Genomic DNA, 57,671 nt, shown 5'->3' with positions numbered 1-57,671 from the left:
TTGGGGGAGTAATTATGGCAGGCAATCATGCCCCATAGTTCGCCATCAACAATAAGCGAAATGGACATGGACGCCCCAACGCCCATATTGGTCAGATACTCACAATGAATGGGGGAGACACTTCTGAGCTGGGAGAAAGACATATCCAGCGGTGGGCTGTCTGGTAACTCCTGCAAGGGTACGGGGGTATAGCCCACGTCTCCTATAACGCGAATGAGTGCACGGCGGTACAGGTCGCGGGCTTGGGCAGGAATATCTGCGCTAGGGAAATGCTGACCTAAAAAACTTTCCAGAACAGGTGAGCGTGCTTCCGCCACCACCTTGCCAGACCAGTCTGGGTCAAATTGGTAGACCATTATTCGGTCATATTGCAAAAGCCCACGCAGAAGTTTGACAACTGTATCAAACAGCTTTTGCATATCTGCAATATCGCGGATGCGGTCGAGCATCATGCGTAACTGACTAATAACCTGCTGGCTTGTTTGGGCAAGACCTGCGGGTTCGCACTCAATAACCACCTCTTGGTCAGACACATGCACGCACACATCGCAAAGCGCATGTGGGCTTAGGTGAACGCTGAACAAGTAAGACGGCCGCTTGAGTGAAACGCTATTGGCTAAAGCGTTACGGATATCGTGCAGTATATCGCCATTGAGCAGGTCAGAAAGCAGGCTGCCCGGCGCAAGTGTAGGAAAGCCCAGCATATGGGCGGCATTGGTAGAAACACGGCGCACAAGAAAAGTTGTGCGGTCGCAGCTTATAAGGCAGCCGTGGGGTTGTATACTGCCGGGAATATGAATGGGCTCTTTGTCGCAGCTAGTAAGGTCTGCTTCACCAAATTTAACCATATTGAATTTGTTCCGCTGCGTGATCTGCGAGATGAAGCGCAGCTAGTCCAAAAGAAAAAACGTTTTGTGCCGCCGTTATAGCTTCGGCTTCGTTAAAGTTTTCTGCTGTTTCCAGAAGGGTTAAGTAAGTAGCCCATTCTTGGTTGCTGGCGGTTTGTTGCGCAAGGTGGCGTGCGCCAAATTGGGCGTTAAACCCTAAAGCTGCTGCTTGTTTTATTAAAAGCCTGGCCCCTAAAGCAGCCCCTTCTACAACATATAACGCCCCTAGCAGTGCGGAGGCAGACAGAGGGCGCGGGAAAGTAGCCGCTTTGCTGGGTGTAAGCCCCAAGTCTTGCATGTCAGATAGGAGTGCTGGGCTTAAGGGGCTGGGGCGCCATGTGCCAAACTGCTCTGGCCATGGGGTAAGGCGCAGTGTTTCTTCAATGCCTGAGCGGAGCAGATACACGGTATAAAGGTAGCGTTTGTAAGCGGCTGGCGTATTAAGGGTGCCAATTTGGCTATCAAGCTGTTGGTGCGTAGCCCACGTTCCATTGCGTAAAGCAAACCGTCGGGCGGAAGGAGCCGTCGGGGCAGGGGAGTTTTCTGAGAGCATGGTTTTTAAAGCGCAGGTGAGCTTGAAAAGCGAGCTTGCAAGACAACCATATTTCAAACTCCAGCCTATCAAAGAAGCAGCATGGCACCTTGCTTGCAAGGGTGCAACAAAAAGAAGTTAAGTATATTGCAAGTTACCGTGTGGTGATGCAGGAAAACGACCATTCGCCCCTTGTTTAAGACCTGCACACTGTCTGAATTTGTGTGCTCTCAAAGACCTTAAAACGCAAAAATAGCGGTGCTATGGTGTACTTGGGTAGCTGAGTGTTGCGAGTGCTATTTTTACAATTTTTGTGTGCTTGCATCAAAGAGGTTTGCTGCTGGGTGGATATGAACCTTGTGTAAAAAGGTGTCAATTTTACGTCTTTCAGCTTGCCTTTCTGGCATTTAGACCATATGAGGAAGCGCCAATGGTCAGGTGACCTGAGGCAACGTTCTGCTGTCGGGGCACCCCAACCGTATTCCAGTCAAGGGTTCCCGTGGTATGACTTCTTCCCCGTACAGCCGTGTAACTGAAGCCTTAGCGTTTGATGACGTTCTGGTTGTTCCAGCCGCATCTGAAGTCGTGCCGAGCCAGACTTCGGTACGCACACGCCTTACGCGCTCTATTGAACTGAATATCCCGCTTATTTCTGCCGCGATGGACACCGTCACGGAAGACCAGATGGCTATTGCCATGGCGCAGCAGGGTGGCCTTGGGGTTATTCATAAAAACCTTACGCCAGAAGAACAGGCCGAGCAGGTGCGCCGCGTTAAGCGCTTTGAATCTGGTATGGTGGTAAACCCCGTTACCGTGGGGCCAGAGCAGACCTTAGCGGAAGTGCGCGCTATTATGCAGCATAACGGCATTAGCGGCCTGCCTGTGGTTGAGCCAGCCAGCCAGAAGCTGGTAGGTATTCTGACCAACCGTGATGTGCGCTTTGCCACAGACCCAACGCAGCGCGTGGCTGAACTGATGACACGCGACAATTTGGTGACAGTGCGCGATGGGGCTGATGCTGACACAGCGCGCCAGCTTTTGCATAAACACCGCATTGAAAAACTGCTTGTTGTAGACGAGCAGAACCGTTGCGTGGGTATTATTACCGTTAAAGATATGGATAAAGCGGTTGCATACCCGCTTGCCATTAAAGACAGTTTGGGCCGCCTGCGTTGTGCCGCAGCAACCGGCGTGGGTGAAGACGGTTTTAGCCGCGCTAAATTGCTGGTTGATGCCGGGGTAGACGTGCTGGTGGTTGATACAGCACATGGCCACTCTGCTGGTGTGTTGCGTGCTGTTGAGCGCCTGAAAGCTCTTGACCCCGCTATCCAGATTGTTGCGGGTAACGTCGCTACGCCAGAAGCGGCGCAGGCGTTAATTGACTCCGGTGCAGACTGCGTAAAAATTGGCATTGGCCCGGGCTCTATTTGCACCACGCGTATTGTGGCAGGCGTTGGAGTACCCCAGTTCTCTGCCGTGCTGGAAACCGCTATTGCCTGCCACGAAAAAAATACACCAGCTATTGCTGATGGTGGCATTCGTACCTCTGGTGATATTGTAAAAGCCATTGGTGCAGGTGCAGATGTGGTCATGGTTGGCTCACTGCTTGCCGGTACGGAAGAAGCACCGGGTGAGGTGTTCCTGTATCAGGGCCGGTCTTATAAATCTTACCGTGGTATGGGTAGCCTTGGGGCTATGGCGCGTGGCTCGGCCGATCGTTACTTCCAGCAGGAAGTGCGAGATTCCCTCAAGCTGGTGCCAGAAGGTATTGAAGGTCGTGTACCTTACAAAGGCAGCATGGCTGCGGTTATTCACCAGTTGGTTGGCGGTCTTAAAGCGGGTATGGGCTACACAGGCTCACGCGAGTTGCCAGACCTACAGCAGCGCGCACGTTTCCGCCGGATTACGGGCGCTGGCCTGCGTGAAAGCCATGTGCACGATGTTTCTATCACGCGCGAAGCGCCTAACTACCGTCGGGACTAATTTTTAACCATGACACCTTCTGCCCGGCTTGCTGCCTCTATTGATCTTTTGACCGCAATGGAGGCAGCCCCCCGCAAGCCTGCTGATGCCGTTGCCAACAGCTTTTTTAGGGAGCGGCGTTATATTGGCGGCGGAGACCGCCGGGCAGTTTCTGGTCTGGTGTGGGAAATTATGCGGGCATGGCGCCGTTTGGGCTGGCATTTGGCCCAGCTAGGTGCCACGCCCACCCCTAGGTTACTGGCTGCGGCCTGTCTGGTTTTTCAAAAAGTACCGCCTGAAAATATTGGGGCCATGTTTGCTGATGGGCGGTTTGCTGCTGGGGCGCTGAGCCTGCAAGAGCGTGAATGCCTGCAACAACTTGCGACTAAAAGCCTGAACGCTGAGGGCATGCCAAGGGCAGTTAGCCTAGAACTGCCAGACTGGTTGGTGCCCGAACTTGAGAAAACATTTGGCAACACACTAGAGCAAGAGTTGGTGGCCTTATCTGGCTCCGCAACGCTTGACCTGCGGGTAAATAAACTACGCACGACGCGGGCAGAGGCGCAAAAAGCCTTGGCGCGTGAAGGGCTACATGCCGAGTTGACCCCACTTTCCCCTTGGGGGTTACGCCTACCGGGCCGCTTGCCTGTAACATCGTCTGCCGCGTTTCAAGACGGACGGGTGGAAATTCAAGATGAAGGCAGCCAGTTGGTTGCTGCTATTCTTGGTGTGGCTCCGCAAATGCGCGTGCTGGACTATTGCGCCGGTGCCGGAGGGAAGACACTAGCCCTTGCTATGATGATGGAGAACAAGGGCCATATAGCCGCGTGCGATGTAGCCGAAAAACGTCTTGATGGTGCTGTGCGCAGGTTGCGCCGGGCAGGGGTGCATAATGTTGAGCGCCACTTGCTAAGCGTGGGTGATAAATGGGCCAAGCGGCGTGCAGGTTCTTTTGATCGCGTGCTGGTTGATGCCCCTTGTAGCGGTACGGGCACATGGCGCCGTAACCCAGATGCCCGTTTGCGTACAACGCAGCAAGATTTAGACGAGCTTTTGGTAAAACAAGCGCAAATTCTTGATAGAGCCGCAAAGCTGGTAAAACCGGGTGGGCGCTTGGTATACGCCACATGCTCTATTTTGAATGCAGAAAACTCTGATCAAGTAGAGGCTTTTCTCAAACGGAACGCCGCGTTCAAGCTTGTGCCCTCAGATAGTACAGAACTGCCGGAAAGCTTGAAAAACACATCTATGTTTGCGCTCACGCCCTTTAAAAATGGTACAGATGGTTTTTTTGCCGCAGTATTAGAGCGCAGTGAAAGCAATGAAGCTGCTGTAGAGGCATAATAAGCGTATAAGAAAATACCAGAACCCTACATGCTAAAAATGGTGCATGGGCATGGTTCTGGTATTTTGGTAGTTTTCTTTTAAAGAATTGTTTTTGAAAAATTATTTTTAACGTCTTTTGAATTTAGATGTCTGTTTTGGTCTGTAAAAAGTATATACTCCTCTAAATATACTTTAAATATGTGGTTGGGGTTTTCTCGCCAAACGCCAAGACGGATTACCATGACAGAAAGCGTCCTTCTTTTTATTTTTTGCGTGCTCGGTGGTGGCATGGTGGCGCAATGGGCTGCGTGGCGCTTTCGGTTGCCTGCCATTGTGCTGTTGTTTGCGTTGGGCTTATTGTACGGCCCCGTTTTGGAAATTTTGCACCCAACAAAAATGATTGGCCCGGCCTTTCACTCTCTGGTGTCTCTGGCTGTGGCGCTGATTGTGTTTGAAGGCGGTTTGGCGCTCGATTTCCGCCAGTTAAAAGAGGCAGGCGAGGGGGTAATACGCCTAACCCTATTTGCTTTGCCTATTAACCTGATACTTGGCAGTGCGGCTGCGCATTATATTGGTGGCATGACGTGGGGGGCCGCTTTTTTGTTTGGGGCCATTATTGTGGTTACTGGCCCAACGGTGGTGCTGCCTCTATTGCGCCACGCTAAGCTACACCCCCGCGTTGCAGCTTTTTTACGGTGGGAAGCCATTGTAAACGACCCCGTAGGAGCTATTTTAGCGACCTTGGTGCTTGAAGTGCTGCTTATGCGACCAGATGAGGGGTCGGGTACTTTTTTTGGCTTTATATTGCCGCATATGCTGGCAAGTGCCGGGTTAATGATCTTGTTGGGTATTGGGGCCGCGTGGGGTATGCGCTGGCTTTGGGTGCGCGACATGATGCCCGAAATTCTTAAAATTCCTGTTCTTATTACCTCTGCGCTGGTGTTGTTTGCCATGGGTACACTGGCAATGGATGGTGCAGGGCTTATGGCCTCTACTGTTTTTGGTATGGCGCTGGTTAATTTGCGTATTCCCGGCATGGCTGAAATACAGCGTATGAAAGAGGCGCTGGTTGTTCTTATTGTCTCGTTGCTATTTGTGCTTTTAACTGCCGATTTACAACGTTCAGAGCTTGCGCATTTATCGTGGTCTATTGGGGCTTTGACACTGGCCGTTTTGTTTTTGGTGCGGCCATTGGGTATTGTGTTGGCCACCATGCGCTCAAGCATGCCGTGGTCGGAGCGTATTTTTGTAGGTTGGATTGCGCCGCGCGGTATTGTGGCGGCGGCTGTAGCAGGTGTTGCAGGCTTACGGCTGCAAGATGCAGGCTACCCCGGTGCGGGGCAGGTTATGCCCGCAGTCTTTGCGGTTATTGCCTCTACCATGATTTTGCACGGGTTCTCTCTTGCACCACTTGGGCGGCGGTTAAAGCTAACACTGTCTAATGAGCCAGCCTTAGCCATAGTTGGCGCTAACGACTGGTCTAGCAAACTGGCTATTGCTGTGCATAAAGCAGAGGTGCCTGTACTGCTGGTCGATAACTCATCGCTTGACCTTGTGCGGGCAGAGGCCGCAGGAGTGCCGGTATTACCCACCGAGGTTCTGTCAGAAGAAGGGGCGGAAAGTCTGGAAGAGCGCCCGGCTGACTATCTGCTGTGTGCAACGCCCGATGCTATTTATAACGGGTTGGTATGCGCGCACCTAACCCCGCATTTTGGCAGCCAGCGTGTATACCAAGTTAGCCCCGGCATAGCCCGCCTTGACCAATACCGTGGCCTAAGCCGTGAGGCACGGGGCAAGGTACTAGGTGAGCCATCATGGAATTTTACATTGCTGGAAACGTTGGTGAAAGAAGGCTGGCGCTTTATTAACCTGACCGTAACGGCAGAAAATAAAGATGCCATTTTGTGGGACGGCAGTAACCTACTGGCCTTTTTGGTGTTGCAAAAAGGCGTTTCTATTACCGTGATTTCAGCCGAAGATGAGGTGCACCCGCAGTTGGAGGAAGGGCATATTGTCATTGCCCTTGTACCCCCCGACTATTCTGAGGACAGCCTTTTGGTGCACCACAATGGATATCAGGCTGGTGCGTGAATAAGAATATGCTGTGGGTTGGTAGAAAGCACCCACAGTAGGTCGTTTTGGCTCAGGGCAACGCAGCCCTCGGTCGGGGCTAGAGTGGGGCGTTGTAGGTGCATAAAAATGGCAGAGCCGCGGCCCGGTACGGCTGGCCCCATATTGTAAGCAATAACCACAATGATGTCGTACACGTTGTCTTCACGCCATAATTTCTCGTGGTGGGCGGCGTAGGGTAAGATCACTTTTTTATTATAATCAGGCGATTGCGGGTCATCACACCAGCCATCTTTAGGGGAGAGTGCTTCAACCGGCAGAGATGTTAACGGTTTCGTGACACGGTCTGCTCTATAAAAAACACGCACCAGTGGGAAAAGCCCTAACGGTGTTGCGTTGTCTCCCTCTTTTTTGCTGTGTGTTACACCATTTTTGCCAATAACGGCGCTCATGATTTTGTGTCCGCAATGCAGTTGTGCACCGTGCCCGCTGCCTGTGTGGGGGCGAATGTGTATCATCATTTCACTCATTGCCTGTTTGTTTCTTGCCTGCAGAAAAATGGTATCGCTCTTGAGCTATTGGTTTGAAACGAAATTCGTGACAAAGTCTTGAAAGCATACGGCTCAGGCAGCCGCACCAGCATAGGCTGATACAAGGAGAATAAAACCCCATGACGGGTGCACGTCCCATATTGGTTGTTGATGATGACCAGATCCTTCGACAAACGCTTGTTGAGCAGTTGCAGCTTGATGGTGAATTTTCGGTGCAGGAAGCTGCAACTTTGGCAGAAGCCCGTGCCAAGCTGAAAACACCAGATTGCCGGTGTGATGCTATTTTGCTTGATGTAACATTGCCAGACGGCGATGGCCGCGATTTTTGTGCAGAATTACGCAAAGACGGTTTGCGTATGCCAATTGTTATGCTGACCGGCTCTGACGATGAGGCAGATATTGTACGCGGCCTAGATGCAGGCGCGAACGATTACGTTGCCAAGCCTTTCCGTATTGCAGAACTGTTGGCTCGTTTGCGTGCGCAGTTGCGCCTGTTTGAAAACAGTGAAGATGCAGTGTTTTCAATTGGACCATACACTTTCCGCCCGTCTGGCAAGTTGTTGCAGGAGCCAGTTAAAAACAAGCGTATTCGCTTAACGGAAAAAGAAACGGCTATTTTGAAGTTTCTCTACCGTGCGGGCACGCGGCCTGTGCCACGCCAAGTCTTGCTGAACGAGGTATGGGGCTACAATGCGGCTGTGACAACCCACACGCTGGAAACCCACATTTACCGCCTGCGCCAAAAAATTGAGCCAGACCCAACCAATGCCAGCCTGCTTATTACAGAGGGTGGCGGGTATAGGCTGAACCCAGAAGCCAAGGTGGCTGCCGCCGGATAATAGGCTGCTATATTCAAAGAAAAAGGCAGGGACAAAATTGTCTCTGCCTTTTTTATTTGCCGTATGTAAGGGCTTGCCAGAAGCCAGAAGCCAGAAGCCAGAAGGGCTGGGTGTGCGTTCTGGTTTGCTGGGTATTGGGGGAAGTTAAACGCGGCGCACGATGTAGGAGTGGCCAAGGTCTTTTGTAATCAGGGCTGCATGCTCGGGGTCTCGGGCTTCTATCATAACTTCCAGTTCTGCGGCTTGCACAGAAGGGGCCGCAAAGAGCCGTTGGTGTGAGACCTCAATAATATTGCCGCCTGCTTCCCCAATTTTTTTGGAAATATCTGCCAAAACGCCGGGGCGGTCTGGAATTTCCATAACAAGGCGAAGAATACGGCCATCACGCAGCATAGCGCGAAGCAGAGTATTGGCCAGAATGCGGCTATCGATATTGCCCCCGGAAATAGGGAGAGCAATTTTTTTGCCACGGAAAACTTCTGGGTAGGTAAGAATTGCAGCAAGTGCCGCAGCCCCAGCGCCCTCGCTTACCTGTTTTGCGCCTTCGGCCAATAAAGTAATAGCGTTTTCGACCGCACATTCTGGCACAACCAGAACTTGAGAGGTAAGCTTACGAATAACCTCATCTGGTGCTGTGCCAATTTGGAGCACGGCAATACCTTCTGCAATGGTGGAGCCACCATTTGGCCGTGTGGCTGGGCCGGGGAAGGCGGAAAGAGAGTCGTAATTTTGTACCTGTACGCCAACCAGCTCTACCTCTGGGCGTAAGGCGCGTGTTGCCACAGCGCACCCACTTAGCAGGCCACCGCCACCAATGGGAGCCACAAGCATATCAAGCGGGCCTGCATCTTCTAGCAGTTCGAGCGCGCATGTGCCTTGGCCAGCCATAACGGCGGGGTCGTCGTAGGGGTGGATAAAGGTGCGGCCTTCTCGTGCTTGCAGGTCTTGGGCAAACATAAGAGCTTCTGCAAAGCTTTCGCCTTCCAGAATAACCCGAGCACCCCAGTTCCGTGTGCGCACAACTTTACCCGCTGGGGTAAATTTGGGCATGACAATAACTGCATCTATGCCAAGCAAACTAGCGTGGCGGGCAACGCCCTGTGCGTGGTTACCTGCTGAAACAGCAATAACACCACGTTGCCGCTCTTCGGGTGAGAGAAGGGCCAGTTTGTTAGCCGCCCCACGCTCTTTAAAAGACCCAACCGCCTGAAGGTTTTCGAGTTTCAGGGTGATATCTGCGCCGGTAGCTTTGGAGAGCGCATGAGACGAAATGGTGGGCGTGCGAAGCACTTTGCCCTTTATGCGCTCTGCCGCGGCAGAGATATCATCAAAAGAAATCATATCAGATAAATTTCACGGACAGGATTTCATATGTGCGGTCACCACCTGGTGCGGGCACAGAAATAGTGTCACCCTCGTGCTTACCAATGAGTGCTTTGGCGAGAGGAGACGAAATAGAAAGCAGTTTCTGTTTGATGTCGGCCTCATGCATGCCAACAATCTGGTAGGTTGCTTCTTTGTCTGTATCTTCATCAACCACAGTGACGGTGGCCCCAAATTTTACTTGGTCGCCAGAGAGCGTGGTGGGGTCGATGACCTCAGCAGTTGAAACGATTTCTTCGAGCTCGAGAATACGGCCTTCAACAAAAGACTGACGCTCACGCGCGGCGTGGTACTCAGCATTTTCTGACAGGTCGCCGTGGCTGCGGGCCTCTGCAATTGCGCGGATAATAGCCGGGCGTTCTTCAGACTTGAGTTTGCGCAGTTCATCTTCAAGCCGCTGCAAGCCTTTGCCTGTCATCGGAGTTTTCTGCAAGGCGTATCCCCAGAGTAAAGCTGCCGGCAACATGCCGGCAGGAAAGTTACACAGAATAAGCGGGTACGCACCGCACTGCAAGAAAACAGGCGGTTACCCGTTTGAAAAGGGTTTGGGCAAAGCCAAAGCTCTGCCCAAGCTCACTTAGAAAGTGCCACTAAAGTATGACTGAAGTGGCGCAACATCAAGCGGTCCTTCTCGCATAGCCGCAATTGCGTGAATAGCGGCCCGTGCCCCAGCTACTGTTGTGTAGTGCGGAATGCCCAGCACAAGAGCAGAGCGGCGGATGTCGAAGCTGTCTGCAACGGACTGTGCGCCTTGGGCTGTGTTGATAACCATCTGTACCTCGCCAGAGCGGATGGCATCGACACAATGTGGGCGGCCTTCAAGCACTTTGTTAACAACCGTAACATCAATACCCGCATCACGCAGCTTTTTGGCTGTGCCGCGTGTGGCCAGAATTTTCAGGCCCATGCTGGTGAGTTGGCGCCCCAGTGCTGGCAGGTGTGCTTTGTCGTTGCCGCGCACAGACAAAAAGACCGTACCAGAGGTAGGCAGGCGTACACCAGCACCAAGCTGAGACTTGGCAAATGCACGTTCAAACGATGTGTCCAGCCCCATGACTTCACCCGTTGAGCGCATTTCTGGGCCAAGGATAATGTCAACTTCGGCAAAGCGGTTGAAGGGGAAGACGGCTTCTTTCACGGCAACATGCGGGGTTACGGCACGGTCATCGAGGTTGAAGTCGGTCAGTTTGGCGCCGGCCATAACGCGTGCACCAATTTTAGCAACAGGTACGCCCGTGGCTTTTGCAACAAACGGCACGGTACGAGACGCGCGGGGGTTAACCTCAAGCACAAAAATGTCTTGGTCTTTGATGGCGTACTGAACGTTCATGAGGCCAACAATGCCCAATTCACGCGCCATGGCCTCGGTCTGGGCTTTTAGCTCAGTGACAATAGCGGGAGAGAGGGTGTAGGGCGGCAGGGCACAGGCGCTGTCGCCTGAGTGAATGCCTGCTTCCTCAATATGTTCCATCACGCCAGCGACATACACTTCTGTACCGTCTGAAATGCAGTCTACGTCGGCTTCAATTGCGTCGTTTAGGTAGTGGTCAATCAGCACGGGGCCGTTGGCAACTTCTGCCCCAGCAAGCTGGAGCGCAACGCGCATATAGCGTTGCAGCGCCTGACGGTCGTACACAATTTCCATAGCCCGACCACCCAGCACATAAGAGGGGCGGACAACAACCGGGTAGCCAATGCGCTCAGCCACATCTTCAGCCTCTTGCGGGCTGCGTGCAATACCGTTTTCTGGCTGACGCAGGCCCAGCTTATGCAGCATGGCCTGAAAGCGCTCACGGTCTTCTGCGCGGTCAATGGCATCGGCTGGGGTGCCTAGAAGCGGAATACCTGCTTTTTCAAGAGCGTGTGACAGCTTGAGAGGGGTTTGGCCGCCGTACTGGACAATACAGCCTTTGATGCTGCCGTTTTGCTGCTCACGTTGAATGAGGGCAATCACATCTTCTGCTGTAAGCGGTTCAAAATACAGACGGTCTGATGTGTCGTAGTCTGTTGAAACCGTTTCGGGGTTGCAGTTGACCATAATGGTCTCAAACCCGGCTTCACGCAGGGCGTAGGCTGCGTGCACACAGCAATAGTCAAACTCAATGCCTTGGCCAATACGGTTGGGGCCACCGCCGAGAATAACAATTTTGTCGCGGTTGGTTGGGTCTGCTTCGCATACTGGCGGTGCAAACATGCCTTCATAGGTTGAATACATGTAGGGCGTGCTGGACGCGAATTCACCCGCGCAGGTATCAATGCGTTTGTAAACGGGGGTCACACCGGCTTCGGTGCGCAGTTTTGCTACTTCATCGGCTTGTAGGCCAGAAAGGCGCGCAAGCTGCACATCTGAAAAACCGAGGGCTTTTAAGCGGCGCAGGCTTTGTGCGTCACGCGGTAGGCCGTGGTTTTCAACCTGACGTTCTGCGTGAATGATTTTTTCAAGCTCACGCAGGAACCAAGGCTCAAAATGGCAGGCTTCGTTAATGTCTTCTACAGACAAGCCAGCACGTAGGGCTTGGGCTGCCATAAGAATACGCTCTGGCCGCGGCTGAGACAGGGCTGCACGGAAGGCGTCTTCCCCCCCATCGCCGGGCTGTTCAACCGGGTCTAGGCCGTGCAGGCCGGTTTCCATGGAGCGCAGGCCTTTTTGCAAGGCTTCGGGGAAGGAGCGGCCAATGGCCATTGCCTCGCCCACAGACTTCATGGAGGTAGACAGGAGAGCCGGTGCGCCGGGGAATTTTTCGAACGTAAAGCGCGGAATTTTAACCACAACATAGTCAATGGTCGGCTCAAAAGAGGCCGGGGTTGTGGTGGTAATGTCGTTTTTAAGTTCGTCTAGCGTGTAGCCAACAGCCAGCTTTGCCGCAATTTTAGCAATAGGGAAGCCTGTTGCTTTAGACGCAAGTGCAGAAGAGCGGGAGACGCGGGGGTTCATTTCAATAACCACCATGCGCCCGTCTTTGGGGTTGATACCGAACTGAACGTTAGACCCGCCCGTTTCTACCCCAATAGCGCGCAAGCATGCCAAAGAGGCATCGCGCATGCGCTGGTATTCTTTGTCTGTCAGGGTCAGGGCTGGGGCAACGGTAATAGAGTCACCGGTATGCACGCCCATGGGGTCGATGTTTTCGATGGAGCAGATGATGATGCAGTTGTCGGCTTTGTCGCGCACAACTTCCATCTCATATTCTTTCCAGCCCAGTACGGACTCTTCAACCAGCACTTCTGTGGTGGGAGAGGCATCTAGGCCAGAGGTAACAATCTGCTCAAATTCTTCGCGGTTGTAGGCAATGCCGCCACCAGACCCACCCATGGTGAAGGAGGGGCGGATAATGGTGGGGAAGCCAATTTCTTTGAGCGCTTCGTTCGCTTCTGCCAACGTGTGCGCAATGAAGCTGCGGGGGCTTTCAATGCCAATGGCGTCCATGGCTTCTCGGAACTTTTGGCGGTCTTCTGCGCGGTCAATGACCTCTGCATCGGCACCAATGAGTTCAACGCCGTGTTTTTTCAAAAAGCCGGATGCATCAAGCGCCATTGCGGTGTTGAGTGCCGTCTGCCCGCCCATGGTGGGCAGAATGGCATCTGGTTTTTCTTTGAGAATAATACGCTCAACAAACTCTGGCGTAATGGGCTCAACGTAGGTTGCGTCTGCCAGGCCGGGGTCTGTCATAATGGTGGCTGGGTTGGAGTTAACCAGAATAACCCGGTAGCCTTCTTCCCGCAGGGCTTTACAGGCTTGCGCGCCGGAATAATCGAACTCACAGGCCTGCCCGATAACAATGGGACCTGCGCCAATAATGAGAATGGAGCGAATGTCTGTCCGTTTTGGCATGGTAGGTTCAGTCCTGACAGGCAGCCCCTAGGGGGCTGAAAGAGCAAAGAAGAGAAAGGGTGCAAAGCGGTGCCACAAACAAAGTGTTTGTGGCTGGCTGGGGCAGATTAGTTTTTGCTGGCATGCGCATCAATCAACGCCACAAAGCGTTCAAACAAGTAAAAGCTGTCTGATGGGCCGGGGCTTGCTTCTGGGTGATACTGCACAGAAAATGCCGCATAACGGTCTGAGGCCAAGCCTTCGTTTGACCCATCAAAGAGGCTTACATGCGTAACGTGTGCATCGGCTGGCAGGCTGTCGGCATCAACGGCAAAACCGTGGTTCTGGCTGGTAATTTCTACACGGCCAGTTGAAAGGTCTTTTACGGGTTGGTTGGCGCCACGGTGGCCACGGGCTAGCTTGTAGGTTTTACCGCCTAGCGCTTGTGCTAAAAGCTGATGGCCAAGGCAGATACCAAATAGCGGAATACCTGCATCGAGCACCCCTTTAATAGCGGGTACGGCGTAACCGGCAGTTGCTGCGGGGTCGCCCGGGCCATTGGAGAGGAACACGCCTTCGGGCTTGAGTTCGAGAATTTCTTTGGCTGTTGTGGTGGCGGGCACCACGGTTACGTCGCACCCGGCAGCAACAAGGCAGCGCAGAATGTTGCGTTTTGCGCCGTAATCTACCGCAACAACCTTGCGGCGTTTGCCATCAACCGGGCGACTACCTGTTGGCCACTGCCATACACTGTCTGACCAAGTGTAGGGGGCTTTGCAGGTAACCTCTTTTGCAAGATCCATACCTTCAAGGCCGGGCCATGCTTTGGTGGCGGTCAAAAGGGCGTCTAGGTCAAATTTACCATCTTCGGGGTAGTAAAGGGCTGCACTTTGTGCCCCGCCATCCCGAATTTTCAGGGTGAGGGAGCGTGTATCTACCCCGGCAATGCCAGAAATATTTTGCTCTTGCAGCCATGTCTGTAGCGGGGCTTTTGCGCGCCAGCTTGCGGGCTCTGTAATGTCTTCTTTTACAACAAGGCCACGGGCGGCAATGCGGCTGGCTTCTTCATCTTCTAGGTTAACGCCCACATTGCCGATATGCGGGAAGGTGAAGGTGATGATCTGCCCGGCAAAAGAAGGGTCGGTCAGGGTTTCCTGATAGCCGGTCATGCCTGTAGAAAAGCAAATCTCGCCAATGGAGGGCTGTTTGGTGAAGGCACCAAAGCCTTTACCCCAAAGAACGGTTCCATCGGCAAGAACAAGGGCGGCTGTTGCGCCATCCGGGCGAGCGTGAGGCATGGATGATCCTGTTGTGCTACCGCCCTGTGTTGGGGCGGGGGAGGCTGTGTGCGTTGGGGCTGCGGGCTGTAGGTCTGCTAAAGACAGGCCTGTGGCATGCGCAATAACCGGCCAATGGCGGGAGGGAATACTCTGGGCCTGTCGCCACTTGCGAATGGCTTCCGTACCAACGCCTGTTAGGCGTGCGGTTGCTTCGGGGCCGCCAAGGCGGGCGATAATAGTGTCGATTGACATAGGCATGGGGTATGTTGTTCCTCCCGTAGCGTGTCTTGTAGCAGCCTGAACCTTAAGTGGGAAGAAATTTCCCACAAAGAAGAGGGCGGGAAAACGCAAGGTGGGAAATTTCTTCCCATCTGAGGATTTTGCGCCACGGTAAAACGTGGTGGCATAAACAGATAGTAAAAGGATGGAGTGGTCATGTCTTTACGTGAGCGCCTGATGGCTGATCTCAAAGTGGCAATGAAAGCCGGGGAAAGCGGGCGTGTGGGGGTTATCCGCATGATCACGGCCAAAATGAAGGACGTAGAAATTGCAGGTCGTGCTAAGGGTGGGGAAGGGCTTGATGAAAATGAAGCCATTTCAGCGCTGCGCGGCATGGTAAAATCTCGCACCGAGTCTGCTACCATGTACCGTGATGCAGCGCGCCCCGAATTGGCAGAAAAAGAAGAAGGCGAAATTGCCATTATTCGGGAATACCTGCCCCCGGAAATGGACGATGCTGCTCTTGAGGCTGCCGTTAAGGACGCTGTGGCTGAAACAGGTGCCACCAGCATGAAAGAAATGGGCAAGGTTATGGCCGCCCTTAAAGGTAAGTTTGGTGCAGCCCTTGATATGGGCCGTGCAAATGGCCTTGTTAAAGCTCTTTTAAGCTAAGGCTGCGGGCTGTGTGGCTGCGTGTGAGCACTAACGGAAAGCAGGGTGGTTAATGGCAATAGAGCCAAACTTTCTGGATGAACTGCGGGCACGCACGCCACTCGCCACTATTATTGGGCGGCGCGTCAAGCTGGCGCGCTCTGGCCGTAACTGGAAGGGCTGCTGCCCTTTCCATGGTGAAAAAACCCCTTCGTTTTATGTGTATGATGACCACTTCCATTGCTTTGGCTGTGGCGTGCATGGCGATGCTATTTCTTTCGTTATGCAGATGGAGGGCAAGAATTTTCCTGAGGCAGTAGACGAGTTGGCCTCTGCCGCCGGTATGGAAGTACCTAAAGAGACGCGTCGCAGCCGAGAAGAGGTGGCGCATGTGCAATCTTTGGAAGATGTGCTTGAGCAAACGCAAAAAGTTTGGTCTCAAGCGCTTTATACGCCAGCCGGTAAGGCTGGTCTTGCCTACCTGACAGGACGCGGGCTGACGCGGCACACAATTGAGGCCTTTGGTTTGGGGTGGGCCGCAGAAGGGCGCGGTAGTTTGGCTGCGGTGTTAGAGCCGCACGGCATTACGCCCCATATGATGGCCGAAGCCGGGCTGATGCGCCTAGATGAAGATGGCAACCCAAAAGGCGAACTGTTTTGGGGGCGGGTCACCTTTCCCATACGCGATCGAAAAGGGCGGCTGGTCTCTTTTGGTGGGCGTATTTTGGGTGATGGGCAGCCTAAGTACCTTAATGGCCCTGAAACCCCGCTTTTTTCTAAAAGGCGCTTACTGTTTGGCTTGGATAGAGCGAGAGCCGCAGTGCGTGCCCCGCGCCCCAAAGGGGTGCCCCCAACAGACCTGATTGTTGTTGAGGGGTATATGGATGTTATTGCCTTGCATCAGGCTGGGTTTAAAGGGGCTGTTGCCCCGTTGGGTACGGCTCTAACGCCAGAGCAGCTTGAGGTGCTTTGGCAGGTCGATCCTTCTCCTATTTTGTGTTTTGACGGCGACGGCGCCGGGCGGAGGGCAGCTGCTCGGGCGGCAGAGGTAGCTTTACCACTTTTAAAGGCTGAGCACTCTTTGCGACTCTGCCTGCTGCCTGAGGGAGAAGATCCAGACAGCTTGGTGCGTGCGCAAGGGGCAGAAAAAGTTGGCGTCTTGTTTGCAGAAGCAAAACCTTTGTCTGCGGTGTTGTTCGATTTGCTGGCTGGGGGTGTTAATAACCCAGGGCCGGAGGAGCGCGCGGCGCTGCGCCGTAAGCTGGTAGAGGTTGCGGCACTTATACCAGATAAGGCTCTGGCGTCTGAATATCGTTCTACGTTGCTTGATCGTTTTTTTGAAACGTTTAGGCGCAAGAAAGGAAATAAACGAGAGACTGGCGGTGGGGCATTTAGCGGAGGTGCCGGGCAAAATACGGTTGTTGTGCTTGACGCGGTGCGTGAGCAGCAGCGTATTTTATTGGCCTTACTGCTGCGCTACCCAGATGTTGTGCCAGAGGTAGAAGAAGCTTTATGCAGGCTCGAACTGGTAGGTAGTTTTGCTGCGGTGCGAGACCTGTTGCTTGATCTTTCTGCTGAGGGGCTCTTGCCCGAAACGAGCGAAGCCCTGATAAAAGGGTTAGACGGGCAGGACGAAAAAAAACTGGTAGATGAGGTGCTTACGGGTGGCGGGTTGCCCATGAGTATGCAAGAGCAGGATGCGTCATTGGCTGTGGCCGCTAGAACACAGTGGTGGCATTTTTATGGCTTGCTGCATTTCTCGCAGTTTCAGCAGGAGGTTGAGCAAGAGATTGCGCGCTTTGCAACTGAAGGCTGCGATTCGGCAGAATGGGGGCGTTTACAGCCACGGCTAGAAGCGTTGGCGCGGCTTAAACGTGGCGAAATGGAAGAGGCTGGGCTGTAAGAGGGCGCAACGTTCGGGCGGTGTTCCTCTTGACTTCTGTGGCTGGATACCCCACGTCCTGCCCGCCCGTAAAACTGAACAGTGTGTATGGTTAACTGGTCGTGCTGCATTCTTTTGTACCGGGTGCAGGCGGGGAGGGAGCAGGTCTGGTATGGCAACAAAAACGGCATCAGGTAGTGGAGCGCAGGTCGAGCAGGATGGTGATACCACCCGGCTGGATACACAGTCCTCGGCGGTTAAAAAGCTGATCGCAAAAGGACGGGAGCGCGGCTGCATCACCTTTGATGAGCTGAATGCTGTTCTTCCTCAGGACAAAATGTCTTCTGAACAGATAGAAGACATCATGGCCATGTTGTCCGAAATGGGCATTCAGGTTGTTGAAAACGAAGAAAGTGACGACTCCGAAAACGCCAAAGCTGAAAAAGCTGATGGCGATGAAGAGGCCGAAGAAGAAACTGAAGAGGCTGAAGGCCCCAGTGGTAACGTAAACACTGAAAACCTTGGCCGCACAGATGACCCTGTGCGTATGTACCTGCGTGAGATGGGCACCGTTGAGCTGCTCTCTCGTGAAGGCGAAATTGCTATTGCCAAGCGTATTGAGGCTGGCCGCGATGAAATGATCGGCGGCCTGTGCGAAAGCCCGCTGACCTTCCGTGCTATCATTTCATGGCATGAAATGATTCGTAACAACGAAATGTTGCTGCGCGACATTGTTGACCTTGAAGCCATGCAGGCTGGCGGTAACCCGCCCGGCGAAGGTGAAGAGGGTTTTGAAGGCGCAGAAAACGACGGCGACGAAGCCGAAGAAAACGAGAACGAGGCAGAAAGCGAAGGCGAAGTAGAGGGGGAAGGCAGTGGCCTGTCTCTTTCCGCGCTGGAAGAAAAACTGAAGCCAGAAATTCTTGCGCATTTTGAAGATATTGAACCGCTTTACGAAAAACTGCGCCAATTGCAGGTACAGCGCATTGAAGTGCTAACCGCAGGTGGGGAAGTGCTAGACCAGTCTGAGCAGGACTACGCAGCCCTGCGTGATGAACTGGTGGGCAAAGTGGAGCAGGTACACCTGCACAATAACCGGATTGAAGATCTGGTTGCGCAGTTGAAAGAAATGTTCCGCAGCCTCAACGTGCTAGAAGGGCGTATGCTGCGTCTGGCCGAAAGCTGCCGCGTATCGCGTGAAGATTTCTTGCTGAAATACCGTGGCCGGGAGCTTGACCCGACCTGGATGGAAATGATTTCAGCTCTGCCCGGTAAGTCTTGGAAAAACTTTATTGCCCGGCATAGCGATACAGTTGTTGACCTGCGTAACCAAGTTGCCCTGCTTGCGCAGGAAACCGGGTTGCCGATTGGCGAGTTCCGCCGTGTTTACGCAACTGTTGCGCGTGGCGAACGGGATTCAGCACGAGCCAAAAAGGAAATGATTGAGGCCAACCTGCGGTTGGTTATCTCCATTGCCAAAAAATATACCAACCGTGGCTTGCAGTTTCTTGACCTTATTCAGGAAGGCAATATCGGCCTGATGAAGGCGGTCGATAAGTTTGAATACCGCCGTGGTTACAAATTTTCGACCTATGCCACATGGTGGATCAGGCAGGCGATTACGCGCTCTATTGCGGATCAGGCGCGTACCATTCGTATTCCGGTGCATATGATTGAGACCATCAACAAACTGGTGCGCACATCGCGCCAGATGTTGCATGAAATTGGTCGTGAGCCAGCGCCGGAAGAACTGGCCGAAAAGCTGGGTATGCCGCTTGAAAAAGTGCGTAAAGTTCTCAAAATTGCCAAAGAGCCAATTTCTCTTGAAACCCCCATTGGCGATGAGGAAGACAGCCACTTAGGCGACTTTATTGAAGATAAAACGGCTATCATTCCGCTGGATGCCGCTATTCAGACTAACCTGCGTGAAGCAACAACCCGCGTTCTGGCCTCTTTGACGCCGCGTGAAGAGCGCGTGCTGCGTATGCGTTTTGGTATTGGCATGAATACTGACCACACGTTGGAAGAAGTCGGGCAGCAGTTTAACGTGACACGTGAGCGTATCCGTCAGATTGAAGCTAAAGCACTACGCAAACTCAAACACCCAAGCCGTAGCCGTAAGCTACGCTCTTTCTTGGATGATAACTGAGATACCCATAAGGGCGCTTGAGCCAACCACACGCATGAAGGTGACTGTCACCTTCATGCGTATGACGCGCCCTTTGAAACAGCCTGCTCATAATTTGCCGCTCGGATGGCGTTTAGAGCAGATAAAGCCAACACTTGCGTACTATCGGGGCTTACAAGACCGCGTGGGGCGTGACTATTGCTGGTGGATGCGCCAAGCCTCTTCTGATGCGGATTTGACGGCCTTTTTGGAAAGCAAAACGGCTGAAATTGGCTTGTTGATGCAGGGTGATACGCCGCGTGGGTTCTATGAGCTTGATCTGAGTGATAAAAAACAGATCAATCTAGCGTATTTTGGCTTATTCCCTGATACGATAGGGCAGGGCGTGGGGCGTGCTTTTTTAGAAAGCGTGGTGGCAAGGGCGTGGTCTTTTGGCCCATTAGAGCTGCTTGTTAACACCTGTACTGCAGACCACCCGCGCGCTTTATCTTTTTACAAAGACGTCGGTTTTACGCCAGTGCGTGCGGTTGATGAGGTGTGGGACGTGCCCCAACGCCTTGGCCTTGTTATTCCTGAACGGTTTCGTGTTTAAAACTCTTGCTTTTTAAGCGGGAGTATGAAAGACACGCCATCTTCCCTGCCGGTACGTGGCATCGTGCCGGCTATACCCGTAGCTGCTTTTTAAGTGGCGCTGTTGGCTGAAATGGTTTGGCGCAGTTGGGTTGACCTTATCCGAAGGGAGACAATATGCCGCTTTACGAAACCGTGCTTATTGCGCGGAATGACATCTCTCAGCAGCAGGTTGATGCCATCGTTGATGGTATTGCTGCTCAGATCGAAGCAGACGGTGGTAGCGTTCAGAAGCGTGAATACTGGGGTCTGCGTACGCTGGCTTACCGTATCAAGAAAAACCGCAAAGGCCATTACGTGCTGCTCGGTGTTGATACAAAGTCTGAAACGCTTAAAGAAATTGAGCGCCAGCTTTCCATCAACGAAGACATTCTGCGTCTGCTGACGCTGCGTGTTGACGAAATTGACGAAACGCCGTCTCCCGTTCTGTCCCGCAAGGGTGATGACCGTGGTGAACGTAGCTTCCGTGGCCCCAAAGCTGCTGGTCGCTTCGAAAGCGGTCGTAACCGTCGTTCTTCCGAAGATCGTGAAGAATACCGCGCACGTGATGACAGAGCAGCTGACGCTGCGAACGAAGGGGAGTAATCCAGAATGTCTGACACGATGGAAGTTAATCCCGCCGCACGTCGCCCAGCTGTTGGTGCACGTCGTCCGTTCTACCGTCGCCGCAAATCTTGCCCGTTCTCTGGCGCAAATGCTCCAAAGATCGACTACAAAGATGTGCGCCTGCTGAGCCGTTTTCTGTCTGAACGCGGCAAGATCGTACCGAGCCGCATCACCGCGGTATCTGCAAAGAAGCAGCGTGAGCTGGCACAGGCTATCAAGCGTGCCCGCTTCCTGGCTCTGCTTCCCTACGTTATGAGCTGAGGGAGACGATCATGGCTGTTACAGAAGTGATCCTGCTTCAGCGCGTTGACCATCTGGGACAGATGGGCGATGTGGTGAAGGTTCGTCCGGGCTATGCCCGTAACTACCTGCTGCCGCAGGGCAAGGCTATCCGTGCAAACGAAGCCAACCGTTCACGTTTCGACCGTGAGCGCGCCCAGCTGGAAGCACAGAACATCAAACGTCGTGAAGAGGCAGAACGCCTGTCCGAACGTATGGATGGTCTGGCTGTTGTCCTGATCCGTCAGGCTGGTGACAGCGGCAGCCTGTATGGCTCCGTTTCCCCACGTGACGTGTCTCAGGCTGTGACGGAAGCTGGTTTCACCATTTCCCGTCAGCAGGTTTCTCTTGCTCATCCGATCAAGTCTCTTGGTCTGTATGAAGTTAAGGTTGCTCTGCACCCAGAAGTGGTTGTGCCTGTTATCGTTAATGTTGCTCGTTCTGCTGAAGAAGCTGAGCGTCAGGCACGTGGCGAAGCAACCAACCCAGAAGAAGAAGCTGAACTGGCTGGCGATGAAGCCCTTATTGAAGGCGAAATCGTTGCTGAAGATGCTGACGCTCCTGCAGCAGAAGAAAACAACACTGTCGCCTGATAGCGTTTTTTCTTACACGATCTGAAAAAGGGCTCGGGGTATTTCCCGGGCCCTTTTTTTTGGCGTAGGGTACTCCAAACCTTTGTTGGAACACGGAGTATAGGCAAAATGAATCGACTGCTTGACCAGATTTTGCGTCATTTCATTTCTTCTGGGCGGCTGTGTGTCTTATGGCCAGATGGGGGGCAAACTGTTTATGAGGGCAGTAAACCCGGGCCACAGGCGGCAATGGTTTTGCATGACCACGCAGTAGAGCGGGCTCTAGCCCTTAACCCCGGCCTTGCTTTTGGGGAAGGGTATATGAATGGGCAGATTACCCCCAAAGACTGTACCCTGTATGAATTGCTTGATTTGCTCATGCTTAATGCGATGTCGCCGGGGCATTTACCAGAGCAAATTGCTGCAACATTTCGCTATGCTTGCCGCAGCTGGATACAGTTTAACCCCGTTAAACGCTCTCGCCAAAACGTGGCTCACCATTATGATTTAGATAGCCGCCTTTACGATTTGTTTTTGGATAAAGATAAACAGTATTCTTGCGCCTATTTTCGGAAAGGGGATGAAACCCTAGATGAAGCACAGGCCGCTAAAAAGCATCATATTGCGTCTAAGCTTTTATTAAATAAACCGGGCCTTGAGGTGCTGGATATAGGGTGTGGTTGGGGCGGTATGGCCTTAACGCTTGCTAAAGATTACGGCGCGATTGTAACCGGCATTACTCTTTCTGAAGAGCAACTGAGCATTGCCCGCCAGCGCGCCAAGGCCGAAGGTTTAGAAGGCCGCGTGCGTTTTGAGATGTTGGATTACCGAAACCTGCACCGGAAATTTGACCGCATTGTTTCTGTGGGCATGTTTGAGCATGTGGGTGTACGGCATTACGGACAGTTTTTTGAGGTAATTAAACGCAGCCTTGTGCCTGATGGCGTGGCACTTATTCATTCCATAGGTAGAAACGACGGCCCAGGGACGACCAACCCATGGATCAATAAATATATTTTCCCCGGTGGTTATTCACCAGCCTTGAGTGAGGTTTTTGCGTCTGTAGAAAAATCTGGCCTATGGGTAACAGATTGCGAAGTGTTGAGGCTTCATTACGCCAAAACGATTGCCTTATGGCGTGAGCGTTTTGCTGCGCAAAGAGCAAGAGCGGTGGCACTTTATGATGAACGTTTTGCCCGCATGTTTGAGTTTTATCTTGATGCGGCTGAACTGTCTTTTAGGGTGCAGGGGCATATGAATTTTCAAATTCAGCTTGCGCCAGCACTTGAGAGCGTACCGCTAACGCGAGATTATATGGGTGAAGCAGAAAATTCGGTAAAATAAGGCTGCGATAAAGAGCCACCACGGCATGCGATTATAAGCGTGGTGGTTCTTTCGTTGAGCTCATTAAGCAGCACTTTTTTGCGAAAGAGTCTGGTGCGTGCGTGCCAATAGGTCAAACTCGGCGATGCTTAATGTTTCTGCCCTGCGTGTGCCGTCAATGCCCGTTTCTGCAAGCAAAGCTTCACCATTAACGCTTTTAAGCGAGCCGCGCAGCATTTTGCGACGCTGACCAAAAGCTGCTGCGGTAACGCGCTCCATTGCTTTAAATAAAGCAGGCTCTGGTTGAGCGGCGTGTGGCGTAATACTAACAACCGCAGACCATACTGCCGGTGGTGGAGAAAATGCGCCGGGCGGTAGGGTCATGACAATAGCACACTGGGCACACCATTGGCTAAGCACCCCAAGGCGGCCATAATGTGCACTGTTGGGCTCTGCACAGATACGCTCAGCAACTTCTTGCTGAAACATGAGCGTCATACGCTCCCACGCGCTCCCTTGCCGTAGCCAACCCACTAAAAGGGGAGTGGCCACGTTATAGGGGAGGTTGGCAACAATATGCCGCGGGGCTGGGCAGAGCGCTGTAAGGTCGTGTTTAAGGGCATCTGCCTCTAACACGCTCAGGCGATTTGGGAAGGCAAGTGCCAGTTCGTTAATGACGGCAACAGCACGAGTATCAAGCTCCACTGCTGTTACGGTGCTTGCCGGGGTGTCTAGCAGGGCACGAGTAAGGCCACCGGGGCCGGGGCCTACTTCAACAACGTGCCGCCCGCTTAGGTTACCTGCAAGCGCTGCGATGCGGGTTGTAATGGTGGGGTCGAGCAGAAAGTGCTGCCCCAGTGCTTTACGGGCGTCCAGACCATGCCGACTTATAACGTCACGTAAACTTTCAAGAGAAGACGACAGAGGATTAGACTCCCTTGAGTTTAACGCGTTTATCAATCATGGCGCGGCGGTGCAGGTCACTATCGAGTTGGCGTGCTGTTTGTTCAACACGTTCGTTCATGAGTTGGTCTGCAATTTCGCTGGGTGCGCGGTCAGCAAAGTTTTTCTCTTGTTTGCTGCATACCATAATAAGAGCAATGCCATCTGGGGCTACAAGAGGGCGGCTAAGTTTGTTTAAGGGCATGGTTGCCAGCAAATCGCGCATTTGCGGGTTCATGCGCTCAAGCTGAAGTTCGCCGGGATCGCTTGGGCGTTTTTCACCGGCTTCTTTGTTAATAGCGGCCACTTCATCACAGGTATGGATAGTCTGGATGTAGTGCATGGCTTTTTGCAGTGTTTGCTGCTGCTGCGGTGTGACCTGCTGTGGGTTAAGCTGAGAGTCAAACGGCAGAAAAGCCTGACGAATGGTCATGAGATGACCCGGTTGATGACCAATAATACGTTTGCCGTTTACGGTCACAATAACAAACCCACCCGGAACGGTAATGGGGTTGGAAATGGCATTCACATCAACGGGCATCTGTTTGATGATGTTGATAACGGAAGGGTCAAGCTCGTCTTCTTGCACCCAGCCCATAGAGCCACCATCAAGTGCTGTCTGGCTTTGAGAGAACTGAGCGGCCACGATAGGAAATGGCGCACCCTTGCGTAGTTCTTGAATGATGGTGTTAGTGAATGCCAGTTCTTCTTCAGAATGCCGTGGGTCTTCTACTTTTACGAAAATTTCGCTCAGGTTGTATTCTGTACGGCCATCTTCGCGTTTGAGAGCTTCTTCACGCTGGGCAATTTCTCTGGCAGTGACACGACCATGTGCCCCGAGTTCTTGCCGCAAAACCTGCACCCAGCCAATCTGAACCCGGATTTGGTCGATAAGCGTCGTGAGTGACACGCCATCGGCTGCGAGTTTATCGCGCAATGCATTGGCTGGCATGCCATTACGCCGCTCAATGCCTGCAATGGCGGCTGCAATTTGCTCTGGGGAGACATCTATATGTCGGGTTAGAATTTCTTGCGTGCGTAAGCGTTCATCAACCAACTGGCGAATAATCTGAGGGCGCAAACGGGCCATCAGTTCCTGATTGACTGGTAGCCCAGTGGAGAGCGCAAAAAGTTTGCCGCGATTATCAACATCACGCTTGGTGAGCGGTATGCCATTAACGACAGCCAGAATCATGTCATCTGGTTCGGGGGTGCTGGGCTGAGCAACTTTGCTCTTGGCCATATCCTGCTTGGTAGCGGCTAAGGCGGGGGCACCGACAGAGAGAGAGGTGGCTAATGCAGCCAGCGAACATGCCAGAGTAAGAGAGCGCAGGCGCATACAGGACAGTCTTTCAGCTTTCTGCCAGAAAAGGAACTTTCTCCCTGATAGCGGAGCCGGAACCTTTTTTGAAGCAATTCTTATTTTAAGCCAAACGAACCGAGCGTTTTAAGGCTGACGGTAAATAATACGCTAGAGTTACGCTGCTGGCCACCGATGGTGGTGTATTGTTTGAGGTACATCACATCGATACCGAAGCAGTCATTGTTATATCCGAGGTCTCCACCAAGAGAGACGAACTCTTTGCGGGAAAGACTCCGGCGGGCAAAGGCTGAAACGTGCCAGTTGTCCCAATCTGAAGAAACACCACCGCTCAACTCGTTGGTTTTTTGGGAATAAAGGGGCACGGGAGCGTTCGAGCGATAATTGCTGACATAGTAGTAATAGGGGGTGACTGGTTCGTAGACATACCCCCCCCTGATACGGAAGTGGCGCACTCCGGCACTGAAGAGGGCGTCCCCAAAATTTACTTTAGTTGTGTAAGGGTCTAGGCGCATGCGTGCGGTAAAATTGAAATACTGGTTGGGGGATACTCGACCACGCATGACAATGTCTGATGCGGTATGATCTAGCCCAGAGTAGGGTAAGCGGTCGTGGGTTATGTGTTCCTGAAAGCTTTCGCCAGCGAGCAGGTCGACCTCGTGTCCGTCCCATGTCCAGTTTGCATGAACACCGACGTTGCCACGTAAGCCACCGTCTAGGCGGTCTGTGCCTTGGTAGCGGTTCAGTGAAAACAGCGTTGAATCGGTAAATTCGTAAGCAAGGCTGTCTTCATTGGGCATGAAATTATTGGCCCCGGCTCCTGTGTTAGGGGCATAAATAGCTTGTACGATGGGTTCAATTAACTGGCTACCTCGGCCATGCTCAAACGTGCGCACGAAGGGCCAGTTGGTTTTTAGAGCAATAGTAGGCAGCACTTGGCCGCTCGTGTTGCTGCGTGTGGTGGTGTAATAATTAGGCTGTTGGTAAAGTTTGCGGGCTCTATACACCATGGAATCAAGGTGGAGGGTTAGCAAAAATTGCTGGCCCAAACGGTTGCGAAATGGCCGATCCCAATTAAGGGCCATCTGGCCGCGCATATCGGAGGTTCCGTTGCTACGAATGACATTAAAATCTGTTGTGTTGAGGCTAAAGCGCCCCCCAAGCGCGTCGGGTTGGCCAACAAAGCTGTATGTGTAGCGTGGCAAAACAAAAGGTAGGTCTGAGTTGCTGATAACACCTTGGTTCAGCCCTTGGTAATATTGACCATCAACACGGCTGTATGACCCTGTTCCAAAGCCTTCGAGATAGACGTTAGAACTGAGAGTGTCGGCCCCATAGCCTTGAATACGGTAGTTACGCATATAGTCGGCTGACGTGGCGAGGTTAATATTAGCACCTGCACGCCAATATTTACTGATGGAGACCTGAGTGTTGGCAAAAATATAGCCCTGCATGCCATGGCCATTGCCACCATCGACGTGGTTACCAAAGTCGTTGGTGTAAGAATCTGAACGCAGAGAACTATAGGCAATACCGCCTTGCAGGTTTAGGTAGCCAAAATTAAATCTATTACGATATTTAGCACTTAACTGTGGGTTGGTTCTTGTCGAGAACAATCCTTGCACGGTGAGATCTGATTGATCGTCAATAACCCAATAGTAGGGGATAGTGAAATATGTGCCCAAATAGCGGTCATGCGGTGTAATGCCGGGCATGAGAAAGCCACTATGCCGTTTAGCAGAAGGGTCTGTAATAGAAAAATAAGGTAGGTAGAGCACTGGAATACCAAGAATATCGAGATAGGAATCTCGGAAATCAATGGTTTCGTGCTCTATATCTTGCGTCGCATTAAAGGCTCTAAACTGCCAGAACGGAGCACGGCTGCGGTCTTTTTCACAAATTGCACAAGCTGTATACACAGCACGGCTCATGTCATTAACTTTACCGCCTGTACGGCGCATGCCGTTTGCAGCGAGTTTTCCGTTTTCAGGCAAAACCACGTTGACATGCATCATGATACCATCACGCATGGCACCAGTTAGTTCAGCATAATGGGCGTAAATGACCGAGCCGTCTGGTTGAATGCTGGCAACATGACCACGTGCAGCAACGACCCCGGTATCTCGGTCGTAAACGACTTTATCGGCGCGCATAACGTGGTCGCCCTGCCACATTTGCACGTTACCGCTCCATGTGACGGTATGCTCGTTATCATCGTAATCAACTTTATCCGCCTGAAAGGTTGCGGGTTCGTCTGGTGAGCTTGTTCGGCCGGGGTTGATTTGTATTTGCTGTGGGCGAAATTGTGCGTGGGCTTTGTGGGCTGGGTTGAGGTTGAAGCAAGCGGCAACGCTTCCCAACGCCGTTGCGGCGGTGAGAATTTGTCTGCAGCGAAATGATCGGGTGCCGGAAGGCCGATAGGCCACAGTCAATCAGCCATCCTCCAGATGAAGTAACAACGAAAGTGCTAGGCACAAGCCAGCAACAGTAGGGGCCCATGCTGCCAGTACAGCAGGCAGAGCGCCAGAGTTACCAAATTGCTCCGCCACTTTCGAGACTGTGAAAAGCAGAAAACCGGCGGCAACACCAGACCCTATCATGCGCGCAACGCCACCACGCCGCGTTGAGCGCATAGAAAACCCTGCGGCAACAAGCGCCATAGTGCCTGCTAGCATAGGCAAAGCAAGCAGGGACTGGAAGTGGATACGGTGCCGAATGGAAGAAAAACCTGAATGGTTAAGGAGTGTAATAAAGCTGGGAAGTGCCCAAAAAGACAATGCCTCGGGAGAGGAGAAGCTTTGTTGGACACGTTGTACCGTTAAATCTGTCGGAAAATCAATGGTTTTGGCTTGGCTCAACACTTCATAGGGTTTGACGGTTTGGGCATTTTGAAACACCCATGAATGTTGCCCAAGGTAACCAGTTGGGGCTTCGATTCTAACAATAAGGGTATTGCTTGAATCAAGGCGGAATACGCTGATATCGCGCACACGAAGTACGCCCTGCTTATCAAGCTCTACGCCGCGCGCATTGAGAAGGGCGACACCATGAGGGTCGAATTCTGTATCAGCCTGCCGCAACCACAGCGAACCGCTGGAAAAACTGAGCGGCCCACCATCTGTGCGCAAATATTCCTGATCAAGCACTTCAGCTCGCCGGTAAAAAGCTGACGAAATGGGAGAGAGGATAGTGGTGCTCAAACCGCCGATGAGCATAGCGCACGCGAGAGGGCCTGCGAGAAACTGCCATGCTGAGATGCCTGCTGCCCGCGCGACAATGAGTTCTGACGAGCGGGTAAGGCGCCAAAAACAAACAATGCCACCCAGCAAAATACCAAAAGGGATAATTTCGATTGTAAAGTGTGGGATATGCAGAAAGGCTATTTCTGTGACCACATTGGTAGAAACATTGGGTTTTGTAGCAACCCGCCGAAGCAGGTCAATGAAATCGAACAGGCAGACAATGCCGCTCAGAGACGCGATCATGGCTATGACAGAAAAGACAAACTGTCGCGCAACATAGAAAGAAAGTGTAACGGAAACGACCATGGGTGTTTAAGGCCCTTAACCATTTTGGCGCGGTGGGCGCGGCATTTGGGGTTCGGGTTTAAACAAAATTGCTGCGCAAATAAGGCCGGGTAAAATGGCAAAAAGCGGAATGAGCGGAATAAGGGCCGTATTCCGGCTGGCAAAATTTTGTGTCACCAAATTAAGGGCGAGCAGGCCTACAACGGTCAAAATTGCGCCAAGGGGGCGTTTAATGTTGCCATGGCGTGAAAAAACCCCACGAAGAATGGCAAACAGACCAACCATAGCATAGGAAAAACACGTAAGGGGTGACGTAAGCCTGCGCCACCCTTCGACCTTGCGTTTGCCAATGTCAGACGCGGCAACAAGTTGCGTGTTGGGGTGCAAAAGGTCGTGCAAAGGCATTTCGGCCGCGTCCATATCTCGCGAGGTATTTTTTTTGCTTGAGGACAGATCCATGGTGTCTTGCTTAAACACAAGCATATCAAGCCGTCCTGTTTTGCGGTCAATGACCTGACGGGATCCATCATAGAGTATGACCCGAGGCGTGTCGTTTACGACAAGCAAAGAGCCACGGTTGGCAAGAATGGTTGCATGGCGGTCTGGTTGGCGGTCGTCTTCTACTACAATCCCGTATAGCGTGCCGTCATGACTACGTGCGCGAATATAGACGGTCATGACATCAGACATTTTGGTGAAAACACCTTCCTGAAGCAAGGAAGCCGCCATTTTATTGCGGATTTGAAACTCATATTGCCGGAAGGCATGAGAGGCGTTGGGGACAATCCATAAATTGAGAAGAAAGCCTAAAAATGTGGAGACCAAAGCACACGCAAGGCCCGGCTTGGCAAGAGCAAACGGAGAACGGCCAGCAGCGCGCATAACGGTGAGTTCGCGGTCTCCTGCGAGGCGCTGATACACAAAGAGGCTGACGACAAATGTGGTGATGGGCAGGACAACAGCGACAAAAAAAGGAATGAGCAGGCTGGTAAGCTCAATAAATACCCGCAAAGACAGACCGCGATCTACCACCAAAGAGACAAAGTGCAGCGATTGCATAAGCCATATGAGGGCAGCCAAGCCGCCGGTGCTTGCAATCAGAGCCAGTATAAGTTGGTGAAAGACGTAGCGATCCAACGTTGGCACGTTGTTTTTAAACCACGACAAAAGGGAACGGGCGGTCATGTGCCTTATCTACTCCCTCCTGGCATAAGAATAACAGCCCCTTATTATAAATAGGGAAACCAACCAAGTGATATATAGGGAGAAGATAAGGCCGAAAGGTGGCTTTGCCACCCTTATGTGTAGAAAAATATATTTTAAGAAGAGAGACCTAAACGACTCTTAGAATTCCTCGTAAGTGTCGGGGTTGCCACCAAGGCGGTTATTGCTATCTAGCTTGGCTATGGCTGCCAGATCGTCTGCATCTAGTGTAAAGTCAAAAATTTCCAGATTGGCGCGCATGCGGTCTGGGTTGCCTGATTTTGGCAATGGAATAGCGGGCAGTTGTGTTGCCCAGCGGAGCATGATCTGACCGGGGGAGCGGTTGTGCTTTTCAGACAGCCGGACAAGGGTGGGGTTGTCCATCAGGCCTTTGCCTAGGGGTGTCCAACCTTGCGTGAGAATACCCAAGCGCTTGTTAACAGCCAGCATGCTTGTTTGTGGAAAGTCTACATGTAGCTCAATTTGGTTAACTGCTGGTGTTACGCCCGTTTCTTGAATGAGACGCTCAAGGTGGGCCTCCTGAAAATTAGACACACCAATAGAGCGGATTTTGCCCTCTTTTTGTGCAGCAATCATGGCTTTCCAGCTTTCGACATACAGGTCTTGGGCGGGAAGGGGCCAGTGAATGAGGTAGAGGTCAACGTATTCTACGTTAAGGCGTTGTAGGCTGGCATCTAGGGCATGCCGTGCTTTATCGTATCCTTGTTCTGCCCCACGTAGTTTGGTGGAGAGAAAAATATCTTTACGTTTTATTTCTGACGCTTGAAGGGCGTTGCCAACGCCGGGTTCATTTTCGTAGCTGGCAGCGGTATCAATCAGCCTGTAGCCGGTAAGCAGTGCAGCTTTTACCGCAGTTTCTACCTCTTGGTCTTTCATGGGGTAGGTACCAAAGCCCACGGCGGGAATGGTGTTGCCGTTATTTAGTGTGAGGAGAGGAGCTTGGGGCATAAGAAAACCTCCGTCAGTTCGTTAGTGAGTTGCTCAGCTTCACCAACGCAATGAAAGGGCGAGACGTTCCGGCAGGTATTTTAAAACAAGCTTGACCCTGCATTGCATACGGAACGTACTAGAAAAGAAGAATAACCCCGGCAGACCCTGAGTTGTCGCTATTATGGTTACCATTATGCGCAGCCGATTCTGTATGCGCAAACTCACCAACGAGGTTGAGCCAGTCTGTCAGGCTGTAATAGACAGCACCAACCTCAGACTGGTTGCGGCGTACCAAAATAGAATCTGTTTCTCCGGGGGCTTGGTAGAGATTGCTCACACCGTAACTGCCAACAACCTTAAGTTTTTTGGTAAGGTTGTACATGGCTTGCACGTAATACCCTTCAGACGAGCGTTTGCGCCCGTTTGCGGCTACGCCGTCAAAAAACAGGCCGGTCGTACCCAAGCCACTCCCGCGATAGTAGTATGCGACCCCTTGGAAGCCTCTGTAAGTTATTTTAGCCCCAATTTCGCCCGCTTCGGCCATGGCGCTTCTGTGCTGGCTTTCTGCTATGGTGGTGCTTGTTAGACCTTGATGATGCTGCACAAGGAAGCTGGCCCAGATACGTGTTTGTACCCCGCCAATTTTGAAGTCGTAGGTACCTTTACCCTGTACCATGGGAGAGGAATGCTGCGTTGAGCCTGCAGAAAGGTTTTCACCGGCATAATTGAACTCATCCAATGGCTGGAAAATGCCAACAGAGCCTTGGAAACCATGAATAGTGGGGGAAACGTAGGAAATTTGCGGGATCCAGTCTGCATAGACATAGCCCACGCCAATGCGGCCTAAAGAGGTATTGCCGGGGGCGGCGTTGCTGCCCGTTGAGCCGACGCTCAGAAGTGTGGCGTCGTTCAAAATGGCGTCGCTCCCGAAAATGGCGAGGTCACGGCCAACTTTAAAGGTACCCACCTCTTTGGTGCCAAAGGTTACATAGACCTGACGCAAATCTATGCCTGCGGTGCCAAGGCCCACGGGGCTACCGCCTGTATTGGCGTTAAAGGCACCGTTTTTGGCGTTGTTAACACCGGGGTACATACCAAGCACAGCAGACATATCGATTCCGGACTGGGTTGTGCTGAGCTTAAGCAAGAACCCCGCAGGAAGTAGACCGTTACGCACGGACGACGAGTCAAAACCGCTAGATCCGGTTGAGACCCCACCCGCAACGGGCCGCCCGCCAGCAGGGCTGTTGTAGGTATAAAACCCGTTGATAAAGCCAGAAAAATTAATATCTACAGGCCCGGCTTTAAAGGTTAAGCCTTTGCCGGGTACGTATTTTGCCACACGGACAACGCTGGAGCTGTTCATCATGTTTTGTGTGGACAAAAGAGCTTGCTGAGCAGAGCGTGCGCTGGCTTCTGCGCGGTCTGCTGCGAGTTGGGCGCGGGTGCCCGCATCGCCCTCTGCGCCGGGGTCAAACTGAATACCATCTTCATAAGCAGACTGAATGCTGTGCGTGCCTTGGCCTAGCGTATGGTGTGTGGAAGCAGTAGAGGCTGTGCGCGTGGCATGTGGAGCGGAACTAGTTGCACGTTGTGGGGTTGGGGTGCTGGTTCTGTGAATATGTTTGCTCAACAACGTGTTGTATTCACGTTGGGTTAAGCTGCCTTTTGCACGCAAAATATCGAGCAGATCACTGTAGTCATCTGCGTGGGCTTTGGTGGAAAGGGTCAGTGGTAAACAGACCGTGGCAACGAGTAGTGATGAAAAAACGAGTGGCTTTGTGAGGGCCATAACGGTCTGCTCCTTGGGGTAATACCCTTGTGTGGAAGAACAGACTTTCTGCCGTCAACACAGTAAGGACTACACAAACAAGTGTTGAGAAAACGCCTCTTTTTGCTGGTTATTCAGTAAGTTGTGATGGGGTGCGGCTTTTTTGCACCTGTTTATTTTGTCTGTATGGCCCACTGAAATAAGGGGAGGTGGTTTTAGAAAAATATTAGAAATCAGCATGTTGCAAGATTTTGTTGCTAGAGAATAATGTTATAACACTAACGTTTTGAAAATAAAGCAAACACTCTGGCCAGCACTTACAGAAGGTGAGCTATGTTCAAACCACAGGCTACAGCCTGTTCTCTAGCGCTGCCACAGGCGTTTGCGTGTTAGATTATATGGCTCTGGTTCCCGAATATCACGGTAAGTTTACTGGATATCTTGGGTTGGAATCACGCGGTGGCGCACAACTTCGCCAATAATCACAAGAGTAGGGCTGGTCACTTTGTGCGTAGTTGCAAGGGCTGGAAGGGTTGTAAGAGTACCCTCAAAAACCCGTTGCTGTGCAGTCGTGCCCCGTTCAACCAAGGCGGCAGGCCAGTCTGCTGGTAGTCCATGCTCCTGCAATTTTTCGCACAGGAAAGGCAGCATATTGAGCCCCATATAAATAACCACAGTTTGGCCCCGCAGGGCTATTTTGTCCCATGCGAGTTCGAGGGTACCATCTGCGCGGGCATGGCCGGTAATAAACAGGCAGGCCTGCGCGCAGTCTCTGTGTGTAAGGGGAATGCCAGCGTAGGCAGCGCAGCCATTGGCGGCAGAAATACCCGGTACAATGCGGAAGGGCACGCCTGCTGCCACGAGAGCTTCCATTTCTTCGCCACCACGCCCGAAAATGAAGGGGTCTCCGCCTTTCAGGCGCAAAACGCGCTCACCGGCCTTAGCGCGGCGTATGAGCTCATCGTTAATGCCTTCTTGGGGCAGGGTGTGGCGGTTACGTTGTTTGCCAACAAACACCCGCTCGGCATCGCGCCGCACGTAATTGAGAATATCTGGGCCAACCAGATTGTCGTATAAAACCGTGTCAGCATCTTGCATAAGGCGCAGGGCGGCCAGAGTAAGCAGGTCTGGGTTGCCGGGGCCAGCACCTACCAGCCAGACTTCGCCTTGTGTTTGCTGGGTTTGCGTTAGGTGCTCCAATTCTTGCTCGGCGGCCTGAACATTACCTTCTAATGCTAGGTGTTGGCCTTTTCCGTCAAGAAAGCGCTCCCATATTTGCCTGCGTTCTGAGGTGTTGGGCACGTGTTCACGCAAGCTCAGGCGTTTGCTTTGCATAAACTCAGCAAGTTTATGCAGGCCAGCGGGTAGTATTTCTTCAATACGCGCACGCAGCCTGCGGGCCAAAACAGGGGCTGCTCCACCAGTTGAGACGGCAATTTGTACGGCACCGCGTATGGAGAGTGCCGGAGTAATGAAGCTGGAAATGGCTGGGTCATCAACCGCACACACCGGCACATTGGCGGCTTGGCATAGGGCGGCTAGTTCTCGGTTTAAGGCTGCGTCATTGGTTGCAACATAAACAAGGCGGCAATGGGCTAGACGTTTTTGCACGTCGTGTGCGCTGACATCTGCCAGCACATGGGTAATGGCACCAGATTCTGAAAGGCGCTGGAGTTCTGGCGTAAGGCTGGCAGAGAGCACTTCAACTTTTGCACCTGTTGGCACGAGTAACTGCACTTTGTTAGCTGCAACATTACCGCCCCCAATAACAAGAACATGTGCATCTTGCAGGCGCAGTACGATGGGGAACCAACTGGTTTGAGAAGAAGATGTGTGCATGACCAAAAGAGCAAGCAGGGTTCCTTGTTTTGCGCAAGGCTTCTCAGCCACGTTGCTACAAAATAATGCTTATTTTTTGCGTTATTGTTTTGATTGCCATGATGCAGCCGTCATCTGGCTGGAAAGAAAGCCTACCTTGTGCGCAATGCCAGCGTATACGGCTAAAAATAAAAGAAGCAGCACGCGGCTTTTGCCGTTAAAGCAGAGCGTATTACTTTGCATGGCCCGCATTATAACAGGAGAGTATTAGAATGGCAGTGCCAGACACCATTACTGTGCCAGATACAGAGCTGCACCGTTATGCGAGCCACCCGGTAAGGTTTTTACTACGGTATATGCGCCAGCGTGCGTTTGCGCACGTTATGGTATTTGGCGCGGTGGGTATGGCCATAGGCTGCTCGGTGCTCTCTTCTTACGGTATTCGCCATTTGGTGGATATTATGACCACAGCTGGGCAGGCCGGGCCGGGCCGCGCTGTATGGAGCGCTGTGGGTGTGCTTATTGGCCTGATTGTTGCAGACAATATTTCGTGGCGTATTGCCGGGTGGTTTGCCTCTGGCACATTTGTGGCAGTTACGGGTGATATTCGGCAAGATTTATTCCGGTTTTTGACCGGGCATTCCCCGGCTTATTTTTCTGAGCGTATACCTACCTCTTTGGCGGCGCGTATTGCTACGGCAGGTAATGTTAGTTTTGTGCTGGAAAACATGCTGGCATGGAACGTGCTGCCACCCGCACTCAATGTGGTGCTGTCTGTCTCGCTCATGCTGTCGGTTAGTTGGGTTATGGGGGGCGTTACCGTTATTACGGCCTTTGGGTTGTGTTTTGTTATGTTCAGGCTGGCAATACGGGGGCGCAGGCTACACGGGCTGTATGCTGAAGCCGCAGCAGGGCTAGAGGGAGAAACCCTTGACGTTATGGGCAATATTGCGCTTGTGCGTGCTTTTGGCATGCGTGGGCGTGAGCGCCTGCGGTTTAACGCGCTTGCCCAAAATGAGATGGGGCAGAGGCTTAAGTCGCTCCGTTATATGGAGCGGCTGCGCATGGTACACGCTGCCCTAACAGCCATACTCACCACAGGTTTGCTCATATGGGCAGTTTTGCTCTGGCAATGGGGGCAGGCTACTGTCGGGCAGGTTGTTATGGTTATTACACTGGGCTTTGCCATTTTACATGGCACCAGAGATTTAGCGATGTCTTTGGTTGAAACCATACAGCACAATGCCCGGCTTTCTGAAGTTCTGTCTGCTCTTTTACTGCCGCACGATATGCCCGATGCAGCAGATGCAACCGCTATTTCTGCACCAGTGCGGGGAGATGTTGCTTTTAAAGATGTGAGTTTTGCTTACCCTAATGGCGCACCTGTTTTATCGGATTTTAATTTGCACATTAAACCCGGCACAAGAGTGGGTCTGGTTGGGCGGTCTGGCTCAGGGAAAAGCACTGTGCTGGCTTTGTTGCAGCGGCTACGGTTTGTGCAAAGCGGGAAAATTTTGATTGATGGGCAAGATATTCGTGGCTTGACCGATGACGCCTTGCGCGGGTGCCTTTCTATTGTGCCGCAAGATGTTTCTTTGCTGCACCGTACAGTTATGGAAAATATTCGCTACGGCAGGCCAGATGCCAGCAATGCAGACGTATTTATGGCAGCACAGGCCGCCGGGTGCCGAGACTTTATTGAGGCCATGCCAGAAGGGTTTGAAACACTGGTAGGCGACAGAGGCGTTAAGCTTTCTGGCGGGCAGCGGCAACGTATTGCCATAGCACGCGCTTTTTTACGCAATGCCCCAATTCTCATTCTGGATGAAGCGACGAGTGCTTTGGATACAGAAAGCGAAGAGCATGTGCAGCATGCCCTAGACCGTTTAATGGTTGGGCGCACGGTTATTGCTGTTGCGCACCGGCTTTCAACTTTGCGTAATTTTGATAGAATTGTTGTGATGCAAGACGGCAGGATTGTGGAGGATGGCTCTCCCGCCACGTTGGAGCAGCAAGATGGCCCGTATAAATACTTTTTGAGCAAGCAGGTAACGCACGCATGACATTGCAGGATGAAGCCCTTTCCAACCCGTCTGACCGCCCTACTGGCCGGGGTGCGCTGGCGGCGTTTGCCTACCAGCAAATAAGGGATAGGCTGATTCACAGCTATTACCGTGGGGGGGAGCGGCTTGTGCTCCGCCCGCTTGCTGCCTCTCTAGCGCTTAGCCCCACACCTGTAAGAGAAGCCTTGTTGCGCCTTGTTTCGGAGCAGGCTCTAGAGCTTGATGAACGCAACACAGCACGTGTGCCGCAAATTTCGCGCGCTGCTTTTTTAGAAATTCATGCGCTGCGTGGGGATATAGAAGTACGCTTAAGCCGTAACGTGGCAGAGCATATTACGGCAGAACAAATACAGGTTTTAAGAGAGCGGCATGATGCTTTTATTGAAGCCTATCAGGCTGAAGATTCGCACGGCACAGCAGTAGCGAATGCGGCCTTCCATAGTGCTGTGGCTGATTTTTCGAACTTAAGCCTTACCGCAGGGCTGATGCACAGTTTATGGACGCGCATTGGGCCTATTTATGCAGCCGCTAATGGCCTGCCAGATATTAGCCCGGCAGATAAAACGCACCCGCATTTACAACTGATTGACGCATTTGCGGAGCATAACCCTGAAAAAGCAGCAGAAGCGATGCGACGTGATTTTGCACAGGCGCAGTCTTGGCTGGGGCCTTTGCTACCATCATGAGGTGAGGGCTTGTATTTTGAGACAAAAAAACCTGCGGCATAAAGTCGCAGGTTTTTTTGTGTATTCTATAATCGAGTGTTTAGGCTTTTTGTGCTGCGACTGCTGGCTTTTTATCGGTCAGGCCGGGCACTTCAACGTCAATTTCAAGTAATGAGCAGTTGGCTTGACGGTCAAGCTTGATCTGCACTTTGTCTTGGTCAATTGCAACGTGGCGTTTGATAACTTCCATAATCTCACGGTGCAGTTGAGCCAGAAGGTCATCTTTGCCATCACCTACGGAAATGCGTTCGTGTGCCAACAAAATTTGGAGGCGGTCACGCGCGATAGGAGCAGATGAGCGCTTTTTGAAAAAGCTGGAAAGGAAGGAACTCATGCCACTCTCCGTTTAAACAGCCAGTCGAGAAGGCCTTTACGCTCAGCCGGAATGGTCACTTCCAGCTTTTCACCGTTCAGGCGGCGTGCGGCATCTGTGTAGGCGCGTGCCGGAGGGCTTTCAGGTTCTGCAATGGTAACGGGTGCGCCTACGTTAGAAGCGCGCAGCACATCGCTACTTTCAGGAATAATACCTAAAAGCGGAATAGAGAGAATATCAAGCACGTCATCTGTGCCCAGCATGTCGCCGCGTGCGGCGCGGGCTGGGTCGTAGCGAGTGATTAACAGATGCTTGTCAATTTTCTCGCCTTTTTTGGCCTTGTCTGTCGTGCTGTCGAGCATGCCGATAATACGGTCACTATCGCGTACTGAAGACACTTCAGGGTTCGTGACAATAACCGCAACGTCAGCGTGGTACATTGCTAGTTGGGCGCCACGCTCAATGCCTGCCGGGCTGTCGCAAATAACCCAGTCAAACTTGCTGCGCAGTTCGTTAATAACCTTCTCGACACCTTCTGCGGTCAGGGCGTCTTTGTCCCGTGTTTGCGAGGCGGGGAGGAGAGAGAGGTTTTCAACCCGTTTGTCTTTGATGAGGGCTTGGGCAATGTTGGCATCGCCTTGAATGACGTTGATGAGGTCAAACACCACGCGGCGTTCGGCACCCATAACAAGGTCAAGGTTACGGAGGCCAACGTCGAAATCGACCAGCACAACCTTTTTCCCGCCTTTGGCGAGCGCTGCGCCCAAGGCGGCTGTGGTCGTTGTTTTACCAACACCGCCCTTTCCTGACGTGACGACCAGAACCTTTGACATTGGTCTTTTTCCTCTAGTTTTTGTCTTAGTCTGTATATGCCATCATCAGGGCATGACGGCCTTTGAGAGTGAGACTAGGATACAATTAGTTTCTAAAAAGGGAACGGAGAATATTTGCATAAACCCGGTTTATTTTGCAGTGCCGACCGTAATTACGCCATAGAGCGGAAAACTACGGTTTCATTTTCAAGAAAAACCTGAGTGGGCTTGCCGTTGTGCTCTGCCCCCATTTCTTCGGCTGTTGCATAAAACCCATCAATTGCAACAAGTTCTGCAGCTAGTTGGCGTGTAAAAATACGTGCGGCGCTATTACCGCCTATGCCTGCTATGGCCCGCCCACGCAGCGCACCATATATATGAATAGAACCGCCTGCAGATACTTCTGCGCCGGAGGCAACGGGGCCAAGCACGATCACATCTCCATTAGGCCAGACAATATGCTGGCCGGAACGCACTGGGTCTTCAAGGATTAAGGTTGTAGAGGCCGGGTTTGGGGCTTCGTCTTTGTCTTCTTTAAGGCTTTCAACTTCGCGGCCACCACTTAGGCTTGCTGGCCAGTCCCACTCAGCGACGGCAGGCCATGTTGGGTCTCCATTTTCTATGCTGATAATGCGTACCCCCCTTTCTTCCAGCGCGCTTTTAAGGAAGGAAAGGTGCGGGGTCTCAGCCGTTAGGCGGTTGAGGTCAAGAATAATGGGTTTTCCGGCAAAAAAACCGGCAGAGCGGGCCAGTTGCGCATCAAGTGCGTTCAGCCAGTCAGCCAGAGGGGCCTCTGGAGTTAGGGTGAGGGCCAGAAACGACCGGCCAGACAAACGAATACGGGGAAGAGAGGACGTGCCGGACAAAGGGTATGGTCTCGCTGGATAAAATCAGACGGGTAATGACGTGCCTTAGTGGTATCGTTATGGGGCGTGTGTGTCGAGTATCTGTACAAAGAGAATAGGTTATACGTTTTTGAACGCTGTTTATATCATTTATCCTCTGGCAAGACGCCCGACAATGTCATAAATCTGTTGCATGCGTACGCTCTATCATCATCCCGTTTCTCCGTATTGCCGCAAGGTTCGTCTTGTTTTGGGTGAAAAGCGCTTGCCTTTTGAACCCATTATAGAACGCGTATGGGAGGAGCGCCCGGAGTTTATAGCCATGAACCCCGGGGGGGAGGTGCCTTTACTGGTAGAGGATAACGGGCTTGTTGTGCCTGATTCGCATGTTATTTGCGAATATTTGGAAGAAGCTTATTCCGACACGCCTCTTATGGGCCGCACATTGGCTGAACGTGTTGAAGTGCGCCGCCTTGTAGCTTGGTTTGACGGACATTTTGCCCGCGAAGTAACCAACCGCTTTGTTGTAGAGCGCGTGATGAAAAGGCTGAGCGGCAAAGGTAACCCTGACGGTAGCGTGCTGCGTGAAGGGTACGCAGCCATGAAGCCTAACCTGAAATATGTGAACGGGCTTACAGAAAACAGAAATTGGCTGGCAGGTAATTTTCTGTCTTTGGCAGACTTTGCTGCTGCCGCCCATTTATCCTGCCTAGATTTTATAGGGGACATAGACTGGTCACGCGCCCCAGCAGTGCGGGACTGGTACGCCCGCATGAAGTCGCGCCCCTGCTTTAGGCCGTTATTGGTAGACCGCGTTTCTGGCATTACCCCACCAGATTACTATGCAAACCTTGATTTTTGACGCAAAGTAGACACGATTTGAACACCCATGGCGTTGGCGTACGTACGCCTGATGTTCTTGTTCTCGGGGCCGGGGCTGCTGGCCTTATGGCCGCATTTACGGCGGCACAGCGCGGTAAACGAGTAACCGTACTTGACCACTCACCCGAAATTGGGCGCAAAATTCTTATTTCTGGCGGTGGTCGGTGTAATTTTACTAATTTAGAGATAAAGCCAGAGCGTTTTATTTCTCAAAACAAACATTTTGTACGCTCAGCCCTAAGCCGCTACAAACCGGCTGATTTTTTGAGCTTGCTGACCAAGCACCGTATTGCTTGGCACGAAAAAAAGCTGGGACAGCTTTTTTGTGACAACTCAGCCCGCGATATTGTGGATATGCTCTTGGCTGAATGTGCGGCTGCCGGTGTAACCGTGCTGCCGGGTACGCGTATTACACGCATTGGACGGGCTGAAACTTTCCGTGTTGAAACATCTGCCGGTACGTTTGTTAGCCCTAATGTTGTGCTGGCCACTGGTGGTCTTTCCATTCCCAAAATTGGGGCAACGGGCTTTGCTTATGATGTTGCCAGACAGTTTGGGGTACCAGTCGTTATGCCCGCCCCAGCTTTGGTGCCGTTAGTGTTTGACCGCGATGAAGACGCATGGGTACGCACGTTAGCTGGTGTTTCGCTACCCGTTAAAGCCACATGCGGTAAGGTATCGTTTGAAGAGGCGTTGCTCTTTACGCACCGTGGCTTATCTGGCCCGGCTTTATTGCAAATTTCCTCTTACTGGCAAGCGGGCCAGCCTATACAACTAGACCTGCTGCCCGGACAAAATTGTGAGGCTTTGCTGTCTGGCCTTAAAGTGGCACGCGGTAAAATGCGTGGCCCTGCGGCGTTAAGCCGTTGGTTGCCGCAACGCCTTGCGCATGAACTGGCACAACGCCATGCTCCAGACCGCCCGGTGGTTGAATGGTCAGATAAAACAATACGAGCCTTAGCACAGGCTATCCATAAGCTAGAAGTGTACCCGACTGGCACCGAAGGGTACTACAAGGCAGAAGTAACTCGTGGCGGTATAGACACACGCGCGCTTTCTTCCAAAACTATGCAGGTTGAAGCGGTGCCCGGCCTTTATGTGGTCGGTGAAGCCATGGACGTAACCGGCTGGCTGGGTGGGTATAACTTTCATTGGGCGTGGGCCAGCGGTTATGCCGCTGGCGTGGCCTTAGCTGAAACGTAAAGCGCTTTACTGTTTACGCGCAGCCGATAGCTCTAGGGCGCGTGCATAAACCGTGCGGCGCGGAAGGCCGCAGGCTGTTGCTGCCAATGTTGCTGCATCTTTAATTGAGTGTGTCTCAAGCAAAGTGTTGAGGGTTGTATCGAGCGTATCTTGGCTGTTTTCTTCTTCTGGTGCGGGGCCAAGGAGCAGTGTAATTTCGCCTCGTGGGGCATTTTCTGCGTAAAATGTTGCAAGTTCCGCCACCGGGCCGCGGCGCACTTCTTCAAAGCGTTTGGTTAATTCGCGCGCTACGGCGGCTGCACGGGCTGGGCCAAAAATTTCAGCCATATCAGCCAAGGTTTCAGCTAAGCGGTGGGGGGCTTCGTGCCAAATAAGGGTTGCGCTTAAGCCAGCGCGCTCTGCCGCATGGAGTTTTGCAAAAGTGTCTTTCCGTGCAGAGGAGCGGGGTGGGGGAAAGCCAACAAACATAAAGGGGTGTGGGGGCAAGCCAGAAAGTACCAGAGCGCTGAGGGCTGCATTGGGGCCGGGAATAACGGTAAGGGAAATACCGGCTTCAATAGCGGCGCAAACCAGCCTGTAGCCGGGGTCTGAGAGCAATGGCATGCCAGCATCAGAAACAAGGGCTATGCGCGTACCGTTTTGTAAGCGCTCTATTAACGCGGGTACGCGCTGGCGCTCATTATGCTCGTGCAGGGCTTCTGTGCGTACGCTTAGGCTGTTTTCTGTAAGGAGGCGTGCTGTTGTGCGGGTATCTTCGCATAGCACAAGGTCTGCTTCGGCCAGTGCTTGTACTGCGCGGGGGCTGAAATCTCCCAAATTGCCGATGGGGGTTGCAACTAAGGTAAGGCTAAATGCACGTTGAGCATGACTCGTGCTGCGTCCTTCGCTATGGATAGACGGTTCCCGGTCGGGCTGTGCATCAGACCGGTTGCTTTCGGAGGACGAACTGGATGATGTCACGCGCCTATTCTTTCCTGTCTGATGCTGGTTTGAGCAGAGTGCCGCATGGTGGTCTGACGCCAAACCACGCGGCGCGCAAGACCAGAGTGGCCATACTGGGCACAATGGCACTTTTATTAGCAGGCTGTGCACAGCAGTCTGGTGGCGTGGGCCCACAGGCGCAAACGCCTAAAGGGAGCCAAAAAATTGGTGTGCTGTTGCCTCTAACTGGCCCTAATGCCGGGTTGGGGCACGAGCTGCTTGCCGGTGCGCAACTTGCATTAACGCAGCCTACCCCTGTGGCGAGCGCCACAACGGTTGGTGCGCCTGTTCCTTCGGCAGGGTTGGAGCTTGATGTGCGCGATACCGCAGCCGTGGGGGGGGGCACAGCAGCAGCGTCTGCCGCTATTGCAGCGGGTGATGGTATTTTGCTTGGCCCCCTGACCGCGGGCGATACGGCTGCGGCTGCCCCGGCAGCGCTTGAGGCGCACGTGCCTGTTTTGGCGTTTACGAGTGATGTTACACAAGCGCGCCCCGGTGTGTGGGTTATGGGTATTACCCCAGAAGACCAAGTGCAGCGTTTGGTCTCTTTGGCGCATAAAGAAGGGCGTACCCGCTTTGCGGCATTGCTGCCTAACACGGCTTTAGGGAAAGCGTTGGGCAATGGCTTGCAGGCTGCTTGCCAAGATAACGGCCTGCCAACGCCCACCGTTATTTACCATAATGGCACCACAGCCAGCATTACGAGTATGATGCACCAGCTTAGCGCATATGACAGCCGCTTGGCTGAAGCTAAAGCGCTTGCAGGTAGCGCAGCGCCTGCCGTGTCGGCCGATCAGACATCTGATAAGCCTTTGCCATCAGACCTTGCGGCTGCTTTACAAACCAATGGCGCGGCAGGCACAGCAGAAGTGCCAAAATTGTCGGCCCCTCCGTTTGATGCGCTATTGTTAGGTGATACGGGGCTTGCTTTAAGAGATGTGATTGCAGCACTTAATGACGCGCAAGTCTCGTCTAGTTCTGTACGTATTTTGGGGCCGGGCCTGTGGGCTGCGTTTGCTACCAAGCTCGGGGCACTCAAAGGGGCGTGGTATGCTGCGCCAGACCCCTCTTCTCGTCAGGCGTTTGCAACGCAATTTATGGCGCGTAACCACCACATGCCGCGCCCCTTGGCTGATTTGTCTTACGATGCAGCTATGGTTGCGAGAACCGTAGGGCAAAGTGGGGCTACTGGTTACCCGCTTGAGCTCTTTACACGGCCTGAAGGTTTTGCTGGGGTTGATGGGCGCTTTACGTTGCAGCCTAATGGGCAAACCCGCCGTGCGTTGGGTGTTTTTGAAGTCATTGGCAATGGTAGCAGCGCAAAGCTTATTGCGGCTTCAAATTTAAAAACTGGCGGTTAAAAAGGCTGGCTACATTTTGGCATGATGTTTTTACGTGGGGCATGCCAAGGAGTGTTAAAGAGGCTCTTCTTAAGGGATGAGCCTCTTTATTTATAGGGAGAGCTTATTGCCCGGCTATTGCCCCGCAGTTTGATTGCACGGGCTTGCCAGACATAACAGCCTGTGTGAACGCGGCTGAATCGGGCAGGGAGGCATTAACGGTCTGGCTGTGGTCTAGGCCGGGGTAAACGTGCGCTTGTACAACGGCACCGGCAGCGCAGGCCGCTTTAACAAGACCAAACTGTAAAACTGGCGGTACGTCTTTATCTTCCGAGCCGGTACCAACAAACAGCGGTTGGGCTAGTTTAAGCGTGGGGTAGCGCATATCTTCCATCGCTGGAGCTAACGCTTTACTAAAGCCGGGCAGCACTGAATTTTGGAAGTTAAGGCCCTCTTTTTTGACCAGAGCCGTTAGGTCTGTCACGCAGCTTTCAGAAGCGGCGCGGTAGGCAGGCATGGCTTTGGGGGTAAATGCGTCTTGCGGTTTGAAGCTATCATCTCGCCCAGCAAGGCCTGCGGCAAGATAGAGGCTGTAAACCATAAGCGGGTTATAGCCTGTTTCAGTTTTCGCGTTCGCGTGGGGTTGCAAGAGGGCGCTAACCAACTCTGGGGTAATATACGGCACACCGGTTGCAACTGTGCCACGAATATCTAAATCTGGTGCATAGGTCGGTGCAAAAGAGGCTGAAGCAACTGCCGCGCCACCACCTTGAGACTGCCCGACAATCATAATTTTGTTTTGCACAGGGAAAGCTGAGAGGGCGGCTCTTATGCTATCAAGCACGCTATAAGCTTCAACGCGTGTATCAAGGTAAGGGTGAGCGCCGGAGGAGCCTAAGCCTTGGTAGTCTGTGGCAACAATGGCAAAGCCTCGTTTCATCCACTCACTCAGGTAAATACGGTTACGCTCAGTGTAGGGGGAGAGAGAGGGGGCGCATTTATTGTTAATGCCTACTGTACCATGTGCCCAAGCTACAATAGGCCAGCCCCCTTTTGGGGCCTTACCAGCAGGCAGAATAACTTCTGCTGTAACCGGCACAAGGCCGTTTTGTGTAATGCCATTGGTTGAAAGGTAAGTGATGCGATAAGCCGGGCCAGCATGAGGTAGGCTAAGGGCTGCTGGAAGGGGGGCTTTTTCGAGAATGGTTCCGAGTTTTTGAGCATTCTGTGTAGCTTGCTCGCTTTTGGCATAACTGCTGGCGGGTAGAGCAAGGAATACGCTGCTGAGCAAGCAGGACGTTGTAAGAATTTTGCGTAATGAAGACGACATAAGCAAGGTTCTTTCTTTATGGAATAAACAAAAACCCGAAAATGCTAAGTGGGCTATAGTCAAACAGCAAGAAAATATTCTTAATAAAATACGCTGTCAATTTTTTAAAAATCACATAGAGTTATATTGTATATTCGCATTTGTTTTTTGTTATTACAAAAAGAGTTCATATTTATTTCATGGTTTTAAAAATAAAAGTGTTCAATAGGCTCTTGATGCATAAACAAAGCGCAGTGATGAAGCGGGCCCGATGGTAAGGTGTATATTGTTGTTTTCTGTGTTTTGTGCATTCTAACCAAACTTGTCGATAGCCCCGTGCAAACGGGTTAAAAGGGAATATCGTACCTCTGCTTGCAGGGTAGTCGGTAGCTGCGCCCGCAACTGTAAGCAGTAATGGTATAAAGCAAAGTGCCACATGGCAGACCACTGGTGCCAATACATACCGGGAAGGTGGCTTTATACCGATGATCTGCAAGCCAGGAGACCTGCTATTGTCGTACAGAAACGTACCGCCGGGCGGGTTGAACCGGAGGGCAGAGAAAAAACATGAGCCTTTTTGGTGTGCCGCGCACAACCATATCCCACCAAACACTCCACCCGGAAGTATCAGACCTTATACGGCAGTGCCCAACACGGTTAGACGTTTTGAGGGCGGCCTCTGGGTATGCACTCCTTCCTCCTGAAAAAGAGGAGGTGATTTTTCAAAATAGCTATACGCTCTTTATCAAGCTCAATAACGGACTGCCTCAAAATTACCGGGCAAGAGGCGGGATAATAGAAAGCGCGTTTCGCCCTTTGTTAAATAATGCACATACGGCCCTAGAAAATTTGCCACATAAGCAAACAGTGGCAACCGTGGCTGATGCACAGTGCCTGATAGAGGCTTATGTTAAAGTGCATTGGGCGTTAGGGGCGCGTGCAGCCGCAATGGATTTGTATTGTGCAGTTGAATAAGCTCAACATTATCGTATGTGGTGGGTTCTAAAGATGCAGCCTAGGCAGTCATAAGAGAGTGCGTAGCGTAGAGCGAATTCTGTGCTTGTGCTGCTGCTTGTAATGGCTTGGCAATAGGGTAGTGGAAAGAGTGTTTCCTATATTGGAAACAAGCGTTTGCGTGTTGCGCGATCTAACCGATTTTTTGGTGCAGTGCTGTCGTGTTGTATCAGAAAAAGAGCGTATGCTTTTACATAACCCCTTGGTTGGGTTGTCTAGGCGGCCTTGGTAACATTCTTTAAGATACCGCGTAAGTGTAAGCTTATTTAACCCGTAAAGTGTGAGGTGGGCGGTTCGTGTTTTTACGCCAATTAACCTATTTAATTGCTCTTGACCGTTTTCGTCATTTTTCACGAGCGGCAGAAAGTTGCGGTGTTTCTCAACCAGCGTTGTCGGCAGGTATCAGGCAGTTGGAAGCGGAACTTGGTATTACCATCATTCAACGAAACCGCCGCTTTTATGGGTTAACGGCAGAAGGGGAGCGCGTACTGACTTGGGCACGCCAGACGGTTGCAGCCTTAGATGGTTTGCGGCAGGAGGCTGCCTATGCGCAAGATGTAGCCGGAGGGTCTGTTGCTATAGGGGTTATGCCGCCAGCTATTTTAACCATTCCCGTACTGTTAGAAAGTTTTAGAGCGGCCGTACCCGCTTTGCATGTAGAAGTTAAGGTTTACTCCAGTAACGAGATTATACAGCATTTACGTGAGCATAGCCTGCAATTAGGGGTCATGTATCTTGACCAACTGCCACCCGATGGGCCGTTTGATGTGCAAACCCTGTATGCTGAGGAACATGTTTTAACGGCTGCAAAATCTATGAGCCTACCCACAGGCCGGGTAGCATCTTGGCAAGATATGGCAGACATTCCGCTTTGTTTGTTAAGCCGCAACATGCGGAGCAGGCAATTGGTTGACCAAGCCTTTCGGGAGGCCAAGGTTATTCCCAACGTGTTGCTTGAGACAGACGCACTTGAACTCTTGCATGCCGAGTTGGTGCGGGGCCGTATGGCTAGTATTTTACCGGTAGCAGCCTTACCCGAACGCACTGGTGCTTGTGGCTTGCAAACCCGCAGAATAGTTGGTTGTGCCTCGCCTGATGTCGGGATTGTTAAACAAAGCCAGATGAACAGTACGGCCTTAATTGAGCGGCTATGGAGCATTGCGAGCAGCTTGAAGCTTGATGATATTTATGCGCCATAAAGGCTCATCATAAATATTGCTTATGATATAATTATAACAAACACTTGGACGACAAGCCTCTGGTTTTGCATCGTGCGCTGCAAAGTAGAAAGCAGCGTAGATGAGCGGAACACAACAGCAGGCAGAACAGAAACACGCGGCCGGGCCATTGGGGTTGCTGGGGTGGTTTGCCGTTTTTAGTGCTGCGCGTTCTCAAACCTCATGGCGCGAAAAACTTAAATGGCTGCTTGAGCCCTCCGTGGGGGATTTAGCGTTTGCGTTGCGCTCCTCTTTAGCCGCTGGTCTTTCTTTGCTTATTGCCATGTGGATGGAGCTAGACAGCCCGCAATGGGCTCCTTTGAGCGTGTGGGTGGTTGCCCAGTCTTCTCGGGGGGAGAGCCTTTCAAAAGCACGGTGGCGTATAATAGGCACTGTGGTGGGGTGTTGTGTCGGGGTTGCCCTTATTGCCTCTTTCCCACAGGAAACCGCTTTGTTTTTTGGCGCTTTGGCCTTGTGGGTTGGGTTGTGCTGTGGCTTGGCCACCTTTTTAGAAAGCTACCGAGCCTACGGGTTGGTTTTAACGGGGTTTACATCGGCCATTGTTGCCACGGGGGCCATTTCTGAGCCCGACCATGTGTTTGATATTGCTATGGCTCGTGGCACCTACATTATTCTGGGTGTGGTGTGTGAGGCCGCATTGGCACTTTTATGCACCCCTTCCATGCGTGAGCAGGCTTTACGTAACCTGACCCTGCGTTTGGAAGGTGCAAAAAATGCGGTGTGCCAAGCTGTACCAGACCTGCTTACGGGCAAAGGTACGCCACAAAAGCAGGCGCAGGTACTTACAACCCTTGTTTCGGCCAATAGCCGTATAGAGTTTGATGCGCTGGAAATTGGTGCCCATACTCATGCGGGTGACCATGCACGTGCAGCCTTGTCTTACCTTATGGTTATGTTGGCGCGTGCGCGCGGTATGGGGTTGTTGGCACAACAGCAAGGGCAAAAGAGTGCCCAAACCTACCCAGCCCCTTTAGCTGCCGATTATGCAGAGGCCAAAAAACACATAACGTTAAGCACGCATGCTCAAAAGGGTGATCGTTTTCGGTTTAAAACATCCTCTCGGCGGCATGCGCGTGAGGCTGTAGAAAACGGTATTCGTTCAGCCGCAGGTATTCTTGCAGCTTGGCTTGTGTGGGAGGTAACGGCATGGCCATCTGGTGCTGCATTTATCTCGTTTGTAGCGCTGGTATATGGGTTGCTTGCCACGCGTGAAAACCCAATTTTGGCCTCTAGTGCTTTTTTTAAAGGTGCGGTTTGGTGCGCTGTTGTGGCCGGACTATATGCCTTTTTGGTTATGCCCTTATTGACCACACCGGAAATGCTTTTGTTTGCGCTTATGCTCCCCATGACTATTGGCGGTCTTGCTGCGCGGCATAGCAACACGGCAGGGTATGCTTTTTCGTTTAATATGTTTTTGCCTGTGTTACTGGGCCCTTCTAACTTGGGGCGGTATAATGAAGTTGCTTTTTATAACGGGGCATTAGCTTTCTTATTTGCGGTTTTGTTTGTTGGCTGGACATACCGTGCCGTTTTGCCGTTTCATATAGACTCACATATGCGCCGTACCCTTAAATGGCGTACCATGCGGCTTAAAGCTTTAGCTGCCCCCCGTAACCACGCGACCATGCAACAATGGTTGACTGAAAGTGCTGAAAGCCTGGTGCGTATTTTGCGTAACGCGCAAAATGTACCAGAGCAGTTGCGGCTTGCTTATATGCAAGAGCAACTTCAGGCTATGAGCTTGGGTATGGGGGTTATTCTGCTAAGAGACGTAGTGCGGGATGGTACAATACCTCAAGGAATACGCCGGGGCTTACGCGTTTTTTTGCGTAAATGGAGCACGGAGGGCGTGCAGGCGCTCCAATGGAATATTATGATGCAGCATTGGTTAGGCCGCCAGATTGCGCTGGAGCAAGATCAAGGCATAAAAACAAAGTTGGAAACGGTTCAAGCCTGTTTACAGGTGATGACTGCCGAGACAGTACAGCACGACAACCTGGCAAGATTTGTATAGACAGGCTTACGCGGGCGTTTAAGCTGTTGCTTCTGCCGTGTAGCGTATTGTTGGTGTCTGCTCATCAGACATACCGCAGGCTGTAGGTTCATCTATAGTCAGGAGCAAGCGGCTTCTTTGCTGGGCGGGTAGATGTGAGACTGGTGGGGAGCGATGGACCACCCCACTGTGCCCAGGCCATGCGCGGCCCTTTAAGAGGGCAATATCGCCGGCATTAAGCTTATGAATAGAGCTATCTTCAATATGTTTGGGTACGCCATAATCATTCAGGTTATCGGGCGCCAGATATTCTGACGGTACCCATTCTGTCGCTAAGCCAAAATAGGTGCATAACAACCTAAGCCGAACATTATCTGTATGGAATTTACGGCAGGAATCTGTACGCACATGCTCTAGCCTAAAGCGCACAGTAGAGAGTTTGCTATGTGCTTGGTAAAGGCGTGCCAGCATTATGGCATCGTCCAGAATTTTGCGCGTATTTGGGGGCATATGGGGGCACAGCAAGGTATATAATTCTTGTGGTGTACCTTTAGCCAACATTAAACTTGGCCCTGTTTGCATGTACTGTACAACGGCGTGGTGCAGATTATCTGGCAGTGTCCGTTCAATACGTACCAACCCAGATGTTTCTTTTTGTGGGGCATGCGTTGCAAAGTGAAAGAGGCTGCGTGTGGGGCAAGAAGCAAGAGGCATGGTACAAACTCATTATAATGCAACAATATAACATTACACTACGATAGAGGGATGCGGTAAGCAATCCGTAAGTGAGCTAATCTCTCGCAGGCATGAGTATGAGCGGTATTAGCCTGACTACTTTTTTGCTTTTTTAACCCGTATCAGAGTAGCCTGAGCTGGCAGTCATAGTAATGGAGGGCAGCATGGCACGTAAAATAAGCAAACCGAACAAGCAGATTTCTGTGAGTGCCATAGTGTTAGGGCTTTTGCTAACGGCTTGCACACAAGCCCAGCCGCCAGTTGCGGCAGAGCAGGGGGCTATTCATATTCCTGTGCAACACGCCGAGCCTATCCATATGCAGCAGGCAGTTTACCACTGCACAGGCTCTGCCAGCTTATTAGCCCATATCGGGCTAGAAACTACACAGGTACGCTACATTAATGCTGGTGCAATCAGTCTGGTAGTTTTGCCAGTTGATGGTCAAACACAGGTTTTCTCTAATGTTATTGCAGCTTCTGGCGCAAAATATGTAGCAGGTGAATTTGTGTGGTGGACAAAAGGTAGCACAGCTTTTTTCAGCAGCGCGTTGCTCAATAATGCTGGCACACTCACTTGCCAAGAAACAAAGCCCGACACAACGCACCCCTAAGGGTGGTTCAGCTATGTTGGTCTCTCGGTTTTTTAAGGCTCAAGGCATACTCTCATGCTACTGCGTGAAAGCGGTAAACGTACTTTTTTACAAGACCGCCAATTAGGCAGCTCTTTAGCAATGGTAGCAGGCGCGCTTAATTCGGCAGGGTTTTTAAGTGTTGGATATTACTGCGCTAACATGACCGGTAATATTTCAATGCTGGCCAGTGTATCGTTACAGGGCAAGGTAGATGTTGCTCTTATGGCAGGCAGTGTCGTGCTCTGTTTTTGGCTTGGAGCGCTGCTTTGCACTTTATTGGTAAACCGGGGGCGGCATAAAGGCTTAGGGGCGGTTTACGCTTATAGTATTTTGCTTGAGGCGTTTATATTAGTTCTATTAGGGCTGGCTCAACTCTTTTGGTTCTCTCCTGCTGGGCAGGTTATGGTGGCTCCGTTGGTTTTGGCGTTTCTTATGGGTATGCAAAACGCAACAGTCACACGTATTTCTGGCGCGGTTGTGCGGACAACGCATGTAACCGGCATGATTACAGATTTAGGTATAGAAATGGCCGATTGGCTTACATCGTTTAGCCAGCCACAGGACGCAGAAAAACACCAAAAAATGCAAAAGCGTCTTTGGCTACATAGCCAAATTATTGTCTGCTTTATTCTTGGTAGTGCGTTGGGTGTTTATATTTACACGGCTTGGCCGGAGTATTTTTTGCTAGGTGCAGGGGGTGTTTTAGCCTGCCTTGCTTTACCCGGCGTGTTTATAAATATGCGTAAATCGAGCAGCAAAAATTAAGTGGTGGCGTGCAAACTTTCGCCACCACTTAGTCAGGCTTATTTTACAAAACCAACCAATTTTTCTGCTTCAGTAACAATAGGCTCTGCAATGGCTTGCGCACGAAGTGCCCCAGAGCGCAGCACAGACACTAAATGGTCTTCGTTTTGCATAAGCCGTTGGGTTTCTTGCGCGATAGGCGCAATTGCCCCCACAACGACCTCTGTCAACGCCTGCTTGAAGGGGCCAAACCCTTGGCCTTGGTGCTGGGCCAAAACTTCTGCAAGGCTCATATCAGCCAGAGCGGCGTAAATAGTGACCAGATTTTTAGCCTCTGGTCTGCCTTCAAGGCCTTCTACTTCGCTTGGTAGGGTATCGGTATCTGTTTTGGCGCGGCGTATTTTAAGGGCAATGGTGTCTGCATCGTCTGTCATTTCAATACGGCTTTGGGCAGACGGGTCAGATTTAGACATTTTCTTTGTGCCATCACGCAAGCTCATAACGCGTGCTGCCGCTGGCGGAATAAGCGCTTCAACCTGCGGGAAAAACTCAACGCCGTAGTCATGGTTGAATTTTTGGGCAATGTCGTTGGTAAGTTCCAGATGTTGTTTCTGGTCTTCACCCACGGGTACGCGTGTGGCTTTGTAAGCCAGAATATCTGCGGCCATCAGGTTTGGGTACACATACAGACCCGCTGAGTGGTTTTCGCGGTCTTTGCCTGCCTTGTCTTTAAATTGTGTCATGCGGTTGAGCCAGCCTAACCGAGACACACAGTTAAAAATCCATGCTAGCCGTGCATGCGCAGAAACGGCAGATTGGTTAAAGAGAATATGTTTTTGCGGATCAATACCAGCCGCAAGCAAAATAGCAGCTTGTGTTAAGGTCTGGCTGCGGAGCTTGGCTGGTTCTTGCCACACAGTAATGGCGTGCATGTCTACAAGGCAGAAAACACATTCGTGGTCAGCCTGAAGGTTAACCCAGTTACGAATAGCCCCAAGGTAATTACCTAACTGAGGAATACCGGATGGCTGTATGCCAGAAAAAATGCGTTGCATGGACATTACCACTATGGCTTTACAAACAAATCAAGGAATTGGGGCTGTCTTGTTAAGAGCTTCGCGCTCGTCAGCAACTTTTCCAGATGAGATACGGTTGCTACGCGCGGCTGCAATATCTTGCGCGGTTATTTCCGGCGCAGGTTTTACTGTGCCGCGGGCAGACAACCATGTCAGAATTTTTGCAACCTCTTCGTCTTTCAAATAACGGAAAGGTGGCATTTCAGCATTATAAGGCTGGCCGTTGGCCATAATGGGGCCACTTACGCCATTCATGAGCACATTTGCTAGGTACTGCCTGCCTTCTGGTGTGGCGGCAATTTTATCTATGCGGCCCACAAGGGGGGGGACAGAACCCGGCATACCATCGCCACTATGGTGGCAAATGCCGCAATTGCTGCCGTACAAACTTTTAGGGCTTTTACGAGAGCAATCTGTGAGCGTCAGGCACAGCCCCCCCAGCATAAGCATGGAGAAAACAGAGCGTAAGCAGGGGGAGTGTGTCATTACTCAGATCAATGCGCGTGGTCTACGCCCAAAATCTGAATACGGAAAATAAGCGGGCTGTCGGCGGGAATAACGCCCATAGCTTTATGCCCGTACCCAAGTTCTGGCGGCACATAGAGCATCCATGTGTCACCAACGTGCATCATGGGCATTGCTTCCATCCAGCCTTGCACAAGCCCTTGCAATGGCATTTGCATATAAGCGCCATCGCCATGCTGTTCAGAGCTATCAAAAATGGAGCCATCAGGCAGGCGGCCTTCATAAATGACCATCATCATGTCCCCAACGCGCGGCTGTGGGCCGTCTTTGGGGCCAGAGGCAATCACCTTATAGGCCAGCCCGTCTTTCAAGGTCACAACGCCGGGTTCAGCCCGGAGCTTAGCCATTTGCTGTTGAGGGGTAAGCTCAACATCTTCATCCTTATGGGCACCGCATGCGGCAAGAGAGGCGGCCATGCTGGCCGCCAGAACGAAGTGGGTGAGTTTGAAACGACGGGTCATGGTCCTCTCGGCAATCCAGTTAAAGAATGGCAGGGGAGAAAAGGCTCAGAGGGCCCCACCATTACGGCCAATCTGAGCACCCAAACGCAGGCGCAGGGCATTCAACTTAATGAAACCCTGTGCATCTTGCTGGTTGTAAGCCCCTTCGTCATCTTCAAAAGTTACAACGCGGGTATCATACAGGCTGTTGGGGCTTTCACGACCAACGCAGATGACATTCCCTTTATACAGCTTAAGGCGCACACGGCCAGAGACAGAATGCTGAGAGGCATCAATGAGGGCTTGCAGCATACGGCGCTCTGGAGAGAACCACAGGCCATTGTAAAGAATAGCCGCATAGCGTGGCATCAGGCTATCTTTAAGGTGCATGGCTTCACGGTCTAGCGTGATGGATTCAATGCTACGGTGTGCCGTTAACAGAATTGTACCGCCGGGTGTTTCGTAAATACCGCGCGACTTCATGCCAACAAAACGGTTTTCAACAAGGTCAAGACGGCCAATACCGTTGGCTTTGCCCAGCTCATTCAGGCGGGTGAGCAGGGTTGCCGGAGACATGGCAACACCGTTAATGGCAACGGGATCACCGCTTACGAAATCAATGGTAATTTCGGTTGCTTTGTCTGGCGCGGCTTCTGGCGCGATGGTGCGCTGGAACACAATTTCTTCTGGCCCGATAGCGGGGTCTTCCAGTAGTTTGCCTTCAGAAGAAGAGTGCAGCAGGTTGGCATCAACAGAGAAGGGGGCTTCGCCGCGTTTGTCTTTGGCAATAGGGATCTGGTTTTCTTCAGCAAACGCCAGCAGACGTGTGCGAGAGGTCAGATCCCATTCGCGCCAAGGTGCAATAACCGTGATGTCTGGCTGAAGCGAGTAGTACGCCAGTTCAAAGCGAACCTGGTCATTGCCTTTACCGGTAGCACCATGTGCAACGGCATCTGCGCCAACAGCGCGGGCAATTTCAATTTGGCGTTGGGCAATAAGTGGGCGGGCAATAGAGGTGCCCAGCAGGTATTGGCCTTCGTAGAGCGTGTTCGCCCGAAACATTGGAAAGACGAAGTCTTTAACAAACGTTTCGCGCAGGTCTTCAACAAAGATGTCTTTTACGCCAAACATCTCTGCTTTTTTACGCGCAGGCTCAAGTTCTTCACCCTGGCCAAGGTCAGCGGTAAAGGTAACAACCTCACAATTATACGTCTTCTGCAACCAGCGCAGGATGACAGATGTGTCGAGCCCCCCCGAATAGGCGAGGACAACTTTTTTGACATCTTTTCTGGCGGCAGGTGCGCCCATGAGGATGATCTCCTGAATCTTGAAGTAAAAGGTTTCGCACTGTCTCCTAGCACCACAGATGCCAAGGAGCCAGAGCCTGCGCCTGCATGACAGGCTTTGAGTGCAGAAAAATCAGCTTTGGGCGGCTCTTATCCGCTCGCTTTCGGTTTTCAATTGCCCACATGCCGCCAGAATATCGCGCCCACGGGGAGTACGAATGGGCGAGGAGAAGCCTGCGTCCATAATAATCTGGGCAAATTTGTTTTGCTGCTCACGCGTGGAGGGGCGGTAAGCACTCCCCGGCCATGGGTTAAAGGGAATAAGGTTAACTTTGGCCGGTAGCCCGGAAATGAGCCGGACGAGCTCGCGGGCATCGGCCTCGCTGTCGTTTACGCCGCGTAGCATAATATACTCAAATGTAATGCGGCGGGAGTTGTTTGCTGCCGGGTAGCGGCGGCAGGCGGCTAACACTTCCTCAATGGGGTATTTGCGGTTAAGTGGCACAATTTCGTTGCGTAGCTCGTTGGTAACGGCATGCAAAGAAACCGCAAGGTTAATACCTAGTTCTTCGCCACACCTGTCCATCAACGGCACAACGCCAGATGTGGAAAGCGTGATACGCCTGCGCGAAAGAGCAATGCCTTCACCATCCATGATAATTTTCATGGCTTTGGCAATATTCTCGTAATTATACAGCGGCTCCCCCATGCCCATAAGCACAATGGTAGAGAGTAGGCGGGGGGTGTCACCTTTGGGACTTGGCCACTCGCTGTAAGAATCTCGGGCAGCCATAAACTGGCCCACAATTTCTGCCGCACCAAGGTTACGCACAAGTTTTTGCGTGCCGGTATGGCAAAAGGTGCAAGACAAAGTGCAGCCTACTTGCGATGAAATGCACACAGCGCCCCGGTCTTCGCGCCGGTCGGGAATGTAGACCGTTTCGGCTTCCTGCCCATCCCTAAAACGGAAGAGGAATTTGCGGGTTTCATCGGTAGAGGTCTGTACCATAGCCGCTTGTGGGCGCCCGACAACAAAACGCTCAGCCAGTTTGGCTTGCAGGGGCTTGGCAATGCTGCTCATGGCAGAAAAATCTGTTACGCCCTGATGATAGATCCAGTGCCATAGTTGTTTGGTGCGGAAAGGCTTTTCGCCAATTTCCACCAAAAGTTCAGTCAACTCGTCCCGGGATAAACCAACTAGATCACGCCGCCCATCAGGTAATGTGGCGTCTGGCGGGCTGAAAAGAGCTGCTTTGGCAAGAATACGGGCACGATCTTCTGCATTCAGCGCAGCAGATGCTGCGGCATCGTGAGTATGAGAAGATGGAGCAGAATCAACGAGAGACATAGAGCGTGCCGTACATAATGGGGGAGGGGTGCGTTATTGAGACGATAACAGAAAAAGGCCCAGCTTGCACCGGGCCTGCGCACCTATAAGGTATTTTGCTTTGCGCCTGCAAGGTTAGCGTTTGCAGAGCATATTTTGGTTTTAGTGCGTGTTTGGCTGGTTTGCAGAAGCTTGTGGTTGCAGGCGCGCTTTAAGCCAAGGCGCGATGGTAGTTTTGCTTGGGTCTATTTCCCCTAAAATAGCGCTGATTGTTTGCGCAGAATATGCATCTGGCTTGCGGTCGGGAGAAATGGGGAAAGAAGGGCGGGGAATGGTGAACGATAAAGCCGGCTGTTGGGTTTGCTCATCAGCGGCGTTGCTTGCAGGAATAGCACCATCTTGCTCAATGTCAGCTTGAACAGAGAGACTGCTGGCATCTGGGTGCAGGCCAAAATAGAGGTAAGCGTAAGACGCAGCAGCAGAAAGCACGTCACGCACCGCAAGGTGGTATTGGTTCATGCTGCTATCTGTTTGGTCATGTGCGTGTAGTGCTGCAGGGTCTGTCCCGATAAGCAGGAGCTGGCGCTCTGGGTCTTCGCGTAATGTTAGGCCCTCTTGTTCGTAGCCAGACAAAAGAGCTTGGCCAACCTCAGCAATATTTGTGTCGTGTTGTGTAGACGCATGACGTGGCAAGGGGGAGGCTGAGGCACCACCAATGATGCCAAACAAGGCGGTAGTAGCACCGAGCACCATGATGAATTTGCGGAGCATAATAATGTTTGACCCTTTTTGCTGCTTATAAAAGCGTATCTCACGCGATTGTGGCAAAAAGAGTGGCCATACGTCATCTTTAAACTAAGCGTATGGCTGTAAATTAGTTTTTAAATAAAAGGCTGATTAATTCTTGCGGGCTGCAATAAGAAATTCCTTATTGCCTTCCGGGCCGGTGATAGGGCTTTTTTCTATGCCTAAAACATTCCAACCTTCTAGGCCGCGCCACCATGTTTCTATGGTTTCGCATACACTGGCATGTACGGCAGGGTCTCTTACAACGCCTTTAGCGCCTATTTGCTCCCGACCAGCTTCAAACTGGGGTTTAATAAGGGCTACGGCCCATGCGCCGCTTGCTGCCAGAGAAAGAGCGGCAGGCAAGACCGTGCGCAAGCCAATAAAGCTGGCATCGCACACCACTACGGACGGAGCTTGCGGAATAAGCGTAGAATCTAGCATGCGGGCGTTACATTTTTCCATAACAACCACGCGCGGGTCTGAGCGGAGCTTCCAAGCCAACTGTCCATGCCCAACATCAACCGCATAAACAGAGCTGGCGCCGTTTGTGAGCAACACATCCGTGAAGCCGCCTGTAGACGCACCAACGTCTAGGCAAATTTGGTCTTGGGGAGAGAGATTAAAAAACTCAAGAGCATGGGCCAGTTTACAGCCCCCGCGGGAAACCCACGGGTGCGGCTGGCCTCTTACGTCAAGTGGGGCGTCTTCACGTAATTGGTCACCGGCTTTGGCAACGCGTTTTTCAGCTGAAAACACAAGCCCGGCCATAATGAGGGCTTGTGCTTTGGTGCGGCTTTCAACCAACCCACGGTCTACCAAAAGCTGGTCTGCGCGCCGCCGTGCCATACTTAAGCGATCTGACCAGAAACAGCTGTCTCAGACAAAGCAACCCCCAGCGCGCTGAGAGCGGTTTGTACGATGTGGGGTGCGGTAAG

At 52.0% G+C, this 57,671-nt stretch carries 50 protein-coding genes and 1 riboswitch (1 of these 51 running past the window's edge); of the genes, 22 read left to right on the top strand and 28 right to left on the bottom strand.

From position 1 onward, the window contains the following. Together Abor_RS07525 and Abor_RS07520 are read right to left on the bottom strand one after the other, a co-directional pair. Positions 1 to 848 carry the beginning of an HWE histidine kinase domain-containing protein gene (locus tag Abor_RS07525; protein ID WP_084594423.1) on the bottom strand. The gene continues 1,711 nt to the left of window position 1, outside the view, so only the first 848 of its 2,559 coding nucleotides appear in the window; it begins with the start codon at positions 846 to 848; its stop codon lies off the left edge, out of view. Further along, on the bottom strand, positions 841 to 1,440 hold the full coding sequence (locus Abor_RS07520) for a biliverdin-producing heme oxygenase (protein WP_052946387.1): 600 nt from the start codon (positions 1,438 to 1,440) through the stop codon (positions 841 to 843). Before Abor_RS07520 ends, Abor_RS07525 begins: the two co-directional genes overlap by 8 nt. Before the next feature lie 483 nt (positions 1,441 to 1,923). Here Abor_RS07520 and guaB point away from each other — a divergent pair, with 483 nt between their 5' ends. The 3 genes from guaB to Abor_RS07505 all read left to right on the top strand — a co-directional run bounded on the left by guaB (position 1,924) and on the right by Abor_RS07505 (position 6,798). Further along, positions 1,924 to 3,402, top strand: a complete 1,479-nt coding sequence (gene guaB, locus Abor_RS07515; protein ID WP_048841235.1) for an IMP dehydrogenase — start codon at positions 1,924 to 1,926, stop codon at positions 3,400 to 3,402. 9 nt (positions 3,403 to 3,411) lie between these two features. After that, entirely contained in the window at positions 3,412 to 4,725 is a 1,314-nt protein-coding gene (locus Abor_RS07510) for an RsmB/NOP family class I SAM-dependent RNA methyltransferase (protein ID WP_048841234.1), read from the top strand. A 222-nt stretch (positions 4,726 to 4,947) separates the two neighbouring features. Further along, the gene (locus tag Abor_RS07505; protein WP_048841319.1) at positions 4,948 to 6,798 is read left to right on the top strand and encodes a cation:proton antiporter; all 1,851 of its coding nucleotides are present in this window, start codon (positions 4,948 to 4,950) and stop codon (positions 6,796 to 6,798) included. Here Abor_RS07505 and Abor_RS07500 read toward each other — a convergent pair. Beyond that, positions 6,783 to 7,298 (bottom strand): L,D-transpeptidase family protein, encoded by a 516-nt coding sequence (locus Abor_RS07500; RefSeq protein ID WP_048841318.1) that lies wholly within the window; start codon positions 7,296 to 7,298, stop codon positions 6,783 to 6,785. The genes Abor_RS07505 and Abor_RS07500 overlap by 16 nt on opposite strands. Positions 7,299 to 7,447: 149 nt before the next feature. Here Abor_RS07500 and Abor_RS07495 point away from each other — a divergent pair, with 149 nt between their 5' ends. After that, positions 7,448 to 8,167, top strand: a complete 720-nt coding sequence (locus tag Abor_RS07495) for a response regulator transcription factor (protein WP_048841233.1) — start codon at positions 7,448 to 7,450, stop codon at positions 8,165 to 8,167. Positions 8,168 to 8,311: 144 nt separating this feature from the next. Here Abor_RS07495 and Abor_RS07490 read toward each other — a convergent pair whose 3' ends face one another. The 4 genes from Abor_RS07490 to carA form a co-directional block, all read right to left on the bottom strand. Next, entirely contained in the window at positions 8,312 to 9,508 is a 1,197-nt protein-coding gene (locus tag Abor_RS07490) for a threonine ammonia-lyase (protein WP_048841232.1), read from the bottom strand. Position 9,509: 1 nt separating this feature from the next. After that, entirely contained in the window at positions 9,510 to 9,983 is a 474-nt protein-coding gene (gene greA / locus Abor_RS07485) for a transcription elongation factor GreA (RefSeq protein WP_048841317.1), read from the bottom strand. A 144-nt stretch (positions 9,984 to 10,127) separates the two neighbouring features. Next, entirely contained in the window at positions 10,128 to 13,382 is a 3,255-nt protein-coding gene (carB, locus tag Abor_RS07480; RefSeq protein ID WP_048841231.1) for a carbamoyl-phosphate synthase large subunit, read from the bottom strand. Positions 13,383 to 13,489: 107 nt separating this feature from the next. After that, a complete protein-coding gene (gene carA / locus Abor_RS07475; RefSeq protein ID WP_048841230.1) occupies positions 13,490 to 14,899 on the bottom strand; it encodes a glutamine-hydrolyzing carbamoyl-phosphate synthase small subunit in 1,410 nt (469 codons plus the stop codon). A gap of 177 nt (positions 14,900 to 15,076) precedes the next feature. On the opposite strand from carA, the gene Abor_RS07470 reads away from it, so the two are divergent. From Abor_RS07470 to Abor_RS07435, 8 genes are all read left to right on the top strand, one after another. Beyond that, positions 15,077 to 15,532 carry a GatB/YqeY domain-containing protein gene (locus Abor_RS07470; protein ID WP_048841229.1) on the top strand — a complete coding sequence of 152 codons (456 nt, stop codon included), beginning with the start codon at positions 15,077 to 15,079 and terminating at the stop codon, positions 15,530 to 15,532. A gap of 52 nt (positions 15,533 to 15,584) precedes the next feature. Then, positions 15,585 to 17,414: a DNA primase gene (gene dnaG / locus Abor_RS07465; protein WP_048841228.1), complete on the top strand. Its 1,830-nt coding sequence runs from the start codon at positions 15,585 to 15,587 to the stop codon at positions 17,412 to 17,414. Positions 17,415 to 17,565: 151 nt separating this feature from the next. Next, positions 17,566 to 19,542, top strand: a complete 1,977-nt coding sequence (rpoD, locus tag Abor_RS07460) for an RNA polymerase sigma factor RpoD (protein ID WP_048841227.1) — start codon at positions 17,566 to 17,568, stop codon at positions 19,540 to 19,542. Positions 19,543 to 19,597: 55 nt separating this feature from the next. Beyond that, positions 19,598 to 20,113, top strand: coding sequence for a GNAT family N-acetyltransferase (locus tag Abor_RS07455; RefSeq protein WP_370684194.1), 516 nt, complete (start codon positions 19,598 to 19,600; stop codon positions 20,111 to 20,113). Between the two features lie 155 nt (positions 20,114 to 20,268). Continuing rightward, positions 20,269 to 20,736 carry a 30S ribosomal protein S6 gene (gene rpsF, locus Abor_RS07450; protein WP_048841225.1) on the top strand — a complete coding sequence of 156 codons (468 nt, stop codon included), beginning with the start codon at positions 20,269 to 20,271 and terminating at the stop codon, positions 20,734 to 20,736. A gap of 6 nt (positions 20,737 to 20,742) precedes the next feature. Then, positions 20,743 to 21,018, top strand: coding sequence for a 30S ribosomal protein S18 (gene rpsR, locus Abor_RS07445; protein WP_048841224.1), 276 nt, complete (start codon positions 20,743 to 20,745; stop codon positions 21,016 to 21,018). Positions 21,019 to 21,029: 11 nt separating this feature from the next. Continuing rightward, positions 21,030 to 21,629 carry a 50S ribosomal protein L9 gene (gene rplI, locus Abor_RS07440; protein WP_048841223.1) on the top strand — a complete coding sequence of 200 codons (600 nt, stop codon included), beginning with the start codon at positions 21,030 to 21,032 and terminating at the stop codon, positions 21,627 to 21,629. Between the two features lie 108 nt (positions 21,630 to 21,737). Beyond that, entirely contained in the window at positions 21,738 to 22,952 is a 1,215-nt protein-coding gene (locus Abor_RS07435; protein WP_048841222.1) for an SAM-dependent methyltransferase, read from the top strand. Between the two features lie 63 nt (positions 22,953 to 23,015). On the opposite strand, the gene rsmA is transcribed toward Abor_RS07435, so the two are convergent. The 8 genes from rsmA to cysG form a co-directional block, all read right to left on the bottom strand. Beyond that, entirely contained in the window at positions 23,016 to 23,888 is an 873-nt protein-coding gene (rsmA, locus tag Abor_RS07430; RefSeq protein WP_232015208.1) for a 16S rRNA (adenine(1518)-N(6)/adenine(1519)-N(6))-dimethyltransferase RsmA, read from the bottom strand. Further along, the gene (locus tag Abor_RS07425; RefSeq protein ID WP_048841221.1) at positions 23,860 to 25,212 is read right to left on the bottom strand and encodes a peptidylprolyl isomerase; all 1,353 of its coding nucleotides are present in this window, start codon (positions 25,210 to 25,212) and stop codon (positions 23,860 to 23,862) included. Before Abor_RS07425 ends, rsmA begins: the two co-directional genes overlap by 29 nt. An 80-nt stretch (positions 25,213 to 25,292) precedes the next feature. Then, the gene (locus tag Abor_RS07420; protein ID WP_371861271.1) at positions 25,293 to 27,626 is read right to left on the bottom strand and encodes an LPS-assembly protein LptD; all 2,334 of its coding nucleotides are present in this window, start codon (positions 27,624 to 27,626) and stop codon (positions 25,293 to 25,295) included. Continuing rightward, a complete protein-coding gene (gene lptG, locus Abor_RS07415) occupies positions 27,627 to 28,742 on the bottom strand; it encodes an LPS export ABC transporter permease LptG (RefSeq protein WP_048841220.1) in 1,116 nt (371 codons plus the stop codon). A 15-nt stretch (positions 28,743 to 28,757) separates the two neighbouring features. Further along, positions 28,758 to 29,906 carry an LptF/LptG family permease gene (locus tag Abor_RS07410; protein ID WP_048841219.1) on the bottom strand — a complete coding sequence of 383 codons (1,149 nt, stop codon included), beginning with the start codon at positions 29,904 to 29,906 and terminating at the stop codon, positions 28,758 to 28,760. 159 nt (positions 29,907 to 30,065) lie between these two features. Beyond that, positions 30,066 to 30,893 carry an aldo/keto reductase gene (locus tag Abor_RS07405; RefSeq protein WP_048841218.1) on the bottom strand — a complete coding sequence of 276 codons (828 nt, stop codon included), beginning with the start codon at positions 30,891 to 30,893 and terminating at the stop codon, positions 30,066 to 30,068. Between the two features lie 118 nt (positions 30,894 to 31,011). Further along, positions 31,012 to 32,667, bottom strand: coding sequence for a porin (locus tag Abor_RS07400; protein WP_048841217.1), 1,656 nt, complete (start codon positions 32,665 to 32,667; stop codon positions 31,012 to 31,014). Between the two features lie 408 nt (positions 32,668 to 33,075). Beyond that, complete coding sequence (cysG, locus tag Abor_RS07395; RefSeq protein ID WP_048841216.1) at positions 33,076 to 34,485, bottom strand: siroheme synthase CysG; 1,410 nt, start codon at positions 34,483 to 34,485, stop codon at positions 33,076 to 33,078. Between the two features lie 251 nt (positions 34,486 to 34,736). Here cysG and Abor_RS07390 point away from each other — a divergent pair, with 251 nt between their 5' ends. Continuing rightward, entirely contained in the window at positions 34,737 to 36,527 is a 1,791-nt protein-coding gene (locus tag Abor_RS07390; protein WP_048841215.1) for an ABC transporter ATP-binding protein, read from the top strand. After that, the gene (locus Abor_RS07385; RefSeq protein ID WP_084594422.1) at positions 36,524 to 37,213 is read left to right on the top strand and encodes a GntR family transcriptional regulator; all 690 of its coding nucleotides are present in this window, start codon (positions 36,524 to 36,526) and stop codon (positions 37,211 to 37,213) included. Before Abor_RS07390 ends, Abor_RS07385 begins: the two co-directional genes overlap by 4 nt. 79 nt (positions 37,214 to 37,292) lie before the next feature. Here the strand turns inward: Abor_RS07385 and minE are convergent, their stop codons facing one another. The 3 genes from minE to minC all read right to left on the bottom strand — a co-directional run bounded on the left by minE (position 37,293) and on the right by minC (position 39,243). Next, positions 37,293 to 37,586, bottom strand: a complete 294-nt coding sequence (minE, locus tag Abor_RS07380; protein WP_048841214.1) for a cell division topological specificity factor MinE — start codon at positions 37,584 to 37,586, stop codon at positions 37,293 to 37,295. Beyond that, positions 37,583 to 38,398: a septum site-determining protein MinD gene (gene minD / locus Abor_RS07375; RefSeq protein WP_048841213.1), complete on the bottom strand. Its 816-nt coding sequence runs from the start codon at positions 38,396 to 38,398 to the stop codon at positions 37,583 to 37,585. The genes minE and minD overlap by 4 nt, the downstream gene beginning before the upstream one ends. A 152-nt stretch (positions 38,399 to 38,550) precedes the next feature. Next, positions 38,551 to 39,243, bottom strand: a complete 693-nt coding sequence (gene minC / locus Abor_RS07370) for a septum site-determining protein MinC (RefSeq protein ID WP_048841212.1) — start codon at positions 39,241 to 39,243, stop codon at positions 38,551 to 38,553. Between the two features lie 172 nt (positions 39,244 to 39,415). Between minC and Abor_RS07365 the strand changes: the two genes are divergently transcribed. Beyond that, positions 39,416 to 40,084 carry a glutathione S-transferase family protein gene (locus Abor_RS07365; RefSeq protein ID WP_048841211.1) on the top strand — a complete coding sequence of 223 codons (669 nt, stop codon included), beginning with the start codon at positions 39,416 to 39,418 and terminating at the stop codon, positions 40,082 to 40,084. 17 nt (positions 40,085 to 40,101) lie between these two features. Further along, positions 40,102 to 41,307 carry a BaiN/RdsA family NAD(P)/FAD-dependent oxidoreductase gene (locus Abor_RS07360; protein ID WP_048841210.1) on the top strand — a complete coding sequence of 402 codons (1,206 nt, stop codon included), beginning with the start codon at positions 40,102 to 40,104 and terminating at the stop codon, positions 41,305 to 41,307. A 6-nt stretch (positions 41,308 to 41,313) separates the two neighbouring features. Here Abor_RS07360 and rsmI read toward each other — a convergent pair whose 3' ends face one another. Beyond that, on the bottom strand, positions 41,314 to 42,267 hold the full coding sequence (rsmI, locus tag Abor_RS07355; RefSeq protein WP_048841209.1) for a 16S rRNA (cytidine(1402)-2'-O)-methyltransferase: 954 nt from the start codon (positions 42,265 to 42,267) through the stop codon (positions 41,314 to 41,316). On the opposite strand from rsmI, the gene Abor_RS07350 reads away from it, so the two are divergent. Beyond that, positions 42,261 to 43,649, top strand: a complete 1,389-nt coding sequence (locus Abor_RS07350) for a penicillin-binding protein activator (RefSeq protein WP_048841208.1) — start codon at positions 42,261 to 42,263, stop codon at positions 43,647 to 43,649. The two genes, rsmI and Abor_RS07350, sit on opposite strands and share 7 nt — an antisense overlap. Before the next feature lie 103 nt (positions 43,650 to 43,752). On the opposite strand, the gene Abor_RS07345 is transcribed toward Abor_RS07350, so the two are convergent. Continuing rightward, positions 43,753 to 44,958 (bottom strand): alpha/beta fold hydrolase, encoded by a 1,206-nt coding sequence (locus Abor_RS07345; protein WP_048841207.1) that lies wholly within the window; start codon positions 44,956 to 44,958, stop codon positions 43,753 to 43,755. 291 nt (positions 44,959 to 45,249) lie between these two features. Further along, a riboswitch (cobalamin riboswitch) is annotated at positions 45,250 to 45,465 on the top strand. A gap of 39 nt (positions 45,466 to 45,504) precedes the next feature. Between Abor_RS07345 and Abor_RS07340 the strand changes: the two genes are divergently transcribed. The 3 genes from Abor_RS07340 to Abor_RS07330 all read left to right on the top strand — a co-directional run bounded on the left by Abor_RS07340 (position 45,505) and on the right by Abor_RS07330 (position 49,203). Beyond that, complete coding sequence (locus tag Abor_RS07340) at positions 45,505 to 45,912, top strand: hypothetical protein (RefSeq protein ID WP_048841206.1); 408 nt, start codon at positions 45,505 to 45,507, stop codon at positions 45,910 to 45,912. Between the two features lie 335 nt (positions 45,913 to 46,247). Next, the gene (locus Abor_RS07335) at positions 46,248 to 47,150 is read left to right on the top strand and encodes a LysR family transcriptional regulator (protein ID WP_048841205.1); all 903 of its coding nucleotides are present in this window, start codon (positions 46,248 to 46,250) and stop codon (positions 47,148 to 47,150) included. Positions 47,151 to 47,250: 100 nt separating this feature from the next. Further along, positions 47,251 to 49,203, top strand: coding sequence for an FUSC family protein (locus Abor_RS07330; protein ID WP_084594421.1), 1,953 nt, complete (start codon positions 47,251 to 47,253; stop codon positions 49,201 to 49,203). An 18-nt stretch (positions 49,204 to 49,221) separates the two neighbouring features. Here the strand turns inward: Abor_RS07330 and Abor_RS07325 are convergent, their stop codons facing one another. Further along, positions 49,222 to 49,896, bottom strand: a complete 675-nt coding sequence (locus Abor_RS07325) for a DUF1826 domain-containing protein (protein WP_048841204.1) — start codon at positions 49,894 to 49,896, stop codon at positions 49,222 to 49,224. A gap of 185 nt (positions 49,897 to 50,081) precedes the next feature. Here Abor_RS07325 and Abor_RS07320 point away from each other — a divergent pair, with 185 nt between their 5' ends. Beyond that, positions 50,082 to 50,528, top strand: coding sequence for an MliC family protein (locus Abor_RS07320; RefSeq protein WP_232015110.1), 447 nt, complete (start codon positions 50,082 to 50,084; stop codon positions 50,526 to 50,528). 54 nt (positions 50,529 to 50,582) lie between these two features. Continuing rightward, positions 50,583 to 51,314, top strand: a complete 732-nt coding sequence (locus Abor_RS07315; RefSeq protein WP_048841203.1) for a YoaK family protein — start codon at positions 50,583 to 50,585, stop codon at positions 51,312 to 51,314. A 38-nt stretch (positions 51,315 to 51,352) separates the two neighbouring features. On the opposite strand, the gene trpS is transcribed toward Abor_RS07315, so the two are convergent. The 7 genes from trpS to Abor_RS07280 form a co-directional block, all read right to left on the bottom strand. Next, positions 51,353 to 52,348, bottom strand: a complete 996-nt coding sequence (trpS, locus tag Abor_RS07310; RefSeq protein ID WP_048841311.1) for a tryptophan--tRNA ligase — start codon at positions 52,346 to 52,348, stop codon at positions 51,353 to 51,355. A 30-nt stretch (positions 52,349 to 52,378) separates the two neighbouring features. After that, the gene (locus Abor_RS07305; RefSeq protein WP_048841202.1) at positions 52,379 to 52,855 is read right to left on the bottom strand and encodes a c-type cytochrome; all 477 of its coding nucleotides are present in this window, start codon (positions 52,853 to 52,855) and stop codon (positions 52,379 to 52,381) included. Between the two features lie 8 nt (positions 52,856 to 52,863). After that, a complete protein-coding gene (locus Abor_RS07300) occupies positions 52,864 to 53,355 on the bottom strand; it encodes an FKBP-type peptidyl-prolyl cis-trans isomerase (RefSeq protein ID WP_048841201.1) in 492 nt (163 codons plus the stop codon). Positions 53,356 to 53,400: 45 nt separating this feature from the next. Beyond that, positions 53,401 to 54,642: an argininosuccinate synthase gene (locus Abor_RS07295; protein WP_048841200.1), complete on the bottom strand. Its 1,242-nt coding sequence runs from the start codon at positions 54,640 to 54,642 to the stop codon at positions 53,401 to 53,403. A 111-nt stretch (positions 54,643 to 54,753) separates the two neighbouring features. Beyond that, on the bottom strand, positions 54,754 to 55,968 hold the full coding sequence (rlmN, locus tag Abor_RS07290) for a dual-specificity RNA methyltransferase RlmN (RefSeq protein ID WP_048841199.1): 1,215 nt from the start codon (positions 55,966 to 55,968) through the stop codon (positions 54,754 to 54,756). 141 nt (positions 55,969 to 56,109) lie between these two features. Next, on the bottom strand, positions 56,110 to 56,718 hold the full coding sequence (locus Abor_RS07285; RefSeq protein ID WP_126621101.1) for a hypothetical protein: 609 nt from the start codon (positions 56,716 to 56,718) through the stop codon (positions 56,110 to 56,112). A gap of 126 nt (positions 56,719 to 56,844) precedes the next feature. Then, positions 56,845 to 57,582 carry a TlyA family RNA methyltransferase gene (locus Abor_RS07280; RefSeq protein WP_048841198.1) on the bottom strand — a complete coding sequence of 246 codons (738 nt, stop codon included), beginning with the start codon at positions 57,580 to 57,582 and terminating at the stop codon, positions 56,845 to 56,847. Between the last annotated feature and the right edge of the window lie 89 nt (positions 57,583 to 57,671).

This window comes from Acetobacter orientalis (assembly GCF_000963965.1).
GTDB classification, from domain to species: domain Bacteria; phylum Pseudomonadota; class Alphaproteobacteria; order Acetobacterales; family Acetobacteraceae; genus Acetobacter; species Acetobacter orientalis.
This window is presented reverse-complemented; position numbering and strand designations above follow the sequence as displayed.

What these genes read in the sequence shown, in the direction of transcription:
- Abor_RS07425 (WP_048841221.1), bottom strand. Translation starts at nt 25,212, where the DNA reads ATGCGCCTGCGCTCTCTTACTCTGGCATGTTCGCTGGCTGCATTAGCC.
- Abor_RS07320 (WP_232015110.1), top strand. Translation starts at nt 50,082, where the DNA reads ATGGCACGTAAAATAAGCAAACCGAACAAGCAGATTTCTGTGAGTGCC.
- trpS (WP_048841311.1), bottom strand. Translation starts at nt 52,348, where the DNA reads ATGCAACGCATTTTTTCTGGCATACAGCCATCCGGTATTCCTCAGTTA.
- Abor_RS07400 (WP_048841217.1), bottom strand. Translation starts at nt 32,667, where the DNA reads ATGGCCCTCACAAAGCCACTCGTTTTTTCATCACTACTCGTTGCCACG.
- dnaG (WP_048841228.1), top strand. Translation starts at nt 15,585, where the DNA reads ATGGCAATAGAGCCAAACTTTCTGGATGAACTGCGGGCACGCACGCCA.
- Abor_RS07365 (WP_048841211.1), top strand. Translation starts at nt 39,416, where the DNA reads ATGCGTACGCTCTATCATCATCCCGTTTCTCCGTATTGCCGCAAGGTT.
- Abor_RS07315 (WP_048841203.1), top strand. Translation starts at nt 50,583, where the DNA reads ATGCTACTGCGTGAAAGCGGTAAACGTACTTTTTTACAAGACCGCCAA.
- Abor_RS07330 (WP_084594421.1), top strand. Translation starts at nt 47,251, where the DNA reads ATGAGCGGAACACAACAGCAGGCAGAACAGAAACACGCGGCCGGGCCA.
- Abor_RS07280 (WP_048841198.1), bottom strand. Translation starts at nt 57,582, where the DNA reads ATGGCACGGCGGCGCGCAGACCAGCTTTTGGTAGACCGTGGGTTGGTT.
- Abor_RS07435 (WP_048841222.1), top strand. Translation starts at nt 21,738, where the DNA reads ATGAATCGACTGCTTGACCAGATTTTGCGTCATTTCATTTCTTCTGGG.
- Abor_RS07300 (WP_048841201.1), bottom strand. Translation starts at nt 53,355, where the DNA reads ATGACCCGTCGTTTCAAACTCACCCACTTCGTTCTGGCGGCCAGCATG.
- Abor_RS07505 (WP_048841319.1), top strand. Translation starts at nt 4,948, where the DNA reads ATGACAGAAAGCGTCCTTCTTTTTATTTTTTGCGTGCTCGGTGGTGGC.
- guaB (WP_048841235.1), top strand. Translation starts at nt 1,924, where the DNA reads ATGACTTCTTCCCCGTACAGCCGTGTAACTGAAGCCTTAGCGTTTGAT.
- Abor_RS07340 (WP_048841206.1), top strand. Translation starts at nt 45,505, where the DNA reads ATGAGCCTTTTTGGTGTGCCGCGCACAACCATATCCCACCAAACACTC.
- Abor_RS07490 (WP_048841232.1), bottom strand. Translation starts at nt 9,508, where the DNA reads ATGATTTCTTTTGATGATATCTCTGCCGCGGCAGAGCGCATAAAGGGC.
- rpsR (WP_048841224.1), top strand. Translation starts at nt 20,743, where the DNA reads ATGTCTGACACGATGGAAGTTAATCCCGCCGCACGTCGCCCAGCTGTT.
- rpsF (WP_048841225.1), top strand. Translation starts at nt 20,269, where the DNA reads ATGCCGCTTTACGAAACCGTGCTTATTGCGCGGAATGACATCTCTCAG.
- minD (WP_048841213.1), bottom strand. Translation starts at nt 38,398, where the DNA reads ATGTCAAAGGTTCTGGTCGTCACGTCAGGAAAGGGCGGTGTTGGTAAA.
- Abor_RS07305 (WP_048841202.1), bottom strand. Translation starts at nt 52,855, where the DNA reads ATGACACACTCCCCCTGCTTACGCTCTGTTTTCTCCATGCTTATGCTG.
- Abor_RS07510 (WP_048841234.1), top strand. Translation starts at nt 3,412, where the DNA reads ATGACACCTTCTGCCCGGCTTGCTGCCTCTATTGATCTTTTGACCGCA.
- Abor_RS07410 (WP_048841219.1), bottom strand. Translation starts at nt 29,906, where the DNA reads ATGACCGCCCGTTCCCTTTTGTCGTGGTTTAAAAACAACGTGCCAACG.
- rplI (WP_048841223.1), top strand. Translation starts at nt 21,030, where the DNA reads ATGGCTGTTACAGAAGTGATCCTGCTTCAGCGCGTTGACCATCTGGGA.
- minE (WP_048841214.1), bottom strand. Translation starts at nt 37,586, where the DNA reads ATGAGTTCCTTCCTTTCCAGCTTTTTCAAAAAGCGCTCATCTGCTCCT.
- Abor_RS07350 (WP_048841208.1), top strand. Translation starts at nt 42,261, where the DNA reads ATGTCACGCGCCTATTCTTTCCTGTCTGATGCTGGTTTGAGCAGAGTG.
- Abor_RS07470 (WP_048841229.1), top strand. Translation starts at nt 15,077, where the DNA reads ATGTCTTTACGTGAGCGCCTGATGGCTGATCTCAAAGTGGCAATGAAA.
- rlmN (WP_048841199.1), bottom strand. Translation starts at nt 55,968, where the DNA reads ATGTCTCTCGTTGATTCTGCTCCATCTTCTCATACTCACGATGCCGCA.
- Abor_RS07325 (WP_048841204.1), bottom strand. Translation starts at nt 49,896, where the DNA reads ATGCCTCTTGCTTCTTGCCCCACACGCAGCCTCTTTCACTTTGCAACG.
- Abor_RS07500 (WP_048841318.1), bottom strand. Translation starts at nt 7,298, where the DNA reads ATGATGATACACATTCGCCCCCACACAGGCAGCGGGCACGGTGCACAA.
- Abor_RS07385 (WP_084594422.1), top strand. Translation starts at nt 36,524, where the DNA reads ATGACATTGCAGGATGAAGCCCTTTCCAACCCGTCTGACCGCCCTACT.
- cysG (WP_048841216.1), bottom strand. Translation starts at nt 34,485, where the DNA reads ATGCACACATCTTCTTCTCAAACCAGTTGGTTCCCCATCGTACTGCGC.
- Abor_RS07495 (WP_048841233.1), top strand. Translation starts at nt 7,448, where the DNA reads ATGACGGGTGCACGTCCCATATTGGTTGTTGATGATGACCAGATCCTT.
- carA (WP_048841230.1), bottom strand. Translation starts at nt 14,899, where the DNA reads ATGCCTATGTCAATCGACACTATTATCGCCCGCCTTGGCGGCCCCGAA.
- Abor_RS07520 (WP_052946387.1), bottom strand. Translation starts at nt 1,440, where the DNA reads ATGCTCTCAGAAAACTCCCCTGCCCCGACGGCTCCTTCCGCCCGACGG.
- Abor_RS07295 (WP_048841200.1), bottom strand. Translation starts at nt 54,642, where the DNA reads ATGGGCGCACCTGCCGCCAGAAAAGATGTCAAAAAAGTTGTCCTCGCC.
- carB (WP_048841231.1), bottom strand. Translation starts at nt 13,382, where the DNA reads ATGCCAAAACGGACAGACATTCGCTCCATTCTCATTATTGGCGCAGGT.
- Abor_RS07455 (WP_370684194.1), top strand. Translation starts at nt 19,598, where the DNA reads ATGCGTATGACGCGCCCTTTGAAACAGCCTGCTCATAATTTGCCGCTC.
- Abor_RS07390 (WP_048841215.1), top strand. Translation starts at nt 34,737, where the DNA reads ATGGCAGTGCCAGACACCATTACTGTGCCAGATACAGAGCTGCACCGT.
- lptG (WP_048841220.1), bottom strand. Translation starts at nt 28,742, where the DNA reads ATGGTCGTTTCCGTTACACTTTCTTTCTATGTTGCGCGACAGTTTGTC.
- rpoD (WP_048841227.1), top strand. Translation starts at nt 17,566, where the DNA reads ATGGCAACAAAAACGGCATCAGGTAGTGGAGCGCAGGTCGAGCAGGAT.
- Abor_RS07345 (WP_048841207.1), bottom strand. Translation starts at nt 44,958, where the DNA reads ATGTCGTCTTCATTACGCAAAATTCTTACAACGTCCTGCTTGCTCAGC.
- Abor_RS07405 (WP_048841218.1), bottom strand. Translation starts at nt 30,893, where the DNA reads ATGCCCCAAGCTCCTCTCCTCACACTAAATAACGGCAACACCATTCCC.
- Abor_RS07285 (WP_126621101.1), bottom strand. Translation starts at nt 56,718, where the DNA reads ATGCTCCGCAAATTCATCATGGTGCTCGGTGCTACTACCGCCTTGTTT.